General features: G+C 66.5%; 40 protein-coding genes. 20 read left to right on the top strand and 20 right to left on the bottom strand.

Features of this window, described 5'->3' with window-relative positions; all coding sequences use genetic code 11:
- The 3 genes from VMJ11_RS06925 to purT all read right to left on the bottom strand — a co-directional run.
- Nucleotides 1-594, bottom strand: a 594-nt coding sequence (locus VMJ11_RS06925; protein WP_325618271.1) for a thiamine pyrophosphate-binding protein, incomplete at its 3' end; no start/stop codon positions are given.
- Nucleotides 595-715: 121 nt separating this feature from the next.
- Nucleotides 716-1,027, bottom strand: coding sequence for an MliC family protein (locus VMJ11_RS06930; RefSeq protein WP_325618273.1), 312 nt, complete (start codon nucleotides 1,025-1,027; stop codon nucleotides 716-718).
- Between the two features lie 197 nt (nucleotides 1,028-1,224).
- Complete coding sequence (purT, locus tag VMJ11_RS06935) at nucleotides 1,225-2,448, bottom strand: formate-dependent phosphoribosylglycinamide formyltransferase (protein WP_325618275.1); 1,224 nt, start codon at nucleotides 2,446-2,448, stop codon at nucleotides 1,225-1,227.
- Nucleotides 2,449-2,636: 188 nt separating this feature from the next.
- Here purT and VMJ11_RS06940 point away from each other — a divergent pair, with 188 nt between their 5' ends.
- Both VMJ11_RS06940 and VMJ11_RS06945 read left to right on the top strand, forming a co-directional pair.
- Complete coding sequence (locus VMJ11_RS06940; RefSeq protein ID WP_325618277.1) at nucleotides 2,637-3,272, top strand: META domain-containing protein; 636 nt, start codon at nucleotides 2,637-2,639, stop codon at nucleotides 3,270-3,272.
- 211 nt (nucleotides 3,273-3,483) lie between these two features.
- The gene (locus VMJ11_RS06945; RefSeq protein ID WP_325618279.1) at nucleotides 3,484-8,535 is read left to right on the top strand and encodes a DNA translocase FtsK; all 5,052 of its coding nucleotides are present in this window, start codon (nucleotides 3,484-3,486) and stop codon (nucleotides 8,533-8,535) included.
- A 91-nt stretch (nucleotides 8,536-8,626) separates the two neighbouring features.
- Here the strand turns inward: VMJ11_RS06945 and VMJ11_RS06950 are convergent, their stop codons facing one another.
- Nucleotides 8,627-9,226 (bottom strand): antimicrobial peptide resistance and lipid A acylation PagP, encoded by a 600-nt coding sequence (locus VMJ11_RS06950; protein ID WP_325618281.1) that lies wholly within the window; start codon nucleotides 9,224-9,226, stop codon nucleotides 8,627-8,629.
- A 141-nt stretch (nucleotides 9,227-9,367) separates the two neighbouring features.
- Nucleotides 9,368-10,525 (bottom strand): lactonase family protein, encoded by a 1,158-nt coding sequence (locus VMJ11_RS06955; RefSeq protein WP_325618283.1) that lies wholly within the window; start codon nucleotides 10,523-10,525, stop codon nucleotides 9,368-9,370.
- Nucleotides 10,526-10,920: 395 nt separating this feature from the next.
- Here VMJ11_RS06955 and VMJ11_RS06960 point away from each other — a divergent pair, with 395 nt between their 5' ends.
- From VMJ11_RS06960 to VMJ11_RS06970, 3 genes are all read left to right on the top strand, one after another.
- On the top strand, nucleotides 10,921-11,070 hold the full coding sequence (locus VMJ11_RS06960) for a DUF3096 domain-containing protein (RefSeq protein WP_325618285.1): 150 nt from the start codon (nucleotides 10,921-10,923) through the stop codon (nucleotides 11,068-11,070).
- Between the two features lie 154 nt (nucleotides 11,071-11,224).
- Nucleotides 11,225-13,087, top strand: coding sequence for a glycoside hydrolase family 15 protein (locus VMJ11_RS06965; protein ID WP_325618287.1), 1,863 nt, complete (start codon nucleotides 11,225-11,227; stop codon nucleotides 13,085-13,087).
- Nucleotides 13,088-13,390: 303 nt separating this feature from the next.
- On the top strand, nucleotides 13,391-14,698 hold the full coding sequence (locus VMJ11_RS06970; protein WP_414694319.1) for a polyhydroxyalkanoate depolymerase: 1,308 nt from the start codon (nucleotides 13,391-13,393) through the stop codon (nucleotides 14,696-14,698).
- A gap of 118 nt (nucleotides 14,699-14,816) precedes the next feature.
- On the opposite strand, the gene VMJ11_RS06975 is transcribed toward VMJ11_RS06970, so the two are convergent.
- Nucleotides 14,817-15,449: a TetR family transcriptional regulator gene (locus tag VMJ11_RS06975; RefSeq protein ID WP_325618289.1), complete on the bottom strand. Its 633-nt coding sequence runs from the start codon at nucleotides 15,447-15,449 to the stop codon at nucleotides 14,817-14,819.
- Between the two features lie 444 nt (nucleotides 15,450-15,893).
- Between VMJ11_RS06975 and rsxB the strand changes: the two genes are divergently transcribed.
- The 3 genes from rsxB (at nucleotide 15,894) to VMJ11_RS06990 (ending at nucleotide 17,972) form a co-directional block, all read left to right on the top strand.
- The gene (gene rsxB, locus VMJ11_RS06980; RefSeq protein ID WP_325618291.1) at nucleotides 15,894-16,772 is read left to right on the top strand and encodes an electron transport complex subunit RsxB; all 879 of its coding nucleotides are present in this window, start codon (nucleotides 15,894-15,896) and stop codon (nucleotides 16,770-16,772) included.
- A gap of 40 nt (nucleotides 16,773-16,812) precedes the next feature.
- Nucleotides 16,813-17,457, top strand: a complete 645-nt coding sequence (nth, locus tag VMJ11_RS06985; protein ID WP_325618293.1) for an endonuclease III — start codon at nucleotides 16,813-16,815, stop codon at nucleotides 17,455-17,457.
- 80 nt (nucleotides 17,458-17,537) lie between these two features.
- Complete coding sequence (locus VMJ11_RS06990) at nucleotides 17,538-17,972, top strand: DUF1841 family protein (protein ID WP_325618295.1); 435 nt, start codon at nucleotides 17,538-17,540, stop codon at nucleotides 17,970-17,972.
- 136 nt (nucleotides 17,973-18,108) lie between these two features.
- Here the strand turns inward: VMJ11_RS06990 and VMJ11_RS06995 are convergent, their stop codons facing one another.
- Nucleotides 18,109-18,501, bottom strand: a complete 393-nt coding sequence (locus VMJ11_RS06995; RefSeq protein WP_325618297.1) for a cytochrome c — start codon at nucleotides 18,499-18,501, stop codon at nucleotides 18,109-18,111.
- 14 nt (nucleotides 18,502-18,515) lie between these two features.
- Nucleotides 18,516-18,881 (bottom strand): c-type cytochrome, encoded by a 366-nt coding sequence (locus VMJ11_RS07000; RefSeq protein WP_325618299.1) that lies wholly within the window; start codon nucleotides 18,879-18,881, stop codon nucleotides 18,516-18,518.
- A gap of 529 nt (nucleotides 18,882-19,410) precedes the next feature.
- Here VMJ11_RS07000 and VMJ11_RS07005 point away from each other — a divergent pair.
- The 5 genes from VMJ11_RS07005 to VMJ11_RS07025 all read left to right on the top strand — a co-directional run bounded on the left by VMJ11_RS07005 (nucleotide 19,411) and on the right by VMJ11_RS07025 (nucleotide 24,963).
- Nucleotides 19,411-20,262: a MoxR family ATPase gene (locus VMJ11_RS07005; RefSeq protein ID WP_325618301.1), complete on the top strand. Its 852-nt coding sequence runs from the start codon at nucleotides 19,411-19,413 to the stop codon at nucleotides 20,260-20,262.
- A gap of 68 nt (nucleotides 20,263-20,330) precedes the next feature.
- Nucleotides 20,331-21,503, top strand: a complete 1,173-nt coding sequence (locus VMJ11_RS07010) for a VWA domain-containing protein (protein ID WP_325618303.1) — start codon at nucleotides 20,331-20,333, stop codon at nucleotides 21,501-21,503.
- 127 nt (nucleotides 21,504-21,630) lie between these two features.
- Entirely contained in the window at nucleotides 21,631-22,857 is a 1,227-nt protein-coding gene (locus VMJ11_RS07015) for a benzoate/H(+) symporter BenE family transporter (RefSeq protein ID WP_325618305.1), read from the top strand.
- A gap of 317 nt (nucleotides 22,858-23,174) precedes the next feature.
- The gene (gene tal / locus VMJ11_RS07020; protein ID WP_325618307.1) at nucleotides 23,175-24,128 is read left to right on the top strand and encodes a transaldolase; all 954 of its coding nucleotides are present in this window, start codon (nucleotides 23,175-23,177) and stop codon (nucleotides 24,126-24,128) included.
- A gap of 403 nt (nucleotides 24,129-24,531) precedes the next feature.
- On the top strand, nucleotides 24,532-24,963 hold the full coding sequence (locus tag VMJ11_RS07025; protein ID WP_325618309.1) for a VOC family protein: 432 nt from the start codon (nucleotides 24,532-24,534) through the stop codon (nucleotides 24,961-24,963).
- Between the two features lie 60 nt (nucleotides 24,964-25,023).
- Here VMJ11_RS07025 and VMJ11_RS07030 read toward each other — a convergent pair whose 3' ends face one another.
- The 10 genes from VMJ11_RS07030 to VMJ11_RS07075 form a co-directional block, all read right to left on the bottom strand.
- Nucleotides 25,024-26,133 carry an FUSC family protein gene (locus VMJ11_RS07030; protein ID WP_325618338.1) on the bottom strand — a complete coding sequence of 370 codons (1,110 nt, stop codon included), beginning with the start codon at nucleotides 26,131-26,133 and terminating at the stop codon, nucleotides 25,024-25,026.
- Nucleotides 26,134-26,438: 305 nt separating this feature from the next.
- Nucleotides 26,439-27,989, bottom strand: a complete 1,551-nt coding sequence (mctP, locus tag VMJ11_RS07035) for a monocarboxylate uptake permease MctP (RefSeq protein WP_325618311.1) — start codon at nucleotides 27,987-27,989, stop codon at nucleotides 26,439-26,441.
- Nucleotides 27,986-28,222 carry a DUF3311 domain-containing protein gene (locus VMJ11_RS07040; RefSeq protein ID WP_325618313.1) on the bottom strand — a complete coding sequence of 79 codons (237 nt, stop codon included), beginning with the start codon at nucleotides 28,220-28,222 and terminating at the stop codon, nucleotides 27,986-27,988. Before VMJ11_RS07040 ends, mctP begins: the two co-directional genes overlap by 4 nt.
- 364 nt (nucleotides 28,223-28,586) lie before the next feature.
- Complete coding sequence (locus VMJ11_RS07045; RefSeq protein WP_325618315.1) at nucleotides 28,587-29,474, bottom strand: spermidine synthase; 888 nt, start codon at nucleotides 29,472-29,474, stop codon at nucleotides 28,587-28,589.
- Nucleotides 29,475-29,621: 147 nt separating this feature from the next.
- Nucleotides 29,622-30,932 carry an MFS transporter gene (locus VMJ11_RS07050; protein WP_325618316.1) on the bottom strand — a complete coding sequence of 437 codons (1,311 nt, stop codon included), beginning with the start codon at nucleotides 30,930-30,932 and terminating at the stop codon, nucleotides 29,622-29,624.
- Nucleotides 30,933-31,565: 633 nt separating this feature from the next.
- The gene (locus VMJ11_RS07055; RefSeq protein ID WP_325618318.1) at nucleotides 31,566-32,183 is read right to left on the bottom strand and encodes a hypothetical protein; all 618 of its coding nucleotides are present in this window, start codon (nucleotides 32,181-32,183) and stop codon (nucleotides 31,566-31,568) included.
- Between the two features lie 364 nt (nucleotides 32,184-32,547).
- Complete coding sequence (locus VMJ11_RS07060) at nucleotides 32,548-33,042, bottom strand: DNA-deoxyinosine glycosylase (RefSeq protein ID WP_325618320.1); 495 nt, start codon at nucleotides 33,040-33,042, stop codon at nucleotides 32,548-32,550.
- Nucleotides 33,043-33,061: 19 nt separating this feature from the next.
- Entirely contained in the window at nucleotides 33,062-33,718 is a 657-nt protein-coding gene (locus tag VMJ11_RS07065; RefSeq protein ID WP_325618321.1) for a chorismate--pyruvate lyase family protein, read from the bottom strand.
- A 160-nt stretch (nucleotides 33,719-33,878) separates the two neighbouring features.
- The gene (htpG, locus tag VMJ11_RS07070) at nucleotides 33,879-35,792 is read right to left on the bottom strand and encodes a molecular chaperone HtpG (RefSeq protein WP_325618322.1); all 1,914 of its coding nucleotides are present in this window, start codon (nucleotides 35,790-35,792) and stop codon (nucleotides 33,879-33,881) included.
- A gap of 136 nt (nucleotides 35,793-35,928) precedes the next feature.
- A complete protein-coding gene (locus tag VMJ11_RS07075) occupies nucleotides 35,929-37,440 on the bottom strand; it encodes a PLP-dependent aminotransferase family protein (protein ID WP_325618324.1) in 1,512 nt (503 codons plus the stop codon).
- A gap of 186 nt (nucleotides 37,441-37,626) precedes the next feature.
- Here VMJ11_RS07075 and VMJ11_RS07080 point away from each other — a divergent pair, with 186 nt between their 5' ends.
- The 7 genes from VMJ11_RS07080 to VMJ11_RS07110 all read left to right on the top strand — a co-directional run bounded on the left by VMJ11_RS07080 (nucleotide 37,627) and on the right by VMJ11_RS07110 (nucleotide 46,445).
- The gene (locus VMJ11_RS07080; RefSeq protein ID WP_325618326.1) at nucleotides 37,627-38,316 is read left to right on the top strand and encodes a VOC family protein; all 690 of its coding nucleotides are present in this window, start codon (nucleotides 37,627-37,629) and stop codon (nucleotides 38,314-38,316) included.
- Between the two features lie 30 nt (nucleotides 38,317-38,346).
- A complete protein-coding gene (locus VMJ11_RS07085; protein ID WP_325618328.1) occupies nucleotides 38,347-39,252 on the top strand; it encodes a DMT family transporter in 906 nt (301 codons plus the stop codon).
- A gap of 149 nt (nucleotides 39,253-39,401) precedes the next feature.
- Entirely contained in the window at nucleotides 39,402-40,601 is a 1,200-nt protein-coding gene (locus VMJ11_RS07090; RefSeq protein ID WP_325618329.1) for a PLP-dependent aminotransferase family protein, read from the top strand.
- A gap of 49 nt (nucleotides 40,602-40,650) precedes the next feature.
- Complete coding sequence (locus tag VMJ11_RS07095; RefSeq protein ID WP_325618330.1) at nucleotides 40,651-41,115, top strand: RidA family protein; 465 nt, start codon at nucleotides 40,651-40,653, stop codon at nucleotides 41,113-41,115.
- A gap of 164 nt (nucleotides 41,116-41,279) precedes the next feature.
- The gene (locus tag VMJ11_RS07100) at nucleotides 41,280-42,194 is read left to right on the top strand and encodes a PhzF family phenazine biosynthesis protein (RefSeq protein ID WP_325618331.1); all 915 of its coding nucleotides are present in this window, start codon (nucleotides 41,280-41,282) and stop codon (nucleotides 42,192-42,194) included.
- Nucleotides 42,195-42,759: 565 nt separating this feature from the next.
- Nucleotides 42,760-45,096, top strand: coding sequence for a bifunctional diguanylate cyclase/phosphodiesterase (locus tag VMJ11_RS07105; RefSeq protein ID WP_325618340.1), 2,337 nt, complete (start codon nucleotides 42,760-42,762; stop codon nucleotides 45,094-45,096).
- Nucleotides 45,097-45,239: 143 nt separating this feature from the next.
- Entirely contained in the window at nucleotides 45,240-46,445 is a 1,206-nt protein-coding gene (locus VMJ11_RS07110) for a chromate transporter (RefSeq protein ID WP_325618332.1), read from the top strand.
- 112 nt (nucleotides 46,446-46,557) lie between these two features.
- Here VMJ11_RS07110 and VMJ11_RS07115 read toward each other — a convergent pair whose 3' ends face one another.
- The gene (locus VMJ11_RS07115; protein ID WP_325618334.1) at nucleotides 46,558-47,016 is read right to left on the bottom strand and encodes a CopD family protein; all 459 of its coding nucleotides are present in this window, start codon (nucleotides 47,014-47,016) and stop codon (nucleotides 46,558-46,560) included.
- A gap of 177 nt (nucleotides 47,017-47,193) precedes the next feature.
- The coding region (locus VMJ11_RS07120; protein WP_325618336.1) for a DNA gyrase subunit A at nucleotides 47,194-48,677 on the bottom strand (1,484 nt) is incomplete at its 5' end.

The raw sequence follows: 48,677 nt of genomic DNA on the forward strand, positions 1-48,677 counted from the left end.
ATGATGCGCCGAGCAGATCGCGGCGACGGCGTGCGCCACGGCCTTCTCCTCGGCCACGGGCCGGCGGCTGTAGCTCTTGGGGATGGGCTTGCCGTCGCCCTCTTCGTCGGCGACGTCTTCGGGCAGTTCCAGATGCACGGCACCGGGCCGCTCCTGCTCGGCCTGGCGAAACGCCTCGCGCACGAGCGCCGGAATATTGCCGATGGAGACGATTTGTCGCGCGTACTTGGTGAGCGGCTCCATCATGCGCACCACGTCGACGATCTGGAAGTGGCCCTGCTTGCTCGACTTGATGGGCTTCTGGCCCGTGACCATCAGCATGGGCATGCCGCCGAGCTGCGCATAGGCCGCCGCGGTGACGAAGTTAGTGGCGCCGGGGCCAAGCGTGGAAAGGCATACGCCGGTGCGGCCCGTGAGCCGCCCGTAGGTGGCGGCCATGAAGCCCGCGGCCTGCTCGTGGCGCGTGACGATCAGACGAATTTTCGAGCGCCGCAGCGATTCGAGCAGATCGAGGTTTTCCTCCCCCGGAATACCGAACACATACTCGACGCCTTCGGCTTCGAGCGCCCTCACGAACAGATCCGATGCTTTCATCGACCACCTCGCTGGCAGGAGCATGGCCGGCGGCGCGTGCGGCTGCCGGCTTTCGCGTATTCACGTAGGCCGACAGGTTACTCCGGCATGGCGGAACGCGTCGTCAAGCGTACGCGAAGCTCTAGCGCATGATGGTCGCGCAGCCGGAGAGCACCGGTTTCGGGCTCGCGTCCGACATGGTGTCGTAGAGGTCCGCGCCGGGGCCCTTGGTCCACCAGGTGTAGCGCTCGGCCACGTACCTCACGCCGGAAGCCGCGATCACGCCGACGAAGAGCAGCTTGCGGCCGTCCACGGGCACGAGCGCGAAGCTCTGGCCATTGGCCGCATTCAGATAGGTGACCTTGAAGGTCTTGCCGTCGGCGCAGGTGTAGCCGAAGGTGTGGCGCGTCTGCACCTGGATGTCGCGCACTTCCAGCGGGGCCGCGCTTGCCACGTTCGCTTGGAGTGCCGCGCCGAATCCGCACGCGAGCGCGAGCGCGGCACATGCGCGCGCGGTGCGCGATCCGGCTGCGCGGGCTGCGCCGGTCGCCCGAGTTGAAACAAGCCCAGAAACACCGCTTCGACCATCGATCATCGTGTTCTCCGTGTGTTGCGTCGGCCCCTCGCCCGATGCCGCCCAGGGCCGCAAGCTCACTTCGAAACGTCGCCCGGCACCGGACGCACCGCGGCTGCCGCCGCGCGAGCGCGCGAGCGGGCTTCGTCGGTGTCGGCGCCCGTGGCGAGCGCGACGCCCATGCGGCGCTTCACGAAGCTCTCGGGCTTGCCGAACAGACGCAGGTCCGCGCCCGGCACGGCCAGCGCCTCCTGCACCCCTTCGAACGCGATGCCGCGCGCGTCCATGCCGCCGTAGATCACCGCCGATGCGCCGGGTCCGCGCGCCGTCGTATCGACGGGCAGGCCGAGGATCGCGCGCGCGTGCAGCTCGAACTCGGAGAAGCGCTGCGAGGCGAGCGTCACGAGCCCCGTGTCGTGCGGACGCGGGCTCACTTCCGAGAACCACACTTCGTCGCCGCGCACGAACAGCTCGACGCCGAACAGGCCGCGCCCGCCGAGCGCCTCGGTCACCTTGTGCGAAATCTCGCGCGAGCGCTCGAGCGCCTTCGCGCTCATCGGCTGCGGCTGCCACGACTCGACATAGTCGCCGTCCACCTGCAGGTGGCCGATCGGGTCGCAGAAGTACGTCTGTACCTCGCCGCTCGCCGGATCGGTCGCGCGCACGGTGAGCTGCGTGATCTCGTAGTCGAAGTGGATGAAGCCTTCCACGATCACCCGCCCGCGATTCACGCGGCCGCCCGCGAGCGCGTATTGCCAGGCGCGCTCGACGTCGGCCTCGCTCCTCACGACCGACTGCCCCTTGCCCGAAGACGACATCACCGGCTTCACCACGCACGGGTAGCCGACCTTGGCGACGCCGGCCTTCAGCTCGTCGAGCGAATCGGCGAACGCATAGGGCGACGTGGCGAGGCCGAGCTCCTCGGCGGCGAGGCGCCGGATGCCCTCGCGGTTCATCGTGAGCTGCGCGGCGCGCGCGGTGGGGATCACCTCGGCGACGCCTTCGGCTTCGACGGCCGCGAGCGCGTCGGTGGCGATGGCCTCGATTTCGGGCACGACGAGATGCGGACGCTCGGCGTCGATGAGCGCGCGCAGCGCCTTGGGATCGGCCATGTCGATCACGTGCGCGCGATGCGCGACCTGATGGCCGGGCGCATTTTCGTAACGATCGACGGCGATCACCTCGACGCCGAGACGCTGCAGCGCGATGATCACTTCCTTGCCGAGCTCGCCCGCGCCGAGCAGCATGACACGGGTGGCGGAAGCCGAAAGCGGCGTGCCGATGCGGGGGCGGGTCTGCATGATGTCTCCAGAATGACGGTGTGGCTCGAATGCGTGAGAGCGCCGATGTTAACACGTGGCTTCACCGCTGCGAGACGCCATGCGGCGCCGGCGCACGCCCCTTTCATGAGCGGCGCGCGCGTTTACCCTCGCGTGGTGCAGCGCGGTGCGTTACGCTTACGCCTTCGTCGATTACGAGGACCGATGCGATGCGTATCAGCATGAACTTGCGCCTGAGCTTGCGCCCCGCCCGGCGCGTTTCTGCGCGACTGCTCGCCTCGCGCGCCGCGCCGCTCGCCGCAGCCTTGCTGGTTTGCGCGTGCAAGCTGCCCATCCACACGGACGCGTCGGCGCCGCTGCCCGATCCGTTCAACCCTGCCGCGACCCAGCTGCTCGACAACACGCACTGGCGGCTAGTGGAATGGAAGCGCGCCGACGGCACGCAGCGTGACGTGCCCGGCGCGAATGCGCTCGCCGCACCCGCTGGCACGGAAAACCCCGATGCGCACCCCATCACGCTCGACCTCTCGACCGAGAGCGGCCAGCGCCGTGCGAGCGGCTTCTCGGGCTGCAACCGTTTCTTCGGCGCGTACATCCTGAAAGACGGGCTGCTCTCGTTCGGCCAGCTTGGCAGCACACGCATGGCGTGCATTGGCGCGGGTGGCGAAATCGAGGGCGACTTTCTCGATGCGCTTTCGCATATCGCGCGCTCGGGCGTGCAGATGCGTCATCCAGAGGCGCTCTTGCTCATCCTCCAGAACGGCGACCGTCTGACGTTCGCCGAGCAAGCCGCGGCAGCAGGCTCGGCGCCGGGCGCCGCTTCCGACGCGAAGCCTGCGCAGTGAGCGTCGCACGCGCGACGAGCCGCGCCCTCGTCCGGCGCGGCTCTTTTTTTGCTGCGCGCGATCAAGGGCGCTGCGCGCAGTGTCTTTCTCGTGCCGCGCGCGCAACGCGCCTCGGGGCTCGCGCAACGCCGTGTCCAAGCCAATCGCGGCACGCGGCGGCCGAGCGGTTACACTCCACACGTCGCACACCTTCTATACGTTTATCTCTGGCATGCACACGGTAGTTCCTGGCTGGTTCGGCGCATCGGCCGTCTGGTTCATCCCTCTGATCTGGCGTCTCGTCAAGTCCGTGCTGCCGGGCGGCGCAGGCCTGCGCGGCCCCGGCACGATCCGGCTCTGGCTCGGCTTCATCGGCGTGCTCGTGGCGAGCTGCGTGCTCGAGGCGACGCTCATCGACATCGCCGGTTTCGACGCGTTCGGCCACGCGCTCTCGGGCGGGCTCGGCAAGCTCATCGGCCACGTGGCCACGCCGCTCGTGATGACGGCGCTCCTCCTTGTGAGCTTGCCGTGGCTGCTCGACTTCCATTGGCGCGAATTCCTCGCGTGGGCCGACGTCTCGCTCGGGCTCGGCCTGAACATCCGCGCCTCGCGCGAGCGCGACGACACCCCGCGGCGCGAAGGCCGCAACCGTCGCGCGGCAGCCGACGAAGGACTTCCCGCGCACAGCGCACCCACCCTCAATGCGTCGATGGCGGGCGATGGTGCGCGGCGCACGCGGCCGACCGTCTGGCGACCACCCGCGCGCGAGGGTATGAGTCTGCGTGAAGGTCGCGAGGGTGTGGGTGCCGTGGGTCCCGTCGGCGCCGCTGGTGCCATGGGTGCCGGGGCGGCGGGATCCGGCGCAGCGTCGGCCGCCGCGTCGGGCGCCGCATCAAGGCGTGCCGAACCGCGCTTCCGTGCTGCTGCCGAAGCCCCCTCGGCAGCATGGGCGCGCACCGAGCCCACCGCACCCGCGGACTGGCTGCGCGGTACGCGCGCGCCGCAGCCCACTCCGCCCGCGAGCGCGCCACGCGCGCAAATGGAGCCGTCGCGTGCGCCCATGCAACCAGGCGCGCCGCTAGGCGACACGCGCCGGCAAACCGCACGCGCGGTAAGCCCGGCGCCGGGCGCAGCGGGGGTATCGAGCGTATCGGGCGCACAGGGCATCCCTGCACAACCCAACGCGCCGTGGCGAGCGGAACCGGCCCACGCACGGCCGGCCACATCGGCCACATCGGCCACGTCAGCCACGTCAGCCACGTCAGCCATATCGCCCGCATCCAGCGCGATCGCGGGTGCGCGCGCGGCGTCGTCTGCGGTGCACGGCACGCCGCTCGCCGGTGCGGCTGCAGCAGCCGCGCGCGGTTTCGCATCCGCCAGTGCGGCGGCACCGCTCGATCCGCTGACGTCGCCATTCGCGCAGCCGGCCGCGCCGCGCCGCAATGCGCCGCCACCGCCCGCGGCAGGCAGCACGGCGGCCCGCGCGGCCGCCGCCGCGCCGCCGCGCGTCGCGAAGCCGCCGCGTCCGTACGTCTGGCAGGGTCAGCCCTCACGCGTGAATGCCCGCCCGCCCATGGCCGCGCCGCTCACCGACACGCAGCCCGCAACGCCTGCCTACTCGCGCCCCACGCCCACCAGCGCGGGGCAGCCCGAAGCGCCGCTCTCGACGAGCGTGCTGGAAACGCTGCGCTCGATCGAAGAGAACGCCGCGCGCTGGACGACGCTGGCGGGCGCAAGCCTCGCGCGCCGCAATCTCGACGAAGCCTCCCCGCTCATGAGCACGCAGGCAACGCACGCGAATGCGGTCGAACCCGCACAGCCGCGCGCGCAGTTCCCGACCGTGGCGCCGCGAATCTCGACGGCAACGTCCGCGTTGGAGCCTCAAGCCTCGTTTGCACCGGGCGCGCCGCCAGTGGCAACGCTCGCGTCAACTGCTGCGCCCACGCAGCAAGATGCCGAGGATGCCCCGGCGAACACGGATGTGCATTCGCTGCAGGAAAGTAGCGGCACGGCGCAGCCGGACGGGGCGCCGCCAGGCGCAACGTTTTCGGCATTCGTTGCTCCCTTGCCCGGCGTAACGCAAAACCCCGTGCAGCCGGAGACGCTATCGGCCGGGTACGACCCGGCAGTCTCCCTGGCTCCGTGGCAGCCGGTACGCCTGCCCGTGGAACGGGCATTCATCGGCGGCGATGCGAACGGCGCCTCACTCGAAGCGCCGCAAGTCACCCCGCCGGTATCGATGCCGGCCGAGCCTGAGCAGAGCGCGGCTCACGAGATCGCGGCGCCTTCGCCGTGGCCCACGCTCGATCACGGCATGCCGTGGATGCTGCTCGACGACGAGCCGTCGAGCGTCCCTGCGGCAGGAACGCACGCCGCAGAGCCCTTCAACACCTTCACGCCGACTCCGGCGCAGATCGACGCATTGACGCATGCGGCGCCGATCCAGGCATTGACGCATACGGCGCCGATCCAGGCATCGACGCATGCGGCGCCGCTCGCGACGCCGCAGCCCACAGCAACGCAGACGCCGGCTGTCGATACCGCGTCGGCAACGCAGCCGGACACACTGCATGCCGTGCCCGAGGCGATGGCCTTGTCGAATGTCGTGCATTTTCCGCGTCTCGTGCGCGAGGTTCACGCTGACGCCGGCGAAGATCTCGCCACACTCGCTGTGCCGATCGCCGCTCGAACACCTGGCGTGGAGACAGGCACCGATGCTGCCGATAACGCATCCACGGCAGATCTCGATGAATCGGCGTCGGTCGAATCCGCTTATGGCACCTATGGCGGTACGTTCGAATCGTCCGCGCGCGCGATACCGGTTCACGTGACGACCACGGTCGCTCATTCGCTTGCCCCCACCGCCGTCGAAGACGCGCCTTCGACCGCGCAGGACCAGGCCGCGAGCGCTGCAGTGGCACCGCGCGCGCCCGCTTTCGGCGCTACGACTGAGTCGTTCGCTCCCGAAGCGCGTCGCGACGCAACTCGCGTCAGCACGCCCCTTGCGCCTTTCGATCACGCGCACGTGCACTTAAGCGCACCTGGTGAGATCACGCCAGTTGCTCCTGAACCGCAAACGCACACGCCGGTTTTCAGCGCCGCGCCAGTGGCGTTCGCTCCCGCGACGCGTAGTGAAGCTGCGCAAGCGCCTTTCGATCAGGCACAGGTGGTTGCGAGCGCAGCGGCAGTTGCCGAACCTGAAGCACAGGCACCCGCATTCGACGCTCCCGCCATGCATGCCGCGCCAGCGCCACGCATCGAGCCGTCCAGCAGCGCCACACCTGGCGCGCGGTTCGCTTCGAGCGATGCCGCCGCGCCGGTTGTTGAGCCCGTTGTTGAGCCCGTTGTTGAGCCGATTGTTGAGCCGATCGTTGAGCCCGTTGTTGAGCCGATTGATGAGCCGATTGTTGCGCCGCTTGTCGCACCGGTTGCCGTGCCTGTCGTCGCACCTGTCATAGCGTCCGTTCCCGTGCCGGTTCCCGCGCCCTCGCACAACGCTGCCATGCCGTCACTCATCGCGCCTGCCGCACCGCAGCCCCCTGCGCCCGCCGCAACGCCACCATGGATAGCCGAGCCGCAACCGGAAAGTCGCGTGCCCTCAGAGACCGCGTTCGCGGCCATTCCCACGCCGCTCCCGGCCCCCGCGGCGCCCTACCCCGCCATCGCGAGCGAGCCCGCCGCTGCGAGCCCCGACGTCGAGCGCGCGCCCGAGCCGGCCGATGCCCCCGAGCCTCCCGTTCAGCGCACCTTCGTGCGCGGCCACGCGCCCACGACCTTCGTGTTCGAGCCGCTCAGCGCGTCGGCGGTGGAGTTGCCGGGCCTCGAACTGCTCGAGCGCGCCTCGTCCGAAATCGAGCCCATTTCCGAGCAGAAGCTCGCCGAAACGAGCCAGCTCATCGAGCAGCGCCTCCAGGAATTCAAGGTACCCGTGACCGTGGTCGGCGCCTCGGCGGGTCCGGTCATCACGCGTTTCGAAGTGGAACCCGCGCTCGGCGTGCGCGGCAGCCAGATCGTCGGGCTCATGAAGGATCTGTCACGCGGCCTCGGGCTCACGTCGATCCGCGTGGTCGAAACGATTCCCGGCAAGACCTGCATGGGCCTCGAACTACCGAACGCGCGCCGCCAGATGATCCGCCTGTCAGAGATCCTCGAATCGGCGCAGTACCAGCGCTCGCAGTCGAAGCTCACGATCGCGATGGGCAAGGACATCGTCGGCCATCCGATCGTCACGGATCTCGCGAAGGCGCCGCACATGCTCGTCGCGGGCACGACCGGCTCCGGCAAGTCGGTAGCGATCAACGCGATGATCCTCTCGCTGCTCTTCAAGTCCACGCCCGAGGACGTGCGGCTCATCATGATCGACCCGAAGATGCTCGAGCTCTCGGTCTACGAGGGCATCCCGCATCTGCTCGCGCCCGTGGTCACCGACATGAAGCTCGCCGCCAACGCGCTCAACTGGTGCGTGGGCGAAATGGAGAAGCGCTACCGCCTGATGTCGGCGGTGGGGGTGCGCAATCTCGCGGGCTTCAACCAGAAGATCCGCGACGCCGAGGCGCAGGAGAGGAAGATCGGCAATCCGTTCTCGCTCACGCCCGAGGCGCCCGAGCCGCTCTCGCCGCTGCCGATGATCGTGGTCGTGATCGACGAGCTCGCCGACCTCATGATGGTCGCGGGCAAGAAGATCGAAGAGCTGATCGCACGCCTCGCGCAAAAGGCGCGCGCCGCCGGCATCCACCTGATTCTCGCGACGCAGCGTCCTTCGGTGGACGTCATCACGGGCCTCATCAAGGCGAATATTCCGACGCGCGTGGCGTTCCAGGTCTCATCGAAGATCGACTCGCGCACGATCCTCGATCAGATGGGCGCCGAGTCGCTGCTCGGCCAGGGCGACATGCTGTTCCTGCCGCCCGGCACCGGCTACCCGCAGCGCGTGCACGGCGCGTTCGTCGCCGACGAGGAAGTGCACGCCGTGGTCGAGTACCTGAAGCAGTTCGGCGAGCCCGAGTATGTCGAGGGCATTCTCGACGGTCCGGCCTCCGAAGGCGCGCCGCAGGACCTGTTCGGCGATTCGCCCGAAGCCGAAGCCGATCCGCTCTACGACGAAGCCGTGGCGTTCGTCGTGCGCACGCGGCGCGCGTCGATCTCCTCGGTGCAGCGGCAGTTACGCATCGGCTACAACCGGGCCGCGCGCCTCGTCGAGCAGATGGAAGCGGCGGGCCTCGTCTCGCCGATGGGCATCAACGGCAGCCGCGAAGTGCTCGTGCCCGGCGGCGCGGGCGAATGAGGCAGGCGCGGCCCGCGCCGCGCCCTCCTTCGATCTGGCCGGCGCGTTCAGGCGCTGCGCCCGAGGCGCGCGCTGCGCGTCGCCCAGCGCATCAAAACTGGTAGCGCGCCCAGAAGAACCCCACGGCTCCCTTGTTCGCGCCACCCGGAAGCGGCGGAATGAGCGTGCCCATTACCGAAGCGCGCCGGTAGCGCAGCGAGGCCACCGGCAGCACGAGCGGAATCGGCACGTAATGCGCGATGTCGGCGCGCATCGTCACGCCCGCGAAATAGCCGCCGCCCAGCGAGAGGCCGCCCAGCACCGGCTTCGTGTACCACTGGCGCGCCCAGCCGCCGATCGGCTCGGGGCTGTCGTGCGAGTCGAGGAAGACCATGGCGAACAGGACGTCGTCGTTGCCGTTTTCGTCGGTGTAGTGCTTGCCCACGCCGCCGCCCCACGATTTGGCGTTGAGCGCATGAAGCTCCTCTTCCGTATAGCCGTTGATGTGCCAGCCATAGCCGGTCAGATACAGATCCCAGTTGCCGTCGTCCCACACGCGCGTCACGCGCCCACATACGCCCTGCAACCAGGTGCTGGAGAAGTCGCACGCGGCACGCGCCTGCAAAGGCGCGCCCAGAAACACGAAGAGGACGAGGGCCGCCCCGCACAGCGGCTGGCCCAGCACGCAAAGCGCGCGTCGTACGCGGATCATGAGCCCTCACGCGGATCATTGCGCGGGCCGGCCGTCGGGCTTCAACATCGGGCTTGGAAGCCGCGCCGGTCCGCTATTTCACGTCATTCACTTCCTCGCACGTGGCGGCTGCTTCGCCGAACTTCACGCCCAACCTTTGCCTCACGGCGCGACGAACTTGAAGTCGACCGGCGAACCGATGTCGAGGCGCTTCGGATTCGGCTCGAGCAGGCCCGTCTGCTGATCGCGGCGGAACACGTAGGCCGTGTCGCTGTTCTGGTTGCCGACGATGAGCCACTGGCCCGTCGGATCGATCGCGAATTCGCGCGGCGACTTGCCGAGGCTCGACTGGCGCCCCACACGCCTGAGCTTGCCGGAGCCGGCATCGACGGCGAAGATCGAAATGTCGTTGGCGTCGCCGCGATTCGAGACGTAGAGGAACTTGCCGTCCGGCGAAAGATGCAGCGCCGCCGCGCCCTGGGTCCCCTTGAAGCCCGGTTCCGCGAGCTTCTCGACCTGCTCCAGCGTGAGATGGCCGTCGCGATAGCCGAACACGCTGACCGTGGCCGCGAGTTCGCTCGTGAGATACGCATGGCGGCCGTCGTTGCCGAAAATCAGATGACGCGGGCCGCTGCCTGACTTCACATCGGCATAGCGCCACTCGGTCGGGCTCACGAGGCCGCGGCTGCCGTCCGGCGTGTAGAGGTAAGTCCAGAGCTTGTCGGTGCCGAGATCCTGGGTGAACAGATAGTGGCCATCGGGCGAGAACACGGTCGAGTGCACGTGCGCGTTGTCCTGGCGCCCCTTCACGGGACCGCCGCCCTCGTGATGCACGGTGAGCACGGCCTCGCCGAGCTTGCCGTCCTGCTGCACGGGCAGCACGGAGAAGCTGCCGCCCGGGTCGGCGGCGACGGAGTAGTTGGCGACGAACAGATAGCGCCCATCGGGCGAAAGGCTCAGGTAGCACGGATCGTTGCCCTGCGCCGACACCTTGTTGAGAAACGTGAGCTGGCCGCTCGCGGCATCGAAGCCGAAGGCGCTCACGTCGCCGCGCAGGCTCGCGGGGCCGTTATCGCCCGGCAACTCGTTGACCGCATAGACGAAGCGATTGTCCTTGCTCACCACGAAGTACGACGGATTCACCGTCTTCGCTACGCTCACCTGCTGCGCGTCGCCGGTCTTCGTGTCAAAGCGGTAGACGTAGAGGCCCTCGCTCTTGCCGCCCGTATAGGTGCCGACGATGAGATCGTAGACACCATCCGCGGGCGCGGCGGTGGAAGCAGACTGGGCGAACGCATGCGTCGCAGCGACAGAAGCCATGATGACGAAACCTTTGACGAGCTGGGTCAGGAGATGCGCGAGGCCACGCGCTGGCCGGCGTACACGGGCAGAACGCGCACGGGAGGACGCGGGCACGGCGTTTGCGCCGGTACAGCGAAGGAACATGTCGACCTCCTTTTTCTTGTCGGTGCGGCGAAGCGGATCGGCAACGCGCGACGGCGGCGCCCACGCTCGGCTCTCATCGCGAAGCCACGCGATACCGTCTGATGCATCGGGCCAGTATAAGAGAGGTTGTGCGCGCCCGCCCCGCACGCGCGCAGCCGCCTCGCGCAGGTACGGGACACGCCGGGAGCAACGGTCAAGCCCGGGGTTCGAGGCAACACAGGAAACGACGCAGGGAACAACACACCCGTGATCAACACCAGGAAGCCATCATGAACATTCACCTTGCCATCGGGCCGCTCGTCGCGCTCATCGCGGGCATTCTGATTCTCGCCGTGCCGCGCCTGCTCAACTACATCGTCGCGCTTTATCTGATCATTATCGGGATCATCGGACTATTCGGCACGGGCGGCCATCTCTGACGTTTGTTGACGTGGGCGCACAAGCGTTTTACGCGTGCTGCCGCGCAAAACGCGTTGCGCAGTGAGCCCCGCTGCCACTACTCTTGTGCGTGCACGCCGCGAAAACGCGGCTTCAAGGCTTACGCTTTCGAGCAACGCTGTCAAATTGCTTACCATGCCCGCACTCATCGAAGACTATGCATTGATCGGCGACGGCCACACGGCTGCGCTCGTGTCCCGCGACGGCTCCATCGACTGGCTCTGCTGGCCGCGTTTCGACTCCGGCGCCTGCTTCGCCGCACTGCTCGGCACGGAGGAGAATGGCCGCTGGCTCATCGCGCCCGCACAGCCCGAAAACGGTGCGCAAGTCGAGATCAAGACCACGCGGCGCTATCGCGGCGAAACGCTGATCCTCGAAACCGACTTCGAAACGCCCGAAGGCGCCGTCACGTTGATCGACTTCATGCCGCCAGGCAATGGCTGGTCGGAGCTCGTGCGCCTCGTGGTGGGCCGGCGCGGCACTGTGCGCATGGAGAGCCGGCTCGTGCTGCGCTTCGACTACGGCTTCTCGGTGCCGTGGGTCAGCCGCCTCACCTACGAGAGCGGCATCAAGGCCACGGTGGGCCCCGACACGGTCGTGCTGCGCACGCCAGTCGACCTCCAGGGCGAAAACATGCACACAGTCGCGCAGTTCGACGTGAAGGAAGGCGAGCGCGTGCCGTTCTCGCTCTCTTACGCGGCTTCGCATCGGCGGGTGCCACCGCCGCGCGATCCTTTCACGGCGCTCGCGCGCACCGAGAACTTCTGGACCGAGTGGGCCTCGCGCAGCACCGTGGAGGGCCGCTGGGCCGAGCCGATCCGGCGCTCGCTCATCACGCTCAAGGCGCTTGCGTATGAGCCCACGGGCGGCATCGTGGCCGCGCCCACCACGTCGCTGCCGGAGCAACTGGGCGGCACGCGCAACTGGGACTATCGCTACTGCTGGCTGCGCGACGCCACCATCACGCTGCTCGCGATGATGCGCTGCGGCTACTTCGACGAGGCGCGCGCCTGGCGGGCGTGGCTTGGACGCGTGATGGCGGGCTCGCCGTCGCAATTGCAGATCATGTATGGCCTTGCGGGCGAGCGCCGTCTGCCGGAGTTCGAGCTCGACTCGCTGCCGGGCTACGAAGGCGCGAAACCGGTGCGCGTGGGCAACAACGCCGTGGGCCAGTTGCAGCTCGACGTGTACGGCGAAGTCATGAACGCGCTGCACCTCGCGCGCGTGGGCGGCCTGCAGGCCGACGAAACCTCGTGGGCGATCCAGTGTGCGATGCTCGAGCACCTCGAGACGATCTGGACCCTGCCCGACGAAGGCATTTGGGAAACGCGCGGCGGCCGCCAGCATTTCACGTTCTCGAAGGTGATGGCATGGGTCGCGTTCGACCGCGCGGTGAGGTCGGCGGAAAAATTCTCGCTGCCCGGGCCGGTCGAGCACTGGCGCGAACTGCGCGCGCAGATCCACGCCACGATTTGCGAGCGCAGCTTCAACAAGGATCTGAATTCCTTTACGCAGATCTACGGCGGCACCGATCTCGACGCGAGCCTGCTCCTCATGCCTCTGGTCGGGTTCCTGCCGGCCGCGGACCCGCGCATCGCGGGCACGGTGGCGGCGATCGAGCGCGACCTCATGTGTGAAGGCTTCGTGATGCGCTACCGCACCACCGAATTCAACGACGGCCTGCCGCCCGGCGAAGGCACCTTCCTCGCGTGCAGCTTCTGGATGGTCGACAACCTCGCCCTGCAAGGCCGCATGGACGACGCGCGCCGCATGTACGAGCACCTGCTCTCGCTCGCCAACGACGTGGGCTTGCTCGCCGAGGAATATGACCCCATTGCGGGACGGCTCGTCGGCAATTTTCCGCAGGCGTTCTCGCACGTGGCGCTCGTGCATACGGGTCTGAACCTCATGCGCCACGAGCAGGAAATGGCGAAGGCAACGGGACATCCGTCAGCCGAGGGTGTCGCGGCGGAGGCTTCTGTTGCATCCACATCGTAATTGTTCGAAAGCGCCTGGACGTTTTCGCAAGCTGGGGTACACTAGAGTTGTTGCGTTGCACAACGACCGGGCGGAACAGACCGCCCGCGCCGTCGGGCGATGGGGCGCACCGGTGTGCTGCCCTGTAGGACGCCTGACAGCCAACTGTCAGGCGTCCTACAGGGCGACCCGTGCGCGCTAAAGCCCTCCCGGCGGCGGCCGATAAATAACCTGACCGACCAACCTTGCCGGCCCGCATCTGTTCCGCGCCTCATTCGCGCGCGACCCGGGTGCGAACCGCACCATGAAGATGCCGGAGCGCCCATGCTCTACCAAATCCGTGAATTCCAGCGCGCGCTGCTGAGCCCGCTGACCGCCTGGGCCCAGGCCGCCTCGAAATCGTTCTCGAATCCTTCGAGCCCGTTTTCGCTCGTGCCAGGAGCGCCCCGTCTCGCCGCAGGCTACGAACTGCTCTACCGTCTTGGCAAGGACTACGAGAAGCCCGAGTTCGACATCCGCCAAATCGTCAAGGACGGCTTCAACATTCCTATCGTCGAGCAGACCATCATCGAGAAGCCGTTCTGCCGCCTGCTGCGCTTCAAGCGCTACGCCGACGACAGCGGCGCCGTGGCAGCCCTCAAGGACGAGCCCTCCGTGCTCGTGTGCGCGCCGCTCTCGGGCCATCACTCCACGCTGTTGCGCGACACCGTGCGCACGCTGCTGCAGGACCACAAGGTGTACATCACCGACTGGATCGATGCGCGCATGGTGCCGCTCGAAGCTGGCGCGTTCCATCTCGACGACTACGTCGAGTACATCCAGGAATTCATCCGTCATATCGGCGCGAAGAACCTGCACGTGCTTTCCGTGTGCCAGCCCACGGTGCCCGTGCTCGCGGCCATCTCGCTCATGGCGAGCCGCGGCGAGGACACCCCGCTCACGATGACGATGATGGGCGGCCCGATCGACGCGCGCCGCAGCCCCACCGCCGTCAATTCGCTCGCCACCGAGCACTCGCTCGACTGGTTTGCGAACAACGTGATCCACACGGTGCCCGCCAACTATCCGGGCGAGGGGCGCGAGGTCTACCCGGGCTTCCTGCAGCACGCGGGCTTCGTCGCGATGAATCCCGGTCGCCACACAACCGCGCACTGGGACTTTTACAAGAGCCTGCTGCTCGGCGACGAAGAGGACGCCGAAGCACATCGCAAGTTCTACGACGAATACAACGCGGTGCTCGACATGGCCGCCGAATACTACCTGGAAACCATCCAGACCGTGTTCCAGGAGTTCCGGCTCGCGGAAGGCACGTGGGACGTGTCCGGCGAGCGCGTGCGCCCGCAGGACATTCGCGACACGGCGCTCTTCACGATCGAAGGCGAACTCGACGATATTTCCGGCGCCGGCCAGACGCGCGCCGCGCACGATCTGTGCACCGGCATACCCGAGGCGAACAAGCATCATCTGACTGCAGAAAAATGCGGCCACTACGGCATTTTCTCGGGCCGCCGCTGGCGCACGATCATCTATCCGCAACTGCGCGATTTCATCCGTGAGCATCAGCAGGCTGCGGGCCGCCCCAGCAAGCAGCCCTCTACCCGCGGCCGCTCGGCCGAGGGCGCCGTCGCCTGACGCTGTCGCTCGTTTGGCGCGCAACATGCGCGCACGCTCGCACCAAACACCGCGCGCCGTCTCTGAACGGCGCGCGGTGTTTGTGGAGCTCGCAACGCTCCCGCGTATCAGGTGAGCATCACTTGCGCATCAGGTACGCAAGCAGCATTTCCGTATTGAGCTGGATGACTTCGGCACGCTCGGCCGCCGAGCTGAAGTCGCGCCCGAGCGTTGCATTGAGCGTGAAGCGGTTCGAGACGATGTAGTAACCCATGCCCGAGAGCGTGACATAGAGCCGCAACGGATCGATGTTCGGGCGGAACAGTCCCGCAGACTCGCCGCGCGCAAGGATCGAGCCGAGCGTGGCCACGATAGGCGAGATCATCTCGCGAATGCGCGTGGACTTCTGCATGTAGCGCGCCTCGTGCAGGTTCTCGTTGTTCACGAGCCGCAGCAACTCGGGATGGTCGCGATAGTAGTCCCAGACGAAATGCGCGAGCCGCGTGATCGCTTCGACGGGGGCGAGCCCGGCGAGATCGAGCGCGCGCTCGGCTTCGTTGAGCGCGCCGAAGGCGTGCTCGAGCACCGCAGTGAAGAGTTGCTCCTTGCTACCGAAGTAGTAATAGAGCATGCGCTCGTTGGTTTCCGCGCGACGCGCGATCTGGTCGACGCGTGCGCCGAACAGGCCGCCATTGGCAAATTCTTCCGCCGCGGCGAGCAGAATGCGGCGGCGCGTGCCTTCAGGATCTCTTTTGATTTTTGGCTGATTCATGGTGGCAGGATCTCAGTAAGCCGCGTTGTCCGGTTTACGCTGCCGGGCCATACCTCGCCGGGCCTCTCCTAGCCCTGGTAGCGGCAGCGTTGTGCGGGGCGCGCCAGGTTAATGGACAGACACCCTCCGACCTACGGTCTTGCGTTCCCTCTATTGTTTGATGTCGTGCGTTGCCGACATTGTCTTAACCCCTGCATGCTTCTCGCGAGGCGCCTCGCCTGCCACGCTTTACGTCTATGGATTTCCCCTGGATTGCAAGGCGCTCCGCATTAAGCGCTTTGATTATGGCACATGGCCCGCCGATGGCAATGCGGGAAATCGGCGATAATGCAAGCTTTGGCGCCGTGCGTGCGCGCCCCCCGCGAGGCCCTGTGCACCCGAGGCCGCGCCGCCCGGCCCGCTCCAATGGGCCCGCCCTGATGGGCCAGCCCCGCTATCGCGACCGTGAACGATTCGAAAACTCTTGCAGATCGCATCGAAGATCTGCTGCCCCAAACCCAATGCACGAAGTGCGGTTATGACGGCTGCCGGCCCTATGCCGAAGCCGTCGCTGCCGGCACCGCCAACTACAACCAGTGCCCGCCCGGCGGCGAGGAAGGCGTCGCGCGCCTGGCGAAGCTGCTCGGCAAGCCCGTCATTCCGATCAATCCCGCCAACGGCGTGGAGCGTGCGCGCCCGGTGGCGTTCATCGACGAGCAACTGTGCATCGGCTGCACGCTGTGCATGCAGGCCTGTCCCGTCGACGCGATCGTCGGCGCGCCCAAGCAGATGCACACCATCGTCAAGGATCAATGCACGGGCTGCGACCTGTGCGTCGCGCCTTGCCCCGTCGACTGCATCGCGATGATTCCCGTGACGGGCGAAGCGACGGGCTGGGACGCATGGAGCCAGCAGCAGGCCGACGAAGCGCGCGTGCGCCACGACCGGCGTCTTGCACGGCAGGCCGCCGAGCGCAGCGCGGCCGAGGCGCGCGCCGCCGCACGCCGGGCCGCCGCGAGCACGCAGGCGCAGGCCGAGGCGCCTGGCGTCGCCGCCGCGCAAACGCCCGGCGCGCAGCCGGCAAGCGCGCCCGCCGACGAAGCTGAAGCGAAGAAGAAAGCGATCATCCAGGCGGCGCTCGAACGCGCGCGCCGCAAGAAGGCGGAGCTGGCCGAACAGGGCGTCGGCCCGCGCAACATCGAGCACGTGAGCGCCGACGTGCAGGCGCAAATCGACGCCGCCGAAGCGCGCCGCAAGCGGCTCGGCATCGGCGCGAACGCGCCGGACGACACAGCCGGCGAGCACGCAGCGCCCGACAACGGCAACGACGAATCCGCGCAATAGCGCGCCGCCTCCTGCTGCCACGGCCCCACGCACAACGAGCATGAACGCCACCAAGCGCCGCGCCATCTACGAAACGCTGCAAAGCCTCAATCCGCATCCCACCACCGAGCTGGAGTTCACCACGCCGTTCGAACTCCTGATCGCCGTGATGCTCTCCGCGCAGGCCACCGACGTTTCGGTGAACAAGGCGATGCGCAAGATGTTTCCAGTCGCCAATACGCCGCAAGCCCTGCTCGCGCTGGGCGCGGAAGGCGTTGCCGACTACATCAGGACGATCGGCCTCTACCACACCAAGGCGAAGAATGTCGTGGCGACCTGTCGCATCCTCGTCGAGCAGTACGGCGGCGAGGTGCCGCAAACGCGTGAGGCACTTGAAGCGTTGCCCGGCGTCGGGCGCAAGACCGCGAACGTCGTGCTCAATACGGCATTCGGCCAGCCGACCATTGCCGTCGACACGCATATCTTTCGGGTTGCGAACCGTACGGGGCTCGCACCCGGCAAGGACGTGCGCGCCGTCGAGTCCGCGCTCGAAAAATTCACGCCGCCCGAGTTTCGCCAGGACGCGCATCACTGGCTTATCCTGCATGGCCGCTATGTGTGCAAGGCGCGACGTCCCGAATGCTGGCATTGCGTGATCGAACCGCTGTGCGAATTCAAGCCGAAAACGCCGCCGCCAGAGCTCTGAGTGCGGCACGCCCAAGAGCGTAAAATCACTCGTTCGGACGCGCCCGCCATCCCCCACTTCATCGACAGAACCGACACAAGATGTTCAATCCCAGCCGCGACGAAGTCCGCCGCTTTTTCACCGAGACCTGGCGCAAGCAGCGCGCGGGCGAGATCCTCACGCCGCTCGAAGCCATCGCCGCCGACTGGATCATCGAGCATCCCGAATATCACGCCGAACTCGCCGATGCCGATACGGCCGCCGAGCAGGACTACTCGCCCGAGCGCGGCCAGAGCAATCCGTTCCTGCATCTGTCGATGCACCTCGCGATCAGCGAGCAACTCTCGATCGACCAGCCACCGGGCATTCGCGCCGCGCACGACCGTCTCGCAGCGCGCCTCGGCTCGACGCACGATGCGCAGCACGCGATCATGGAGTGCCTCGGCGAGACGATCTGGGAAGCGCAACGCACGAACACACCGCCCGACACCGACGCCTATCTCGCACGCATCGAGCGCCGCGCTTCGCGCGACTGAAGCGTTGCGCCCCTCATCTCCTCGTCGCACAGCAGCGAGACGGCACAAAAAACACCCCGCGCAACCTCGCTGAAAACGAGGTCCACGCGGGGTGTTTCGCATGATGCGGCACGCGCGATGCGTGCGGCCGCGACGCTTACTTTTTGTCGATCAGATCGCCCTTGAGCGATTCGATGTACGCGGCGAGATCCTTCATGTCGCTCTGCGAAAGACTCTGCACCTGCGCTTGCATGATCGGATTGTTGCGGCCGAGATGCGGGTTGCCGCTGCCCATCTGGTACTGCCGCAGCGCCCAGTAGATGTAGTCGGCGTGCTGGCCGGCGAGCTTCGGATATTCGGGGCTGACGGGTTTGTTCAGGCCCGGGCCGTGACAGGCCGCGCAGTTGTGGCTGTCGGCGAGCACCTTGCCGTTGGACGCGTCGGCCGCGTACGCGGGCTGGAGCGCGAGCGCCGCAGCGAACGCGAGCGTGGCGCCGGCGATGATGGTCGAACCGGCAAACGAGGGCACAGCCGTGTAGGGCTTGTTCATGGATTCTCCGCCGGTTATTTCTCAGGATTGTTCTTCGACGCGGCCGTTTGCGCAGCATAGTAGGCCGCGATGTCGGCGATGTCCTGTTCGGTGAGCGAAGCGGCGATCGCGTGCATCGTCTCGAAATGCCGGTCGCCCTTCTTGTAGCCGCGCAGCGCATTCATGATGTATTGCGCGTTCTGGCCGCCCAGGATGGGCACGTGATAGACCTCGGGATAGGCGGTGCGGTAGTCGGGAATACCATGACAGCCGATACACATCGCCACTTTGCCCTGCCCCGCCTTCGCGTCGCCCACGATGTCCGCCTGGGCCGTGACCGCGAAGCACGCCAGCGTTGTTATCGCACCGATGATGACGTGCCTGCCGACAATCTTTTTCATAGCATCCAACCTGGCTTGAGGGGATTCGAACGCCCGAACCGCAGGCCACGGCCTGCGCCGCATTACTGCTGTTTTACTTTTGGGGTCGCCGTGCAGGCCGAAAAAAATCGGTCCGAGTATACCGCGACGCCGCGCCGGCCGTCCACCGGCCGCCCCACGCCTGGCGGGCCTCGGCGGCCCCTGGGAAGCCCCTGCGGCGGCCATGCTGCGCCCGCCGCCGCTGCCTGCGCGCGTGTTTGCGGCGACGTGTCCGGAGGAACCCTGGCGCGCGCCGCAGCCCCGCCGCGCACTTGCGCGAGGGCCCGCTGTTCTGGCAACCCTGCGCCGGCTTTGACCCGACTTTGGCCTTACACCGCCACGACAGCGCCGCGAAACCGCCACGAAACCGCCACGGCATTGCCCCGACTTCGACCCGATTTCGACCCGACTTTGCCCCAAGCGGGCGGACCAAACCATACGCGAGGCGCCTCCGACGCAACACCCCATCTGACTTATACTGGGATTTTTTTCCCCAGCGAGCGGATTGACCATGCGCGGCACGCGTTTCGAAGGCTCATCGCAGTACGTCGCCACCGACGACCTCAAGCTCGCGGTCAACGCCGCGATCACGTTGAAGCGCCCTCTGCTCATCAAGGGCGAGCCGGGCACGGGCAAGACCATGCTGGCCGAAGAAGTCGCGGCGGCGTTGAACATGCCGCTCATGCAATGGCACATCAAGTCCACCACGAAGGCGCAGCAAGGGCTCTACGAGTACGACGCGGTCTCGCGCCTGCGCGACTCGCAATTGGGCGACGAGCGCGTGAAGGACATCGCCAACTACATCGTGAAGGGCGTGCTGTGGCAGGCATTTGAATCCGACGAGCAGAGCGTGCTGCTGATCGACGAAATCGACAAGGCCGACATCGAGTTCCCGAACGACCTGCTGCGCGAACTCGACCGCATGGAGTTCTACGTGTACGAGACGCGCGAGCTCATCAAGGCGAAGCAGCGTCCGCTCGTCATCATCACGTCGAACAACGAGAAGGAGCTGCCCGACGCCTTTTTGCGCCGCTGCTTCTTCCACTACATCAGCTTCCCCGATCCGGCCACGATGCAGCGCATCGTCGAGGTGCACTATCCGGGCATCCGCAAGGACCTGCTCAACGCGGCGCTCGAAAGCTTCTTCGAACTGCGCAACGTGGCGGGGCTGAAAAAGAAGCCGTCCACCTCGGAGCTGCTCGACTGGTTGAAGCTCCTGCTCGCCGAAGACGTTCCGCTCTCGGCGCTGCGCGCAGTCGATGGCGCGAAGTCGATGCCGCCGCTCGCGGGCGCGCTGCTCAAGAACGAGCAGGACATGACGCTCTTCGAGCGCCTCATCTACATGAACCGTCACAACCGCTAGCAACTGCTGATATCCGCTGATATCCGCCACGAGCACAGGCCACGCACGCGAAAAGCCGGAGACACCGCATGCTGATCGACTTCTTCTATACGCTGCGCGACGCGAAGCTGCCGGTTTCCGTGAAGGAGTACCTGACGCTCGTCGAAGCGCTCAAAGAGCGCGTGATCGCGCCCTCGCTCGACGACTTCTACTACCTCGCGCGCATGACGCTCGTTAAGGACGAGCAGTACTTCGACCGCTTCGACCAGGCGTTCGGCGCGTACTTCCGCGGCATCGAGACGAAGTCCGAACTCGCCTTCGAGCTTCCCGAAGACTGGCTCAAGAAGCGGCTCGAACGCGACTTCACGCCCGAGCAGCGCGCGCAGATCGAAGCCATGGGCGGGCTCGACAAGCTCATGGAGCGCCTCAAGGAGCTCTTCGAGGAGCAGAAGGAGCGCCACGAAGGCGGCAGTAAGTGGATCGGCACGGGGGGCACCTCGCCCTTCGGCAATGGCGGCTACAACCCTGAGGGCATCCGCATCGGCGGCGAAGGTGGCCAGCGCAGCGCCGTGAAGGTGTGGGACGCGCGCGCGTACCGCGACTACGACGACCAGGTCGAGATCGGCACGCGCAACATCAAGGTCGCATTGCGCCGCCTGCGCCGCTTCGCGCGCCAAGGCGCGGCCGAAGAACTCGATCTCCCGGGCACGATTCGCAGCACCGCCGCCAACGCTGGCTGGCTCGACCTCAAGATGGTGCCCGAGCGGCACAACAACGTGAAGGTGCTGATGCTGCTCGACGTGGGCGGCTCGATGGACGATCACATCAAGCGCACCGAGGAACTGTTCTCGGCGGCCAAGGCCGAGTTCAAGCACCTGGAGTTCTACTACTTCCACAACTGCGTCTACGACTACCTGTGGAAGAACAACCGGCGGCGCCACGCCGAGCGCACGCCCACGTGGGACCTGCTGCACAAGTTCACGCCCGACTACAAGCTGATCTTCGTCGGCGACGCCACCATGAGCCCGTATGAAGTGCTGCAACCGGGCGGCTCGGTCGAGTACAACAACCCCGAGGCGGGCGCCGTGTGGCTGCGGCGACTGGCCGACCAGTTCCCGCATTTCGCGTGGCTCAATCCCGAGCCCGAGCGGCTATGGGAATACCGACAGTCGGTGTCGATCATCCGCGAGATTCTCGGGCACCGCATGTATCCGCTCACCGTAGCAGGGCTCGAGACGGCCATGCGCGTGCTGAGCAAATAGGCACGAGCGCCAAGGCCCCGCACCTCCGAGGCGGCGCGCCACGATCGCGCGCCGCCTGGCCCCGTGTCGCACGCATGAACAACACACCAACAACGCATCAACAACGCATAACCAGGAGACCAGTAGCATGACCGCGCCCTCATCCCCCGACCTGCCGGCAACCTTCAGGCCGGGGCCGCTGCGACCCTTCGCCGATACGTCGGTCGCCACGGTCGTGGCTGGCTTCGTTGCAATGATGACGGGCTACACCAGTTCGCTCGTGCTGATGTTCCAGGCCGGCCAGGCCGCCCATCTCTCCGACGCGCAGATCTCCTCGTGGATCTGGGCGCTCTCCATCGGCATGGCCGTGACGACCATCGGATTGTCGCTGTGGTTCCGCGCGCCCATCGTGGTCGCGTGGTCCACGCCGGGCGCCGCGCTCCTCATCAGCTCGCTGCCGCACGTGCCGTATGCCGAGGCGATCGGCGCCTACATCGTGTGCGCGGTGCTGCTCACGGCCGTGGGCCTGACCGGCTGGTTCGACACGCTCATGAAGCGCATTCCCGGCGGCATCGCCGCGGCGCTGCTCGCGGGCATCCTGTTCGAGATCGGCATCGAGATCTTCCACGCGGCGCAGGTGCAAACGCCGCTCGTCCTCACGATGTTCTTCGGCTATCTGATCGTGAAGCGCTTCGTGCCCCGCTACGCGATCGTGGCGACGCTCGCGATCGGCATCGCCGCCGCCGCCGTGCTCGGGCTGCTCGACTTCAGCCATTTCCGCGTGGCCGTCGCCCAGCCCGTGTTCACGATGCCGGCGTTCTCGGTCCCCGCGATCGTGAGCATCGGCATCCCGCTCTTCGTCGTGGCGATGGCCTCGCAAAATGTGCCCGGCATCGCCGTGCTGCGCGCCGACGGCTACGACCACACGGTCGCGCCCTCCTCGCCGCTCATCGCCACGACCGGCCTCGCCTCGCTCGTGCTCGCGCCGTTCGGCTCGCACGGCGTGAACCTCGCGGCCATCACCGCGGCGATCTGCACCGGCCCGCACGCGCACGAAGACCGCACGAAGCGCTACATGGCGGCCGTGTGGTGCGGAGTCTTCTACCTGATCGCGGGCACCTTCGGCGCGACCATCGCGGCGCTGTTCGCGGCGTTCCCGAAGGCGCTCGTGGTCTCGATCGCGGCGCTCGCGCTGTTCGGCTCGATCATGAGCGGCCTCACCAACGCGATGCAGAACCCGAAGGAGCGCGAGGCCGCGCTCGTCACCTTCATGGTGACCGCCTCGGGACTCACGCTGCTTTCCATCGGCGCGGCGTTCTGGGGGCTCGTGGCGGGCGTCATCACCCAGTTCGTGCTGAACGCGCGGCGCGCGTGAGGCTGTCGCACACGGCGCCCAGCATGCCTCGAACGCAACGAAACGCAACGTCGCGCGTTTCCGCCATAGAATGACGAAGTCAGCTGCGCCCTCCGGCGCGGCGAAGCGCGCCGCATGGCTTCGCGCCCTCGTGCCCGGAACGCGCATTACACGCGTTCCGCGCGTTCTGCGCACAACGGGCACGACGCGTGCGAGCCAGCCGGCGTCCATACAGCGCCCTTTCGCGTTCCGCCCGGTGTGCCCGAGCCCCATCGCTCGCGCACACCGGCCGTTCAACTCTCACCGATGCAGGCGCACACGCGCCCACAAGGCCTGACATGACTACCGCACTCGATCAGCTCAAGCAGTACACCACCGTCGTCGCCGATACGGGCGACTTCCAGCAATTCGTGCAGTACAAGCCGCAGGACGCGACCACCAACCCCTCGCTGATCCTCAAGGCCGTTCAGAAGCCCGAGTACCGGCCGCTGCTCGAAAAAACCGTGCGCGATCACGCGAGCGAATCGCTCGAGTCGATCATCGACCATCTGCTGATCGCGTTCGGCACCGAAATCCTCAAGATCATTCCGGGCCGCGTTTCGACTGAAGTGGATGCGCGCCTGTCCTTCGACACGAAGAAGTCGATCGAGAAAGCGCACCACATCATCGACCTGTACAAGCAGGCCGGCATCGGGCGCGAACGGGTGCTGATCAAGCTCGCCTCCACGTGGGAAGGCATCCGCGCCGCCGAGGTGCTCCAGAAAGAGGGCATCCACTGCAACATGACGCTGCTGTTCTCGCTCGCGCAGGCCGTTGCGTGCGCGCAGGCGGGCGCGCAGCTCATTTCGCCGTTCGTGGGCCGCATCTATGACTGGTACAAAAAGGCCAAGGGGGCCGACTGGGACGAGGCGAAGGACGGCGGCGCGAACGACCCGGGCGTGCAGTCCGTGCGCCGCATCTACGCTTACTACAAGAAGTTCGGCTACAAGACCGAGGTGATGGGCGCGAGCTTCCGCAACACAAGCCAGATCGTCGAGCTGGCCGGGTGCGACCTGCTCACCATCAGCCCGGACCTGCTGCAGAAGCTCCACGACAGCACCGAAAAGGTCGAGCGCAAGCTCTCGCCGGAGGCGTTCAAGGACGAGCAAATCGAGCGCGTGGCCGTGGACGAGCCGTCGTTCCGCTTCCAGCTGAACGAAGAGGCCATGGCGACCGAGAAGCTCGCGGAAGGCATCCGCGCCTTCGCCGCCGACGCGATCAAGCTCGAAAAGATGATCGAGGAACTGCGCTAACGCTTCTGGAGCGCATTACTGAGGCGCGCTCACTGACAGCGTGCTGACAGGTAGCTGGCAGCACACTGCCGAGCGCGCGCTTTCGATCCCCAACGGGCGACGCATCATGCGTCGCCCGTTTGCATTCGCGGGTCATCCAGCGGCCCGTGGGTCCTTCTCGCGAGCCCCCGCGCCCTGCCGCAGCTTCCATCTCCTCGCCTGTATCGAGCCTGAAGGGGGCTTGCGCGCGCAACGCACATTCCCGTTCACGCCCTCGCAAACCCTGGCGACAGATCGCTCGGTCACGCCCACTCGCGCGCCTAGAATCAGGGCAGCGGCGCAGCTCGCCGCACTTATCCGGCTCCGCGCCAGCTATTGCGCGCCGAAGGGGCCGCCCAACGTCCAGTCCGCAAGGAAACCGACGATGCAAATCCAGCCCTATCTCTTCTACCCCGGAAATTGCGACGAGGCGATCGCGTTCTATCGCGACGCGCTCGGCGCGCAGGAACTGTTCAAGATGCGCTTCAAGGATGCGCCGCCCGATCCGCAGCGCCCCATGCCGCCGGAATTCGCCGAAAAGGTCATGCACGCGACGCTCCAGATCGGCGATGCGCAGTTCATGTTGTCCGACGGCGGCTGCATGACCCAGAACGACAAGTTCCTCGGCTTCAGCGTTTCGCTGGGTGCGCCCGACGCCGCCACGGCCGAGCGCTACTTCAACGCGCTAGCCAAGGATGGCAAGGTCACGATGCCGTTCCAGAAGACATTCTGGTCGCCCGGCTTCGGCATGCTGAGCGACAAGTTCGGCGTACCGTGGATGGTCACGGCGCCCCCGCTGCAACAACCGGCCGCCTGAGAGCCGGGCCGCGCCACCTTCGGAACATCGGCCCAGGCGCCTCGCGAGGCGCGCCGCGGCTCACACCATGCGGTGCGTCGAGGCGCGCTCGATGTTCCAGCGCGGCTCGGTTTCGAGGAGCAGCGCGCGCAGGTGCGCCACCTGCTCCTCCACGCGCAGGCTGAGCCAGTACGGCCCCTGCATCTGCGGCGCAAGCGGGCCCACCGCCGCCTCGGCCTGCGCGGCGACATTCATGCCCGTTTCGCCTGTTTCGCTGCCCTGCGCGAGCGAGGCCGGCATGCGCAGCGCCTGCGCGGCCGCCTCGGGATGCCGGCCGCCGCCAAAACGCAGCGCACGCGCGGCGGCGAGCAGCGCGCCGCGCACCCGCTCGCCGCGCTGCGCGAAGGCCTCGCGCACGAGCGCCTGCTCGCAGGTGCCCGTACTCGTCGAGAGCATTTCGAGCGCGCTCAGGATCGAGCGATGAATGCGCTGCACCTGCTCGAGCCGCGCCTGCGGCACGTCGATCTCCTTGGCCACCGAAGGCATCAAGGCACGCAACTGCACGAGCCGCGCGTTCAGGCGCATGAAGGTCTGCACCTGTTCATCGGGGTCGACGTGCACGCCGTTGGCCACCTGCGCGTAGACGCCGGCGCATTCGCGCAGATTGTCGGCGAGGAGGTAGCGCCACGAATACGTGGCATGCAGCGGCAAGGCAAACGAGAACACGAGCGCGATGACGATGCCGATCATCACGTTGAGCGTGCGCCAGAGGCCCGTGTCGATGAGGTTGTCGCCGTGGCCCGCGACGATGCACATGGTGATGGCCGCGAGCAGTGCCACGTAGCCCGGTTTGCCGATCGCGTAGTAGCCGCACACGGCGGCGACGACCGACATCAGCGTATAGGTGAGCGCCACCGAGCCGCTCACGGCCTGCACGACAATGAGCACGAGCCCGATGACGGCGCCGAGCAGCGTGCCGAGCGCACGCTCGGCGGCTTTCTTGCGGATGTTGCCTTGATGCTGCAGCCCGCCGATCACGACGAGCAGCGTGACAGAGGCCCAGATGCCATGTGGAATGTCGATGCCCGAGGTCGCGAGGATGGAGGCGAGCATCGCGAGACCCACGCGCACGCTGTGAATGACCTTGGCGTTTCGGTAGCGATAGTACGGCGAGGCCAGCGCGCGCCACATGCGCGCGAGCCGCGAACGGCTTCGTGGGGCGCCCTGGCGGCCAGCGCCGCCGTCGGCGAGCGTGCCGGCGGCCCTGGCACTGGCACTGGCACTGGCACTGGCGCTTCGTGCTTGCGGTTCGGTTTCGGGATCGGTTTCGGATGATGCCATGGCACGGGCTGGGCGTGAGCCGGTTGGAAACCGGACGCTCGGCAAGGCAGCGTCCCAGCAGCCATCGTGCACCAGAAAAACGAATGCCCGCAACTGTTCGTTGCGGGCATTGCGGGAAGTCCGTACCCGGCGGCGTGCGCCGGGCTCCTGGCGGATCAGCTCTCGACGACGTCGAGATAGTCTTCCGGACGCGTACGGTCCTCGGCCTTCTGCATGCCGAACATATGCACGAGCGCGGACACGACGACCGAGACCACGAGGTTCACGATCAGCGACCACACGGCGGCGTAGCCAGGCACGTCCATGCCGAACAGATGCACGACGAAGATCGAGCCCTTGAGGTGGAGCGAAATCGCCATCCACGTGCCGGTGGCGATGCCCACCGCCCAGCCGACCAGCAGGCCGCGGTAGTCGAGCATGCGCGTATAGAGGCCGAGCACGATGGCGGGCAGCGTCTGGATGATCCAGATACCGCCGAGCAGCTGCAGCTGGATGGCGTACGTGAGCGGCAAGCCCAGGATGAACGCCACGGCGCCGACCTTCACGATCAGCGAGACCAGCTTGGCGATGTTGGTCTCCTGCTCGTGGCTCATGTTGCGGTTGACGAACTCCTTGTGGATGTTGCGCGTGTAGAGGTTGGCCGCCGCGATCGACATGATCGCCGCGGGCACCAGCGCGCCGATGCCGATGGCCGCAAACGCCACGCCCACGAACCACGAGGGGAAGAAGTGCAGGAACAGCGCGGGCACCGCGAAGTTCGGGCCGAAGGCCTTGAAGTACGGCGCGAATTCCGGCATGTCCTTCACGCCCGAGGCGAGCGCCATGTAGCCGAGCAGCGCGAGCAGGCCGAGCACGAGCGAGTACGCGGGCAGCATCGCCATGTTGCGGCGGATGGTGTTGCCCGAGGACGACGAGAGAATCGCCGTGACCGAGTGCGGATAGAGGAACAGCGCGAGCGCCGAACCTACCGCGAGCGTCGCGTAAGCGCTATAGCCGTTCAGGCTCGTGGCATCGGGTGACTTGAGCAGCAGCTTGGCCGGCGGCACCGCGCCGAAGATATGGCCGAAGCCGCCCATCTGCGCGGGAATCACGATGATCGCCACGATGATCGTGATGTAGATGAGGATATCCTTCACGACCGCGATCATGGCCGGCGCGCGCAGGCCCGACGTGTACGTGTACGCGGCGAGGATCGCGAACGCGATGATGAGCGGCAGATCGCCCACGAAGCCCGTCGTGTCGAAGCCGAGCGCGCCGATCACCACTTCGATACCCACGAGCTGCAGCGCGATGTACGGCATGGTCGCGACGATGCCCGTCAACGCAATGGCGAGCGCGAGCATGCGGCTGCCATAGCGCGCGCTCACGAAATCGGCCGAGGTGACGTAGCTGTGGCGCTTCGCGATGGCCCAGAGCTTCGGGAACACGACGAACGCGAACGGATAGATCAGGATCGTGTACGGCAGCGCGAAGAAACCCGTTGCGCCCGCACCGAACACGAGCGCCGGCACGGCGACGAAGGTGTATGCGGTGTAGAGATCGCCGCCAAGCAGGAACCAGGTGACGAACGTCCCGAAGCGGCGGCCGCCGAGGCCCCACTCGTCCAGATGCGCGAGATTGCCCCTGCGCCAGCGAGCCGCGAAAAAGCCCAGAATCGTGACGCCGACGAAGAACAAGACGAAGACGGAAGTTGCGACGACGTTCATTGCGCACCCCCTGCATCACCCTTGCCGCGCGTCTTCGTCTTGAGATAGACGAGCGCGGTAATGACGGCGCTGATCAGTACCCAGAGCAACTGATACCAGTAGAAAAACGGAAAGTCCCACAACGTGGGTTCGATCTTGTTGTATGACGGCACCCAGATCATCGCGATCCAGGGCAGCAGCAAAAGCCAGAGCCAATGCTTGCTTGATTTTCCGGCGTCGGCGTCGTGAGCCATGACGTCTCCTCTTGCTTATGTAGTTATGCGGTCTTGCTTTGTGTGCGGTCCACCGCCTGGCGTGACGCGGCCGATGGTCCCGCAGACGGATAGCCCGCAAGGTCCCCGAAGGCGCTGAAAAGAGTATAGACGCCGCGCCCGACGGTCAAGCAGGGCTGACCCCAATTCGCAAGGCGTTGTCAAGTACCAACGGCTTGCGATAGATCTAGTAAATTTTCCGCGAACGCTGTCTGCTGCGGATGGACAAGCCCCAAAAAAGAAGCCGGCCACGTTGAACGTGGCCGGCTTCTTCGTGCACAGAGCGTGCGCTGCAGCGGCGCCAGGGCCGTCTGCGGCGATCAAATGCGGCGATTCAATGCGCAGATCAGATCGAGAACGTCGCGCCGTTCTGACCGCTCGATTCGCGCAGCGCCTTCACCCATTGATGGGCCGGCAAGCCGAGCTTGCTTTCCAGCAGGCGTGCGCGCTTTTCGAGCGCCTCGTAGGTCACTTCGAGCGCAGGGCCCGAGAACGCCAGCGCCACGCGATTGCCCTCGTGCACTTCGGGCAGCGCGATCACGCGGCCGTCGAAGGCTTCCTTCAGGCGCTTCATGTTGCGCACGAAGCTCGGGTGATCGCCGAACAGGTTGATCGTCGCGATGCCCGCATCGGCGAGACACGCGCGCACGGCGCGGTAGAACGCCACGCTGTCGAGCACCGGACCGCGCGCGGTCGCGTCGTAAACATCGATCTGCAACGCGCCGATCGTGCCGTGATTGGCGCGGTCGTGCACGAAATCCCACGCGTCGAGTTCGCGCACGGTGAGCCGCTCGTCGTCGTGCGGCAACTCGAACATCGTGTGCGCGGCCACCACGACCGCGGGATTGAGCTCGATCGCCTCGACCTTCGCGGGGCGCAGGTAGCGATGCGCGAACTTGGTGAGCGCCGCGGCGCCCAGACCCAGTTGGACGATGCGCTCGGGCGTGGCGAGAAAGAGCAGCCAGGCCATCATCTGTTGCGCGTATTCGAGCTCGATGTGCTGCGGCTTGGACAAGCGCATCGCGCCCTGCACCCATTCGGTGCCGAAATGCAGATAGCGCACGCCGTTCTCTTCCGAGAACGTGACGGGAGCAAAGCGCGGCTTGCGCGGCGCTTCGATGACCGGCGCGTTGTCGAGGTCGTCGCTGGCGGCGGCCTTGCGGGTCTTCGTTGCGCTGCCGGTCTTCTTGAATGCGCGCGCTTCGGCGGAGGCGCGCTTGATGAGAGTCGTCATGTAGAAAAATCGCTTGCTGTGGGACGCAGATGCAGGTGCAACTGCTCGGGCGACCGAGAGCATAGCATTCGCGGCACATCGGGCCCGATGAAGGCGCCACGGCGTGCAAGGCGCGATCTCGCACGCCATGCCGGCGCCTATCGTGCGTCACTCGACGAGCACCGGCGCCTCTTCGTTTTCCTCGACGGCGATCTTGCCCTTCACGAGTGCCAGATACGCGAGCGCCGCGAGCAGCGACATGCCCGCGCCGATATACAGCGCGAGATCGAAAGAGCCCGTTTTCTGCACGATGAAACCGGTCACGATCGGCGCGCAGGCGCCACCGACATAGCCGCCGAAGTTCTGGAGCGAACCGAGCGAGCCCGTGCAGGACGAAGGTGCGAATACGCTGACCATGGCCCAGGCGATCGTCGTGGCGGCAGTCCCGCAGAACATCGCGCCCGAGAGGCACGCGATGGCGACCGAATCGCTCGTGCTCGACACCGCGCAGGTGACGAGCAAGGTCTGCACGACGAGGAACACGCAGGCCGGCACCTTGCGGCTGGCCGTGAGGCTCGCGCCGCGCTGCGAGAGCCAGTCGACCAGATAGCCTGCCGTGATCGCGCCCACCACCGCGCACGAATACGGAATGGCCGCCATCCACCCCACTTGCACGAGGCTCATGTGCCGCTGCATGTGCAGATAGCCGGGCAGCCAGGTATTGAATAGCCAGTTCACGTAGATGATGCCGAAATAGCCGGCGAGCATACCCCACGTGGTCCCGGACTTGAATAAACTGGCCCACTGTCGCAGGCTGACTTGCTGTGCACCCGCCGCGCGGCCTTGCGGCGTGCCGAAGTAGGCGCGCTCATCGTCGCCGAGCGCGACCTCCTGCGGGCCGCGGTATTTCATCGCCCAGACGAGCGCGACGACGAGGCCGAGCACGCCCATGATGAGGAACATCCAGCGCCAGCCGAACGTCAGCATCAATCCGGTGATGAGCGGCGCGGCAATGCCGGTGCCGAGATAGGACGCGCACATGAACCAGCCGGTGGCGCGACCGCGATCGCGTACGGCGAACCAGTCTTTCGCCGCGCAGGCGGCTGTCGGAAACTGCGGCGCCTCTCCCACGCCGAGCAGCGCGCGTGCGCCGGCGAACGCGAGGGTTCCCGTTGCCGCGCCACACAGCATTTGCGCCGTGGACCAGACGGTGATGCCGGCAGCCAGCACGCGACGCGGGCCGAACCGGTCGATCAGCGGACCGATGGGCAACTGGGCGACGGCGTAGGCCCACAAGAAAGCGGACAGGAGCAGCCCCATTTCCGACACGGATAGTCCGAGGTCGTGCCGCACGAGGGGGTTCGCCACCGCGAGGGCGGCGCGGTCGATCGTGCTGATCGACACGCAGATCACCAGCAGGATGAGGGTTTGACGCTGGATGGTCTTCACGCGCCGCGAAGGCGCCACGTCGGGTTGCATGCTGTCTCCGGATTTTGTTCTCGCTCAGGCGACGAGAATATCTGAAGTCAGACAACTTCGCAAAAGAAGTATTACAACTCGTGCAGGCGGTGCTGGTGGGCCACCGCGGTAAAGTCATTTGCTTGCATGATTGCGAATGCAGATATCGAGACTGCCGGTGCGCTGCGTTTCGCCGGAAGCAGCCCGAGACGTTTTTTGTAATCCCGTTGGCGCAACATCCGTATGGAAGGCATTAGCTCCGTTTTGATCGTCGCGTTGGCTCCGCTATGGTCGGGCATCGATCGCGTGTCCCTCGGAGGGACGCGCGCCTCGTCGCCAATGCACCGCTCAACACAGCTACACCTCAATACCAGGGTCTTCTACCAGGCCAACGGTCAAATGACAACGCAACCGTCATTCGCGAGGGAACGACGCTCGCCATCACGAGCGCAGGCAACTCCGCACCCCGGAATTTCTACATTTTCCTGAACCGCGCGGAAGTGCAATCGATAGAAGGGGCTATCAACTTTTGACGCAAAAGCCTCGCGGACTGATCGGCAAACGCACGAGCTGATATCGACTAGCCGTCTCGTCAGGCGCCTTTAGCTCGATCTTCGCCGCCTTCCCGCCGTCGAGCGCAATAGCATGGCGCGCCTACTGCTGCGCGCCAACCTTGAACGACTCAAGCTCGGTCGAGTACCGTTCCATACGCACGCCGTTGCTGCCGTAATACTCCTCGACAGATTTCACCCAGCGACCGACTTCCGGCACGTACCAGACTGCCTTGTAGAGCCGGCCGGTCGCCGAGACAGGTGCGACGTTTCGACTGTTCATCACGATGGTCGTGCCATCTTGCTTCGCAACGGTTGCGGCGGCAGTCGCATGCATCGGCGCCATTTGCGCCGTCCATTCGCCTTCGGCCTCGATCTTGATCGCCTCGAATTTGCCTGCGGGCACTTCGATTGTCTCAGTGCCGACAACCCTGAATCGGCTATCGAACGATTCAGAGTTGTGTTTGGGATTCGGATGGGCTTCGGTATATTTCACTTCCCAGCTTTTTCCGGTGGAAAGCGGAAACATCAACGGTCGATTGACCGTCGTTTCAGTGCCGTTCACGTTGCGAGACCGGCTCCAGTCCGCGCCGGCGATCGTTTCATTGGCTGCCTGTGCAGAGCCTGCCTGCTTCGTCTCGATGTAGATGTGCTCGGGCGTGGTACGCAGTACGACGATCTCGTCGTGCGTCTGGCGCCAGCCGTTCGGCGCGGTCTCCACGGTATCGATTTATGTCCACGTATCTCCCGGCTGGATAGCCGGCGCCGGAACCGAATCGGCCCAGGCAAAGAGTGGAGCGGCTGTCGCAATCAGCAACAGCGTCTTTATCGTTTTCATGGTCGAGGCATTGTCAATATTCAGGCGTCGATTCCAGGCGTCCAATCTTTCGAACTCCATTCGGCCGCCCCCATTGAATTAGACCTTCCTCAACAATGACGCATGCGCCCGCAACGAATTGAAGCCGTTCGCCTGCGCATTGCCGATCGCCGAATGGGTTCAGCCGGCCATCCTGCCGCCTGCTGCCAGCAGCCCGGACACCCCTTGTCGCCCTCCTTCTGCTGGCGCCACGGCACGTTTGCCCAAATTAATCCAATTGCCGCAGCAGCCGCCAAACCGCCAGCTTTTCCGCGTATGGGACTGAGGCATGGGCAGGACTGCTCGATGGCAGGCGCAGCAGTCGATATTGATCTCCACGCTCGCCAAGCGCCTTCATCCCGATCCTTGCTGCGGTCCCACCATTGAAGGCAATCGTCGCCAGATTCGGCAACGTATCGACGAGCGCAATCAGATCGTTACTGGCATGGTCGCGTATGCGGCTATCGAGACTCCCGACACGTCGGGCTTCCGCAACGACATCCCACAACCCGATGCGATGTTCGAGCAAGGTGTCGAGACGAGCCGGATAGTCCATACCGACCAGATCCCGTTCGATCACCTCGCCAACAAGCATCCAGAACTTGTTCTGCCGATGTGCGTAGTACTGCTGATGAATCAGCGAGACTTCTCCAGGCAGGCTGCCGAGGATGAGCACGCGCGTACGCGCATCGACGACGGGATCGAAGCAGCGCTTGAACGTCATGTATCGGCCTGCAACACGTTCAACGCGGCGCCTGATGCGCGCGCGATGCGGTGTGATCGAGCGGGCCGCGCTCGCGCGCCGGATGCACGCCCTGGGCGTGCGCCCTCGCCTGCGGGCCGCTCGCAAGCCGCGCCCATAGCGCGGGCAGCATGCACTCCGTCACGAGCAAGGGTGCGCCGGCGCGCTCGAATACCGAGCGCCGCGCGATGAACGCATGCGGCACGTCACAGGCGGGCGTTTCGCGCGCCGCAAGCGCGTGAAGCGGATGCCGGCCACTCGCGCGCCGGCTCACGAGCGCCGAGCGCGCCACGCCGCTGTCGCTGTAGAGCAGCTCGGCAAGCGGCCGCGTGCGCAGGCGGCGCATGGCCTGCCAGACGCCGTGACTCGCGGCGAGCGGCGTCGCGCTGTGCGCCGCCACGAACGGCACGCCATCGACGGCGAGCACGATCTCGCGCACCCACGCGCGCTCGCGCGGCGCGAGACCGAGCGCCGCGCATTCGTCGGACCAGGGCATAGCGAGGGCTTCGCGCGTCACGCGCACCTCGACACGTCCGAGCGTGCGCAGGTGCGCCGTGAGCGAACCGCCGCGCGTGAGCCAGTCTTTCTGGTCTGCGCTCAAGGCGGGCAAGGGCGTGACGCGCCAGTGCGCGTCGGCGGCATCGAATCGGATGGACATGGCGCGCATTATAGGCTGCGCGCATTTCAGCTCGCCGCCAGCCGGACCAAAGAAAAACCCCTCGCGGCAAGCAACCGCAAGGGGCATCGGTCATGCAAGGCCGCGCGCCGCATCAAGCTTGACACATGCGACACGCGCGGAGCATGCGGCACGCGCCGCGTCAGCTCGCGCGCGCGAGCAGCAGGGCGTTGGTCCGCTTCACGAAGCTCGCGGGATCGTCGAGCGCGCCGCCTTCGGCAAGCAGCGCCTGATCGAACAGCAGATGGCACCAGTCACCGAAGTCCGCGCTATCGGTGCGCAGCGCCTTCACGAGCGGATGCTCCGGGTTCACCTCCAGAATCGGATGAGACGAAGGCGCCTGCTGCCCCGCCGCCTTCAGCATGCGCTGCAGGTAGCCGCTCATGTCGCCTTCGTCGGCCACGAGGCACGAGGGCGAATCGGTCAGGCGGAACGTGAGGCGCACGTCCTTGGCCTTGTCCTTGAGCGCTTCCTTCATCTGTTCGACGAGCGGCTTGAGTGCTTCGCCCACCTTCTCCTGTTGCTGCTTTTCCTCGTCGTTGAGCGCGCCGAGGTCGAGGTCGCCGCGCGCCACGCTCGCGAGCGGCTTGCCGTCGAACTCGTTGAGGAACGACAGCATCCACTCGTCCACACGGTCCGTGAGCAGCAGCACTTCCACGCCCTTCTTGCGGAACACCTCGAGGTGCGGGCTGTTCTTCGCGGCCTGCCACGTGTCGGCGGTGACGTAGTAGATCTTCGTCTGCTCGGGCTTCATGCGCGCAACGTAGTCGGCGAGCGAGACGGTCTGCTCGCTCGTGTCGTTGTGCGTCGACGCGAAGCGCGCGAGCTTCGCCACGCGCTCGCGATTGGCGTGATCCTCGCCGATGCCTTCCTTGAGCACCTGGCCGAACTCGGTCCAGAACGTCGCGTACTTCGCCTTGTCCTCTTCCTTCGCTTCGGCGTCCGTTTGCGCGTTCGCCAACTCTTCGAGCATCGAGAGCACGCGCTTGGTCACGCCGTCGCGAATCGCCTTGACGTCACGGCTTTCCTGCAGGATTTCGCGCGAGACGTTCAGCGGCAGATCCGCCGAATCCACCACGCCCTTCACGAAGCGCAGGTAGTTCGGCAGCAGCTGCTCGGCGTCGTCCATGATGAAGACGCGCTTCACATAGAGCTTCAGCCCGCTCTTGTGATCGCGGTTCCACAGATCGAACGGCGCGTGCGACGGCACGTAGAGCAGCTGCGTGTATTCGCTGCGGCCTTCCACGCGGTTGTGCGTCCACGCGAGCGGATTCTGGTGGTCGTGCGCGAGGTGCTGATAGAACTGCTGATACTGCTCGTCGCTGATGTCGCTCTTCGCGCGCGTCCACAGCGCACTCGCCTGGTTGATGGTCTCGTATTCGTCCTTCGTGACCATCTCGCTCTTTTCGGCGTCCCATTCTTCCTTCTTCATCTCGATGGGCAGGCCGACGTGATCCGAATACTTCTGGATGATCGACTTGATCTTCCACGCCGAAAGCAGCTCGTCCTCGCCCTCGCGCAGATGCAGCGTGATGGTCGTGCCGCGTTGCGCGCGCTCGATCACCTCGACCGAGAACTCGCCCTCGCCCGCGCTCGACCAGCGCACGCCCTCGGCGGCCGAAAGGCCCGCGCGGCGGCTTTCCACGGTGATCTTGTCCGCGACGATGAAGCCCGAATAGAAGCCCACGCCGAACTGGCCGATCAGCGCCGCGTCCTTCTGCTGGTCGCCCGAGAGCTTGCCGAAGAACTCCTTCGTGCCTGAGCGCGCGATCGTGCCGAGGTTCGACACGGCTTCGTCGTGGCTCATGCCGATGCCGTTGTCGTCGATCGTGATGGTGCGCGCGGCTTTGTCGTAACCCACGCGGATGCGCAGGTTCGGATCGTTCTCATAGAGCGCGTTGTTCGCGATCGCCTCGAAGCGCAGCTTGTCGGCCGCGTCCGATGCGTTCGAGATCAGTTCGCGCAGGAAGATTTCCTTGTTGCTGTACAGCGAATGGATCATCAGATGCAGAAGCTGTTTCACTTCCGCCTGAAAGCTCATGGTTTCTTGTGCCATGGTCGAGAGTCCTCTTTCGTTGACGTGCTGGTCTGATAGATTTCAGCGCCGCGGGGTCGCTCGTGCCCGGGTTATCCCGGAGCAGCGATGCCTCGCGGCGCGCCGCCCGCGCACTTGGGGACAGGCGGCGCCGTTTTCAAGAGTCGCTGGCCGAATTCGCGTTTGCGCGCGGCCCCACGCCGTCCAGGTAGTCGGCGAGGAAAGCCGGCAACGCCGGGTCGCCGCAATTGGCGATATTGAAGCGCATCCAGGTGGTCGGCGACTGGTGCGGCGAAAACAGGGTCCCCGGCGTGAGCAGGAAACCGGCTTCGTGGCCCGCGGCGGTGAGCGCGTCCGCGTCGACGCCGGTGTCCGCCCACAGGAACATGCCCGCGCCGGGCGCAAAGAAGAGCCGGCAGCCGGCGCGCTCCAGCATGCGGGCCGCCTTGTCGCGCACGCCGTCGAGCCGCGCGCGCAGGCGCTCCACGTGGCGCCGGTAGTGGCCTTCCGTGAGCACGCGGTAGAGCACGCGCTCATTGAGCTCGGGGCTCGTCATGCCGACCAGCATCTTCTGGTCCGCCACGGCCTGGGCCACTTCCGGCGCGCACGCGATATAGCCCACGCGCAGGTTCGGCGCGAGCGTCTTCGAAAAGCTGCCGAGGTAGATCACGCGGCGCAACTGGTCGAGGCTCGCGAGGCGCGTGGCTGGATAGCCCGCCGGACAAAGGTCGCCGTAGATATCGTCCTCGACGACGATGAAGTCGTACTGCTCGGCGAGGCGCAGGATGCGGAAGGCCTGGGCGGCCGTGAGCGACGTGCCCGTGGGGTTTTGCAGCACGGAGTTGATGACGAGCATCTTCGGCCGCCAGGTCTCGACGAGCGCTTCGAGCGCGTCGAGGTCCGGCCCTTCGGGCGTGTACGGCATGCCCACGAGCCGCGCGCCCTGCGAGGCGAAGCGCCCGAACATCTGGAACCAGGCGGGGTCGCCCACCACGACCGTGTCGCCGGGCTGCACGTAGAGGCGCGCGAGCAGGTCGATGGCCTGGGTGATGCCCGAGACAAGCACGATCTGCTCGGGCGTCGCGCCGATTTCGAGCTCGGCCATGCGCGTCTGGAGCTGCTGGCGCAGCGGCAGGAAGCCTTGCGGCGAGCCGAAGCCGAGCAGCTGCGAGCCGCTCTGGCGGCCGAGCGAGCGCATCGCACCCGCCAGCAGTTCGCCGTCCAGCCAGCGCGCGGGCAGATAGCCCAGACCCGGCCCTTTTTCTGGCCGCGTGGACGTGTGCAGCATGTTGCGCAGCAGCCAGACCACGTCGATCGTGGGCGGCGCGGGGGCGACCGCGGCGCCTTCGACGGAGCGCGCCTGCGCACCCGCCAGCACCGGCGACCGCTCGCCGCCCGCCACGAGGGCGAGCCGCTCACGCACGTAGAACCCCGAGCCGCGGCGGGAATCGAGGTAGCCCTGCGCGACCAGCCGTTCGTAGGCCTCGACCACGGTGAAGCGCGAGACGCCCTTGTCGAGCGCGAGCTTGCGGATGGACGGCATACGCATGCCGGGCCGGAACACGCGCTCCTCGATGCGGCGGCGGCCCCACTGCACAAGCTGGTCGACGAGCGTGAGCGTGGCCGCGTCATGTGGCGCGGGAATCTGGTCGAGTGGAACGGACGACATGACTTCTCCCTGGAGTCCAACTGTACCGAGCACTATCGGGCTGATTGTACCGTTACTGTCTGCAGGCATACCGGTACATTTCAATGCATGCGTACCGGTAAGGATTCGGTAGAGGCATGCGCGCACCGTTTGCCCGCGCGTTCCCGCCCCATTCCTTCCGGCCCCCACCGACACCTCGCCGCCAACATGAACGCTTCGCCGCTTCGTCTCGATCATCTCGTCGTCGCCGCGCGCACGCTGGAAGAAGGCGTGCAGTACGTGAGCGACGTGCTTGGCGCCACGCCCGCGGGCGGCGGCGCGCACCCGCTCATGCGCACGCACAACCGCCTGCTCGGGCTGTGGGGCGGCGTGTATCTCGAAGTCATCGCCATCGATCCCGATGCGGCAGGCGCGGCGAATGCCCGCGCGCGTCTCTTCGCGCTCGACTCCCCGGCCGTTCAGGCGCGCCTCGACGAGGGCCCGTACCTTTCGCACTGGGTCGCGCGCGTGGACCCGCCGAAAAACCTCGCGCGCTGGCACGCCCAGTACCCGCAGCGCATCGCGAACCCGGTGCCGATGACGCGCGGCGACTTCTCGTGGCAGCTCACGGTGCCGGCGGACGGCGCCTTCCCGGCTTGGCAAGGTGCGGGCGACGGCGTGCTGCCCTCGCTGATCCAGTGGGACACCGCGCGCCACCCGTCACAGGCACTCGCCGATACCGGCATCGCGCTCACGTCGCTCAGCGGGTTCCATCCGCAGGCGCAGGTCGTGCGCGAACAGCTCGAGTGGCTCGGCGCGGCGCATCTGATCGCCATCGACGAAGCACCCTACGCCGCGCTCGTCGCGCAGTTCGAAACCCCGTCCGGACCGCGCACGCTCGGCGCACCGGCGCGCTGATCCATCGAGCGCAAGTCACGCAAAGCACGTATGAAAGCACGCGAAACCCAAGGCATGTTGCTCGGCCTCATCGGCGTCATGATCTTCAGCCTGACCCTGCCGATGACGCGCATCGTCGTCAGCGAATTCCATCCGCTCCTGAACGGCCTCGGCCGCGCGCTCGCCGCCGCCGTGCCGGCCGCGCTGCTGCTCGCCGTCCGCCGCGAAAAGTGGCCCACCTGGCCGCAGGTCAAGAGCCTCGCCGTGGTCTCGCTTGGCGTGATCGTCGCTTTCCCGGTGTTTTCCGCCTTTGCGATGAAGACCGTGCCGGCCTCGCACGGCGCCATCGTCAACGGCCTGCAGCCGCTGGCCGTGGCGATCTACGCCGCGTGGCTCTCGCACGAGCGGCCCTCGAAGGCGTTCTGGGTGAGCGCGCTCCTCGGCAGCGCGCTCGTGGTCGCGTTCGCACTCCAGGCGGGCGGCGGCGCACTGCACGCCGGTGACGCGTGGATGCTCGTCGCCGTCGGCATCGGCGCGCTCGGCTACGCTGAAGGCGCGCGCCTCGCCCGCCAGCTCGGCGGCTGGCAGGTGATCTGCTGGGCGCTCGTGCTCTCCGCGCCCTTCCTCGTACTGCCGGTGGGCTGGCTCGCGTGGGCGCACCACGTCGCGCATCCCGAGCCCGTCGCGCTCAAGACCTGGCTCGCCTTCGGCTACGTCACGCTGTTCTCGCAGTTCATCGGCTTTTTCGCGTGGTACGCCGGGCTCGCCATGGGCGGCACGGCGCGCGTGGGCCAGGTCCAGCTGCTGCAGATTTTCTTCACGATGGCCTTCTCGGCGCTGCTGTTCGGCGAGCAGGTCGCGCCCTCGGCGTGGCTCTACGCGACGGCCGTGATCGCCACGGTGGTGCTGGGCCGGCGCGCCGCGATCCGCACCGCCCCCGCCCCGGCGCGCGCTTGAGCAGGTTTCGCGTCATAATCAAAGGTTTTCGGCGGCAGCCGGCGGCGCGCGATCCTGTTGCAAAGCGCGCCCCATGCCGCCCCTGAATTTGCATCCGCGTTCGTACCCGCATTCGTACCCACTCGCCCGACCCCTATAAAGGAGACCCTATGGACCAGAGCGATCTTCGTGCCGCCCCCGCCTGGCAACTGTCCGAGCGCGCAATCAAGCTGACCAGCTCGGCAATTCGCGAAATCCTGAAGGTCACCGAGCGCCCGGAAGTCATTTCGTTCGCGGGCGGCCTGCCCTCGCCGGCCAGCTTCCCGGCCGAGGAAATGCGCGCCGCCGCCGACCGCATCCTGCGCGACGACCCCTCGGGCGCGCTCCAGTACAGCGCGACCGAAGGCTACATGCCGCTGCGCGAATGGGTGGCTGCGCGTTACTCGGTGGGCGGCGTGAAGGTGCGAGCCTCGCAGGTGCTCATCACCACCGGCTCGCAGCAGGCGCTCGACCTGCTCGGCAAGGTGCTGGTCTCGCCCGGTAGCCCCGTGCTCGTGGAAACGCCCACGTATCTGGGGGCACTGCAGTCGTTCTCGCTCTACGAGCCGAACTACGTGCAGGTGCCGACCGACGACAAGGGCCTCGTGCCCGAAGGCCTCACGCCCGAGCTGACGGCCGGTGCTCGCCTGCTCTACGCGATCCCGAACTTCCAGAACCCCACGGGCCGCCGCCTGCCGCTCGAGCGCCGCCAGGCGCTCGCGGAGTTCGCGAAGCATTCGCCCTTCCCCGTCATCGAAGACGACCCCTATGGCGCGCTGCTCTACGCGGGCGAGCCGCTGCCCACGGTGCACTCGCTCGCACCCGAGCATGTCGTGCATCTGGGCTCGTTCTCGAAGGTGCTGGCGCCGGGCCTGCGCCTCGGCTACATCATTGCGCCCGAAGATCTGCACTTCAAGCTCGTGCAGGCCAAGCAGGCCACCGACCTGCACACACCGACCTTCACGCAGCGTATCGTCTACGAGGTCGTGAAGGGCGGTTTCCTCGATACTCACATCCCGAAGGTGCGCGCGCTCTATCGCGACCAGTGTGAAGCGATGCTCGACTCGCTCAAGCGCAACATGCCCGAAGGCGTGAGCTGGAACCGCCCCGAAGGCGGCATGTTCGTGTGGGTGACGCTGCCCGCGCACATCGACAGCATGAAGCTGCTGGCCGAGGCCGTCGCGCAGAACGTGGCCTTCGTGCCCGGCGCGCCGTTCTATGCGAACGAGCCGGAACACAACAAGCTGCGCCTGTCGTTCGTCACGGTGCCGCCCGCGAAGATCGAGGAAGGCGTCGCGAAACTCGCGGCCCTGATCCGCGCGCACGCCTGATGTAACGCCAGGCTTTTTTGATTCATCACCCGAACGAGGAATCCTGATCATGGCTGACATCAACATCTACGACCGTCTCGAACAGCTCGGCATCGAACTGCCGCAGGCAGGCGCGCCCGCCGCGGCCTACGTGATGAGCGCACAGAGCGGCAACACGGTGTACCTGTCCGGTCACATCGCGAAGAAGGAAGGCAAGGTGTGGGCCGGCAAGCTCGGCGACTCGCTCACGACCGAGGACGGCAAGGCCGCCGCGCGCTCGATCGCGATCGACCTGCTCGCCACGCTGCACGCCCACACGGGCGACCTCAACAAGGTCAAGCGCGTCGTCAAGCTGATGAGCCTCGTGAACTCGACGCTCACCTTCACCGAGCAGCACATCGTCACGAACGGCGCGTCCGAGCTGATCGCCGACGTGTTCGGCGAGAAGGGCAAACACGCGCGCTCGGCCTTCGGCGTCGCGCAGATTCCGCTTGGCGCGTGCGTCGAGATCGAACTGATCGCCGAAGTCGAGTAAGCGTTATCCACGCGCGGGCCGATACCCTGGCCCGCGCGCTTTCTTTTTTCGCACTTTCCGCAATTTCTGTCCCTTCCGCTTTTCCGCTTTGTCCGATTGCGCGCTCGCGCGACCTGGCGCATCCTGCACCGCGCCATCCCTCCTACCTCTACGATCGCTCCGCCATGACCCAGCACAGCGTCCGTTTCAAACAGGTCGATGTCTTCACGTCGGTTCCCTTCAAGGGCAACCCGCTCGCCGTGGTATTCGACGCCGATAGCCTTAGTGGCGACGAGATGCAGGCCATCGCGCGCTGGACCAATCTCTCGGAAACCGTCTTCCTGCTCGCGCCGACCGACGCACGCGCCGACTACCGCGTGCGCATCTTCACGACAAAAGGCGAACTGCCCTTTGCGGGCCACCCGACGCTTGGCACGGCACATGCATTCCTCGAGAGCGGCCGCAAGCCGAAGACGCCGGGCCGCCTCGTGCAGCAATGCGGCGCGGGGCTCATCGAGCTGGCCGCAGATGCGCGTGTGACAAGTGACACAACAAGCGAGGCAACGAGCGGCGGCGCATGGGCCTTCGCAGCGCCGCCCGCGCGCATGACGCCGCTCGCCGCCAACCAGCACGACGCGTTGCGCGCGGCGCTGCGCTCGGACGCCATCGATTTCACGGCCACGCCTTGTGGCGTGGACAACGGCGCGCCCTGGCTCGTCGTGCGCCTTGCCTCGGCGCAAGCGGTGCTCGCGCTCGACGTCGACTACGCGGCGATCGAGGCGATTGCCGCGAGCGTGGGCGCGCACGGCGTTGCCGCCTACGGCCCGCATGACGCCCACGGACCGGCCACCTTCGAAGTGCGTTGCCTGATGACAGGCCTCGGCAGAGGCGAAGACCCCGTGACCGGCAGCGCGAACGCCGCCATCGCCATGCTGCTCGAGGAGCAAAACCGCCGCCCTGGCGAACGCTACACCGTCCGCCAGGGCACGGCGCTCGGGCGTGACGGGCGCGTGCACGTCGCATACGACGATGCTGCCCGCAAGACATGGGTAGGCGGCCATTCGGTAACCGTTGTCGACGGAACCTGCCGGCTCGGCTGAGAGCTGACGCAACTGGCACAGCTCCGCAACGGGCGTAGCTAGCGCCCCGCGAGGCACGGCAACGCTCGGAACAAGGCGGGCGGGGCCCGCCCGAACAGCGCACGCGCCCGCCTTACCCTGTACGACGTGGGCGCCCTGCCCCCTGCCTATTGCACGCACATCGGCAGGCGCACCGGCACGCGACATCGGCAGACGCACCGGCACGCACATCGGCACGCGACATCGGCCGCCCCCGCCGCGCGCACCAGCAATATGCATGGCGTCGCGTTTATGCACCGCACATGCGCGCCGACGATTGGCGGAGGCGGCCCTCGCGTATACCCGAGGGAGCATAGCTTCCTTAAACATTCCCCAACCATTAATATCGAAACATCGGACGCATGACGCGTCCGGCGTTCGTTGTCCGCGCGCAATACGCCTATTCCCCAGCCGTGCTGTTATCCATGCCGCCAAATCATCCGAGCGCTCCGTTGCCATCCCGGCCGCCGCACCCGCGGTGTGGCGTTACGCGCGTACGGCGGCCACGATGAGCCCGCCCCGGGGTCCGTTCTCGCGCGAATCCAGCATGCGCGGCGCGTCGAGGCCAACCTACACGCGCCCTCACGCGCTGCTTGCCATCCCCCTGCTCGGCGTACTGGTGCTCCTGTTGTTGTGGGCGGTCATCTTCACGCGCCTCTCGGTCGAAAAGGAAGCGACGATGCACGAGGCCACGGCCTCGGCTGCGATCCTCTCGGCGGCGCTCGAGCAGCACACCATCAAGGCGATCCACCAGGTCGACCAGATCACGCGCTTCGTGAAGTACGAGTTCGAGAAGTCGCCCGAACACTTCAATCTCGCGAGCACCGTCGAGAAGGGCGTCGTACAGAGCGACTCGCTCGTGCAGGTATCGATCATCGACGAGCACGGCAGGCTCATCGCCAACACGGCCGACCCGAACCCCAAGCCCATCGATCTCTCCGACCGCGAGCACTTCAAGGTTCACGAGCACGAGAACGACGACCAGCTCTACATCAGCAAGCCGGTGCTCGGGCGCGTGTCCGGCCACTGGACATTGCAGATGACGCGCCGTCTCAATCACGCGGACGGCTCGTTCGCGGGCGTGGTGGTGGTGTCGGAAGACCCGAGCTACTTCACGAGCGACTTCTACAACAACGCGGCGATCGGCCGTGACGGCGTGATCGCCGTGATCTCGGACACCGGCGCCGTGCTCGCGCGCCGCACGGGCAGCGCCGAACGCGCGAGCGGCACGTTCTCGGCAAGCGGCGTCTACCCGATTTCAGAGCATGTGTCGGGCACCTACGCCGACCCGATCGATCACGTCACGCGCATCGTCTCGTACCGTCATATCGACGGCTATCCGCTCGCCGTGCTGGTCGGCCTCTCGCAGGCCGAGGAGTTCGCCGACTACAACCACACGCGCGACGTCTACCTGATGATGGCGACGTTCATCTCGCTCGCCATGCTCTCGTTCTTCGCCGTGGCGACGGGCCTGATCGGCAAGCTGCTCGGGCGCGAGCGCGAAATGTCGCAGCTCGTGCAGTACGACCTGCTCACGGGCCTGCCCAACCGCTACGCGACGCTGCAACGCCTGCGCCACGAAGTCGCGCAGCCTGGCAACCTCGGGCGGCTCGCGATCCTCTTCATCGACCTCGACAACTTCAAGACCGTGAACGACACGCTCGGCCACAACGCCGGCGACATCGTGCTGCAGATGAGCGCCGCGCGTCTCGCCGACGCCGTGGGCGGCGCGGGCACGCTCGCGCGCATCGGCGGCGACGAGTTCGTGGTGATCGTGAAGGGCGACGACATCGAAAAGCGTGCCATCGCGCTCGCCGAGGCGACCAACGCCGCCTTCACGCATCCGTTCGACGTGCGCGGCAGCGCCTTCGTGCTGCACGCGAGCACGGGCATCGCGCTTTTCGCGGTCGCGCACGAAAGCGAGATCGATCTGCTCAAGAAGGCCGACCTCGCGATGTACGCCGCGAAAGAGGCCGGGCGCAACTGCTTTCGCTTCTACTCGCCGCAGCTCGCCCATCGCGCCGACCACCTGATGAAGTGGGAGCAGCAGTTGCGCGTCGCGCTCGCCGAAGACCAGCTCTTCCTCGCCTACCAGCCGAAGATCGACCTGCGCCGTCGCTGCATCACGGGGTTCGAAGCGCTCGTGCGCTGGAACCATCCGCAGTACGGGCTCATTCCGGCTGGCGAATTCATTCCGGTGGCCGAATCGACGGGCCTCATCGTGCCGGTGGGCGACTTCGTGATTCACACCGCGTGTGCCCAACTCGCGCAGTGGCAGCGACAGGGCTACGAGTCGCTCACGCTCGCCGTCAACATCTCGGCCGTGCAGTTCTGGCGCGGCGACCTCTATGAGACCGTTGCGCGCGCGATCGAGGAAACCGGCATCGCCGCGCACCGGCTCGAGCTCGAAATCACCGAAACCGCGATGATGGAGTACCCGGAACTCGTCTCCGAGAAGATCTTCGCGTTGAAGCGCCTTGGCGTGCGCGTCGCGCTCGACGACTTCGGCACGGGCTATTCTTCGCTCTCCTACCTGAACCGCTTCGCCGTCGACACGCTCAAGGTCGACCGCTCGTTCGTGCAGGCGATTCCGGCCGACCGCAGCGTTTGCGTGATGGTATCGGCGATCGTCAATCTCGCGCGCTCGCTCGGGCTCACGGTGGTCGTGGAGGGCACCGAGACCGAGGAGCAGATCGCGTGGCTCTCCGCGCTCGGGCCGATCGAGGCGCAAGGCTTCCTGTTCTCGCGCCCCGTGCCCGTGGAAGGCGTGCCCGCGCTGATCGAGCGCTTCGGCGTATGCAGTGCGCCGCAGCCCGCGGGCGCGCACGCCGGGCGCGAGGATCGCCGCGACGAGCGCCTGAGCGACGTGCCTCAATCGCGCTGACGCTTGCCACTCGCGCGCGTTGGCCGCGTGGCCCGCGTTGGCCGTATTGACCGCGTTGCCCCAGATAGAAGCACGACTCGCACGCCTGCAGCGCGTGCCTTTGCGCACAGATTCACACGCACTTCCGCCCGCATGATTCGGCCATGCATACCCGAACCAACGATGCGTTCGCGGCGCCTTCCCGCGATGATCACGAATCGCTCCTGACGCTCTTTCGCGTCGTGCTGACCTTGTCCGCGGTCTCGTGGGGCGGTCTCGCGCTGATGGCGCAACTGGAGCAGCACTATGTCGTGCGCGAGCGTCGCCTCACGCAAACCGCGTTCTCGGATTTCGTCGCGCTCGCCTGGATGGTGCCGGGGCCAGTGGGATGCAACGTCGCGGTGCAACTCGGCCATGCGCTACGCGGACGCGCGGGCGCCTGGATCGCGGGCGCGGCGAGCGTGCTGCCCTTCTTCGCGCTGATGACGGCGTTCGCCATCTTCTACCGCACGCCGCTCGTGCATGCGGTTGCTTCGCGCACGCTGCTCGATCATTTCAGTGCCGTGCTCGCCATGCTGATCGGCGTGACCTGGTACCGGCAAACGCGTGCACTCGTGCGCGGCCGCCTCGCATGGGGCGTGGCGATCGCCGCCTGCGTGGCGCTCGCGCTCGCCGCGAGCGGCGCGGCCTATGTGGCGATTCTCGTCGCCGCGTTCGCCGCGGGCTGGCTCGCGAGCCCCGTGCCTTCCGAGCGGTTTGAACTGCGCGTGACGAGACGCGACGTGCGCTTGCTCGCCGCGCTTGCCGCGCTGATCGTCGTGTTCGTGCTGCCCCTGCCCCACCGGCTCGACACGGCGCTGTTGTGGCCGCGCCTCGCGGGCGCGGGCATGACCCTCTTCGGCGGCGGCTTTTCGGCGCTGCCGGTGCTCAAGACGTTGTTCGTGACGCCCACTGTCGGCATCACGAACGACGAATTCACGCTGGCATTCACGCTCTCGCCGCTTTCGCCAGGGCCGCTTTTGAACGTGGTGCCCTTCTTCGGCTACCTCGTGGATGGCTGGGCGGGCGCGCTCGTCGCCACGCTCGCGCTATTCGTGCCTTCGGGTTGCCTCATCTTGCTCGCGCAGCGGCACTTGCACCGCATGAAGGCGAACCCGCGCTTCGAGCACGCCATGCGCGTGCTGCGCGCCGCGACGACGGCGTTCCTCGCGATCGCGGTCTGGCATATCGTGCGGCACGTGCCGCTGCAACCGTCCTGTCTGCTGACGGCCATTTTCGCGGCGATGTGCTTCGGCAAGCTCAAGCTGCCCGCGTACGCGGTCTACGCGACGGTCGGGCTCGCATGCGGGGCGTGGCTGCTGTGGGCCTGACCGGCTGACCCACGCGCCGGTCAAGCAGTTGATCGGGATAAAACCAGGTCTTGATCCCCAGTTCTCCGAAGGTTGCGGAGGAAACGACTGGTATCGACGAAAAGGCCGGCGATCAGAACCCGCGCGCGAGCACGGCAACGCCGATCGTCACGACGCCGAGCACGAGATTGATGACGACGAGCCGGCGCACCGTGCCCACGGCGCGCGCGCCGTCAGGCCACTTCTGCGCTTGCACCGCGCGGCGAATGCGCGGAAACACGGCGAAGCGGATGTGGCCGAAGATCAGCATCATCAGCACGCCGAGGCCGGCCATCGCATGCAGTTGCCAGGTGGCGTGTCCGCCGCCGAACTGCATGAGGAGGAAGCCGCCGGTGAGCAGGATCACGATGACCGCCACGCCCACCCAGTTGAAGAAGCGGCTGAACACCGACTCCCAGAGCGGCAGCCGAAGTTGCGGCGAGAGGTCTTCGAGCGCCGGACGCAGGCAGAAGTGCGCGAAGATCATGCCGCCCACCCACACGGCGACGCCCAGCAGATGCAGAAAGAGCGCGATTTCGATCGCATGGCCCATGCTTGAATTCCCTCGTGACGTGTAAGTATCCGGATCCGGCTGCCGACCAGAATTCGCGCTTTCGCGCGAGACTCAGGTCCCATGCATCGCTCCAGAGCGGCTTTGCGCAGCATTATTTCATGCCGCGCAGCCGTTCGGGCCAGATATGCGCCGGGCGCCGAAGCCAGCCCTCGCACTTTACTGCGGCAGCACCGGGCGCATGCCCGTGACGACCTTGAGCTTCGAATCCGGCGCGCGGCCCTTGCGTGCGCGCTTGCCGATCTGCGGCGCGAGCACCGCCCCCGCCATCAGGTCCTCGCCCGCCTTGCCGCCGCGGCCCGTGCCCACGAGCACGACACCCGCCGCGCTGATGGCGAGCGCCTGCACGAGCGTTTCGCGCGTTTTGCCATCATCGTCGAGCTGCATCAGCGTCACGCCGCGCCCGCCGCCCGAAAGCGTCTTCATCTCGTCGAGGCCGAACACGAGCAGGCGCCCGCTCGACGAGAGACACGCCACCTGAATCGCGTCGGGCAGCATCGGCATCGGCGCGAGCGGTGCGCAGCCCTCATCGATCGTCATGAACGACTTGCCCGCCTTCACGCGGCTCACCATGTCGCCGATCTTCGCGATGAAGCCGAAGCCGTTGCTGGACGCGAGGAGCAATTGCTGCTCCGCGTTCGCCGCGAAGTAATGCAGCAAATGCGTGCCCGCTTCGAGTTCGATGAGCGACGTGACCGGCACGCCGTCGCCACGGCCGCCTGGCAGGTTCGCGATCGCCACCGAATAGACGCGCCCGTTGCTGCCCCACGCGATGAGCGTGTCGGGCGTGCGGCACTGGAACGCGGCGTACAGGCCGTCGCCGGCCTTGAACGTGAATCCTTGCGTGTCGAGCCCGTGCCCCTTGAGCGCACGCACCCAGCCCTTCTGCGAAACGACCACCGTGACCGGCTCGTCCACCACGCGCACCTCGAAGCTCGCGCGCTTTTCCTGCTGGATGAGCGTGCGGCGGTCGTCGCCGTACTGCTTCGCGTCGGCTTCGATTTCCCTCACGATGAGCCGCTTCATCGACGACTCGTTCGCAAGCAGTTCTTCGAGCTTCGCCTTTTCCTCGCGCAGTTCCGCGAGTTCCTTCTCGATCTTGATCTTTTCCAGGCGCGCCAACTGGCGCAGACGGATTTCGAGAATGTCCTCGGCCTGGCGCTCGGAGAGCCCGAACGCGCTCATCAAGGCGCTCTTGGGTTCGTCCGACTCGCGGATGATGCGGATGACCTCGTCGATATTGAGGAAGACGATCATCCGCCCTTCGAGGATATGGATGCGGTCGTCGACCCTGGTGAGACGGTATTTAGTGCGGCGCGTGACCGTCGCGAAGCGGAAGCCGATCCACTCGCCGAGGATCTCGCTGATGCCCTTCTGACGCGGACGCCCATCGGCGCCGATCATCACGAGATTGAGCGATGCGTTCGACTCGAGGCTCGTGTTCGCGAGCAGCGAATTGACGAATTCGGACTGATCGATGCGGCTCGTCTTCGGCTCGAACACGAGGCGCACGGGTGCATCCTTGCCCGACTCGTCGCGCACGGCATCGAGCAGCGCGAGCATGGTCTGCTTGCTCTGCAGCTGCTCGGGCGTGAGCGTCTTCTTGCCGAGCTTGAGCTTCGGGTTCGTGAGTTCCTCGATCT

It is taken from the genome of Paraburkholderia sp., from assembly GCF_035501035.1.
GTDB lineage: Bacteria > Pseudomonadota > Gammaproteobacteria > Burkholderiales > Burkholderiaceae > Paraburkholderia.

Bases quoted from the DNA above. Each gene is read 5' to 3' on its own strand.
- purT (WP_325618275.1), bottom strand. From the start codon at position 2,448: ATGCAGACCCGCCCCCGCATCGGCACGCCGCTTTCGGCTTCCGCCACC.
- VMJ11_RS06940 (WP_325618277.1), top strand. From the start codon at position 2,637: ATGCGTATCAGCATGAACTTGCGCCTGAGCTTGCGCCCCGCCCGGCGC.
- VMJ11_RS06945 (WP_325618279.1), top strand. From the start codon at position 3,484: ATGCACACGGTAGTTCCTGGCTGGTTCGGCGCATCGGCCGTCTGGTTC.
- VMJ11_RS06950 (WP_325618281.1), bottom strand. From the start codon at position 9,226: ATGATCCGCGTACGACGCGCGCTTTGCGTGCTGGGCCAGCCGCTGTGC.
- VMJ11_RS06955 (WP_325618283.1), bottom strand. From the start codon at position 10,525: ATGGCTTCTGTCGCTGCGACGCATGCGTTCGCCCAGTCTGCTTCCACC.
- VMJ11_RS06960 (WP_325618285.1), top strand. From the start codon at position 10,921: ATGAACATTCACCTTGCCATCGGGCCGCTCGTCGCGCTCATCGCGGGC.
- VMJ11_RS06965 (WP_325618287.1), top strand. From the start codon at position 11,225: ATGCCCGCACTCATCGAAGACTATGCATTGATCGGCGACGGCCACACG.
- VMJ11_RS06970 (WP_414694319.1), top strand. From the start codon at position 13,391: ATGCTCTACCAAATCCGTGAATTCCAGCGCGCGCTGCTGAGCCCGCTG.
- VMJ11_RS06975 (WP_325618289.1), bottom strand. From the start codon at position 15,449: ATGAATCAGCCAAAAATCAAAAGAGATCCTGAAGGCACGCGCCGCCGC.
- nth (WP_325618293.1), top strand. From the start codon at position 16,813: ATGAACGCCACCAAGCGCCGCGCCATCTACGAAACGCTGCAAAGCCTC.
- VMJ11_RS06990 (WP_325618295.1), top strand. From the start codon at position 17,538: ATGTTCAATCCCAGCCGCGACGAAGTCCGCCGCTTTTTCACCGAGACC.
- VMJ11_RS06995 (WP_325618297.1), bottom strand. From the start codon at position 18,501: ATGAACAAGCCCTACACGGCTGTGCCCTCGTTTGCCGGTTCGACCATC.
- VMJ11_RS07000 (WP_325618299.1), bottom strand. From the start codon at position 18,881: ATGAAAAAGATTGTCGGCAGGCACGTCATCATCGGTGCGATAACAACG.
- VMJ11_RS07005 (WP_325618301.1), top strand. From the start codon at position 19,411: ATGCGCGGCACGCGTTTCGAAGGCTCATCGCAGTACGTCGCCACCGAC.
- VMJ11_RS07010 (WP_325618303.1), top strand. From the start codon at position 20,331: ATGCTGATCGACTTCTTCTATACGCTGCGCGACGCGAAGCTGCCGGTT.
- VMJ11_RS07015 (WP_325618305.1), top strand. From the start codon at position 21,631: ATGACCGCGCCCTCATCCCCCGACCTGCCGGCAACCTTCAGGCCGGGG.
- tal (WP_325618307.1), top strand. From the start codon at position 23,175: ATGACTACCGCACTCGATCAGCTCAAGCAGTACACCACCGTCGTCGCC.
- VMJ11_RS07025 (WP_325618309.1), top strand. From the start codon at position 24,532: ATGCAAATCCAGCCCTATCTCTTCTACCCCGGAAATTGCGACGAGGCG.
- VMJ11_RS07030 (WP_325618338.1), bottom strand. From the start codon at position 26,133: ATGTGGCGCGCGCTGGCCTCGCCGTACTATCGCTACCGAAACGCCAAG.
- mctP (WP_325618311.1), bottom strand. From the start codon at position 27,989: ATGAACGTCGTCGCAACTTCCGTCTTCGTCTTGTTCTTCGTCGGCGTC.
- VMJ11_RS07040 (WP_325618313.1), bottom strand. From the start codon at position 28,222: ATGGCTCACGACGCCGACGCCGGAAAATCAAGCAAGCATTGGCTCTGG.
- VMJ11_RS07045 (WP_325618315.1), bottom strand. From the start codon at position 29,474: ATGACGACTCTCATCAAGCGCGCCTCCGCCGAAGCGCGCGCATTCAAG.
- VMJ11_RS07050 (WP_325618316.1), bottom strand. From the start codon at position 30,932: ATGCAACCCGACGTGGCGCCTTCGCGGCGCGTGAAGACCATCCAGCGT.
- VMJ11_RS07060 (WP_325618320.1), bottom strand. From the start codon at position 33,042: ATGACGTTCAAGCGCTGCTTCGATCCCGTCGTCGATGCGCGTACGCGC.
- VMJ11_RS07065 (WP_325618321.1), bottom strand. From the start codon at position 33,718: ATGTCCATCCGATTCGATGCCGCCGACGCGCACTGGCGCGTCACGCCC.
- htpG (WP_325618322.1), bottom strand. From the start codon at position 35,792: ATGGCACAAGAAACCATGAGCTTTCAGGCGGAAGTGAAACAGCTTCTG.
- VMJ11_RS07075 (WP_325618324.1), bottom strand. From the start codon at position 37,440: ATGTCGTCCGTTCCACTCGACCAGATTCCCGCGCCACATGACGCGGCC.
- VMJ11_RS07080 (WP_325618326.1), top strand. From the start codon at position 37,627: ATGAACGCTTCGCCGCTTCGTCTCGATCATCTCGTCGTCGCCGCGCGC.
- VMJ11_RS07085 (WP_325618328.1), top strand. From the start codon at position 38,347: ATGAAAGCACGCGAAACCCAAGGCATGTTGCTCGGCCTCATCGGCGTC.
- VMJ11_RS07090 (WP_325618329.1), top strand. From the start codon at position 39,402: ATGGACCAGAGCGATCTTCGTGCCGCCCCCGCCTGGCAACTGTCCGAG.
- VMJ11_RS07095 (WP_325618330.1), top strand. From the start codon at position 40,651: ATGGCTGACATCAACATCTACGACCGTCTCGAACAGCTCGGCATCGAA.
- VMJ11_RS07100 (WP_325618331.1), top strand. From the start codon at position 41,280: ATGACCCAGCACAGCGTCCGTTTCAAACAGGTCGATGTCTTCACGTCG.
- VMJ11_RS07105 (WP_325618340.1), top strand. From the start codon at position 42,760: ATGCGCGGCGCGTCGAGGCCAACCTACACGCGCCCTCACGCGCTGCTT.
- VMJ11_RS07110 (WP_325618332.1), top strand. From the start codon at position 45,240: ATGCATACCCGAACCAACGATGCGTTCGCGGCGCCTTCCCGCGATGAT.
- VMJ11_RS07115 (WP_325618334.1), bottom strand. From the start codon at position 47,016: ATGGGCCATGCGATCGAAATCGCGCTCTTTCTGCATCTGCTGGGCGTC.